This is a genomic window from Pseudomonas sp. PDM24, from assembly GCF_019218905.1.
Classification (GTDB): domain Bacteria; phylum Pseudomonadota; class Gammaproteobacteria; order Pseudomonadales; family Pseudomonadaceae; genus Aquipseudomonas.
In genome coordinates, this window is record NZ_JAHUWR010000006.1 from 1 (window position 1) to 57,671 (window position 57,671).

48 protein-coding genes, 4 tRNA genes and 1 riboswitch (1 of these 53 running past the window's edge) are annotated in these 57,671 nt (G+C 57.6%); of the genes, 19 read left to right on the top strand and 33 right to left on the bottom strand.

What is annotated here, in order from left to right; all coding sequences use genetic code 11:
* Positions 1–4,292 (top strand): S-layer family protein (locus KW837_RS19495; RefSeq protein WP_218398044.1); only part of this gene is annotated, 4,292 nt, incomplete at its 5' end.
* A gap of 83 nt (positions 4,293–4,375) precedes the next feature.
* On the opposite strand, the gene KW837_RS19500 is transcribed toward KW837_RS19495, so the two are convergent.
* Positions 4,376–4,452, bottom strand: a tRNA-Arg gene (locus KW837_RS19500).
* Positions 4,453–4,744: 292 nt separating this feature from the next.
* Here KW837_RS19500 and KW837_RS19505 point away from each other — a divergent pair.
* Both KW837_RS19505 and KW837_RS19510 read left to right on the top strand, forming a co-directional pair.
* The gene (locus tag KW837_RS19505; protein ID WP_192344439.1) at positions 4,745–4,978 is read left to right on the top strand and encodes a hypothetical protein; all 234 of its coding nucleotides are present in this window, start codon (positions 4,745–4,747) and stop codon (positions 4,976–4,978) included.
* 23 nt (positions 4,979–5,001) lie between these two features.
* Positions 5,002–5,181: a PA3371 family protein gene (locus KW837_RS19510; protein ID WP_063342836.1), complete on the top strand. Its 180-nt coding sequence runs from the start codon at positions 5,002–5,004 to the stop codon at positions 5,179–5,181.
* Here KW837_RS19510 and phnN read toward each other — a convergent pair.
* Positions 5,156–5,728: a phosphonate metabolism protein/1,5-bisphosphokinase (PRPP-forming) PhnN gene (gene phnN, locus KW837_RS19515; RefSeq protein ID WP_218398563.1), complete on the bottom strand. Its 573-nt coding sequence runs from the start codon at positions 5,726–5,728 to the stop codon at positions 5,156–5,158. The two genes, KW837_RS19510 and phnN, sit on opposite strands and share 26 nt — an antisense overlap.
* Before the next feature lie 386 nt (positions 5,729–6,114).
* Here phnN and KW837_RS19520 point away from each other — a divergent pair, with 386 nt between their 5' ends.
* Positions 6,115–6,441, top strand: coding sequence for an Arc family DNA-binding protein (locus KW837_RS19520; protein ID WP_003178899.1), 327 nt, complete (start codon positions 6,115–6,117; stop codon positions 6,439–6,441).
* Positions 6,442–6,636: 195 nt separating this feature from the next.
* Here KW837_RS19520 and mgtE read toward each other — a convergent pair whose 3' ends face one another.
* On the bottom strand, positions 6,637–8,079 hold the full coding sequence (mgtE, locus tag KW837_RS19525) for a magnesium transporter (protein WP_192344437.1): 1,443 nt from the start codon (positions 8,077–8,079) through the stop codon (positions 6,637–6,639).
* A 321-nt stretch (positions 8,080–8,400) separates the two neighbouring features.
* Between mgtE and KW837_RS19530 the strand changes: the two genes are divergently transcribed.
* On the top strand, positions 8,401–8,916 hold the full coding sequence (locus KW837_RS19530) for a cell envelope protein SmpA (RefSeq protein ID WP_218398045.1): 516 nt from the start codon (positions 8,401–8,403) through the stop codon (positions 8,914–8,916).
* 19 nt (positions 8,917–8,935) lie between these two features.
* Here KW837_RS19530 and KW837_RS19535 read toward each other — a convergent pair.
* From KW837_RS19535 to ltaE, 7 genes are all read right to left on the bottom strand, one after another.
* Positions 8,936–9,012, bottom strand: a tRNA-Arg gene (locus tag KW837_RS19535).
* Between the two features lie 71 nt (positions 9,013–9,083).
* Positions 9,084–9,160, bottom strand: a tRNA-Arg gene (locus KW837_RS19540).
* Positions 9,161–9,267: 107 nt separating this feature from the next.
* Positions 9,268–9,358 (bottom strand) — tRNA-Ser (locus KW837_RS19545).
* Between the two features lie 62 nt (positions 9,359–9,420).
* Positions 9,421–9,609 carry a carbon storage regulator CsrA gene (gene csrA / locus KW837_RS19550; RefSeq protein WP_002554426.1) on the bottom strand — a complete coding sequence of 63 codons (189 nt, stop codon included), beginning with the start codon at positions 9,607–9,609 and terminating at the stop codon, positions 9,421–9,423.
* A gap of 186 nt (positions 9,610–9,795) precedes the next feature.
* Positions 9,796–11,037 (bottom strand): aspartate kinase, encoded by a 1,242-nt coding sequence (locus tag KW837_RS19555; protein WP_038979429.1) that lies wholly within the window; start codon positions 11,035–11,037, stop codon positions 9,796–9,798.
* Between the two features lie 90 nt (positions 11,038–11,127).
* On the bottom strand, positions 11,128–13,749 hold the full coding sequence (gene alaS, locus KW837_RS19560; protein WP_218398047.1) for an alanine--tRNA ligase: 2,622 nt from the start codon (positions 13,747–13,749) through the stop codon (positions 11,128–11,130).
* A gap of 146 nt (positions 13,750–13,895) precedes the next feature.
* Positions 13,896–14,900, bottom strand: a complete 1,005-nt coding sequence (gene ltaE, locus KW837_RS19565) for a low-specificity L-threonine aldolase (RefSeq protein WP_218398049.1) — start codon at positions 14,898–14,900, stop codon at positions 13,896–13,898.
* Between the two features lie 293 nt (positions 14,901–15,193).
* Positions 15,194–15,363: riboswitch (FMN riboswitch) on the top strand.
* A 115-nt stretch (positions 15,364–15,478) separates the two neighbouring features.
* Here ltaE and KW837_RS19570 point away from each other — a divergent pair.
* Positions 15,479–15,991 (top strand): 6,7-dimethyl-8-ribityllumazine synthase, encoded by a 513-nt coding sequence (locus KW837_RS19570; protein ID WP_218398051.1) that lies wholly within the window; start codon positions 15,479–15,481, stop codon positions 15,989–15,991.
* A gap of 156 nt (positions 15,992–16,147) precedes the next feature.
* Here the strand turns inward: KW837_RS19570 and astE are convergent, their stop codons facing one another.
* From astE to KW837_RS19605, 7 genes are all read right to left on the bottom strand, one after another.
* A complete protein-coding gene (astE, locus tag KW837_RS19575; protein ID WP_192344433.1) occupies positions 16,148–17,158 on the bottom strand; it encodes a succinylglutamate desuccinylase in 1,011 nt (336 codons plus the stop codon).
* A gap of 12 nt (positions 17,159–17,170) precedes the next feature.
* A complete protein-coding gene (locus tag KW837_RS19580; protein WP_007904718.1) occupies positions 17,171–17,461 on the bottom strand; it encodes a hypothetical protein in 291 nt (96 codons plus the stop codon).
* A gap of 20 nt (positions 17,462–17,481) precedes the next feature.
* The gene (gene astB / locus KW837_RS19585; RefSeq protein WP_218398054.1) at positions 17,482–18,828 is read right to left on the bottom strand and encodes an N-succinylarginine dihydrolase; all 1,347 of its coding nucleotides are present in this window, start codon (positions 18,826–18,828) and stop codon (positions 17,482–17,484) included.
* A gap of 140 nt (positions 18,829–18,968) precedes the next feature.
* Positions 18,969–20,438 (bottom strand): succinylglutamate-semialdehyde dehydrogenase, encoded by a 1,470-nt coding sequence (gene astD / locus KW837_RS19590; protein WP_218398565.1) that lies wholly within the window; start codon positions 20,436–20,438, stop codon positions 18,969–18,971.
* On the bottom strand, positions 20,435–21,460 hold the full coding sequence (gene astA / locus KW837_RS19595; RefSeq protein WP_123495822.1) for an arginine N-succinyltransferase: 1,026 nt from the start codon (positions 21,458–21,460) through the stop codon (positions 20,435–20,437). The genes astD and astA overlap by 4 nt, the downstream gene beginning before the upstream one ends.
* Positions 21,461–21,547: 87 nt before the next feature.
* Positions 21,548–22,567 carry an arginine/ornithine succinyltransferase subunit alpha gene (gene aruF, locus KW837_RS19600; protein WP_192344431.1) on the bottom strand — a complete coding sequence of 340 codons (1,020 nt, stop codon included), beginning with the start codon at positions 22,565–22,567 and terminating at the stop codon, positions 21,548–21,550.
* A 224-nt stretch (positions 22,568–22,791) separates the two neighbouring features.
* Positions 22,792–24,012: an aspartate aminotransferase family protein gene (locus KW837_RS19605; RefSeq protein ID WP_007904683.1), complete on the bottom strand. Its 1,221-nt coding sequence runs from the start codon at positions 24,010–24,012 to the stop codon at positions 22,792–22,794.
* Positions 24,013–24,391: 379 nt separating this feature from the next.
* On the opposite strand from KW837_RS19605, the gene KW837_RS19610 reads away from it, so the two are divergent.
* Positions 24,392–29,353, top strand: coding sequence for a dermonecrotic toxin domain-containing protein (locus tag KW837_RS19610; RefSeq protein ID WP_256348887.1), 4,962 nt, complete (start codon positions 24,392–24,394; stop codon positions 29,351–29,353).
* 34 nt (positions 29,354–29,387) lie between these two features.
* Here the strand turns inward: KW837_RS19610 and argR are convergent, their stop codons facing one another.
* From argR to acs, 7 genes are all read right to left on the bottom strand, one after another.
* On the bottom strand, positions 29,388–30,368 hold the full coding sequence (argR, locus tag KW837_RS19615) for a transcriptional regulator ArgR (RefSeq protein ID WP_192344429.1): 981 nt from the start codon (positions 30,366–30,368) through the stop codon (positions 29,388–29,390).
* Positions 30,369–30,614: 246 nt separating this feature from the next.
* The gene (locus KW837_RS19620) at positions 30,615–31,379 is read right to left on the bottom strand and encodes an ABC transporter ATP-binding protein (RefSeq protein WP_007904680.1); all 765 of its coding nucleotides are present in this window, start codon (positions 31,377–31,379) and stop codon (positions 30,615–30,617) included.
* Between the two features lie 27 nt (positions 31,380–31,406).
* Positions 31,407–32,519 carry a M14 family metallopeptidase gene (locus tag KW837_RS19625; protein ID WP_218398058.1) on the bottom strand — a complete coding sequence of 371 codons (1,113 nt, stop codon included), beginning with the start codon at positions 32,517–32,519 and terminating at the stop codon, positions 31,407–31,409.
* 1 nt (position 32,520) lies between these two features.
* Positions 32,521–33,219, bottom strand: coding sequence for an ABC transporter permease (locus KW837_RS19630; protein WP_123495817.1), 699 nt, complete (start codon positions 33,217–33,219; stop codon positions 32,521–32,523).
* Entirely contained in the window at positions 33,216–33,905 is a 690-nt protein-coding gene (locus KW837_RS19635; RefSeq protein WP_007904805.1) for an ABC transporter permease, read from the bottom strand. Before KW837_RS19635 ends, KW837_RS19630 begins: the two co-directional genes overlap by 4 nt.
* A 90-nt stretch (positions 33,906–33,995) precedes the next feature.
* Positions 33,996–34,769, bottom strand: coding sequence for an ABC transporter substrate-binding protein (locus tag KW837_RS19640; protein ID WP_008009943.1), 774 nt, complete (start codon positions 34,767–34,769; stop codon positions 33,996–33,998).
* A 710-nt stretch (positions 34,770–35,479) separates the two neighbouring features.
* Positions 35,480–37,435 (bottom strand): acetate--CoA ligase, encoded by a 1,956-nt coding sequence (gene acs, locus KW837_RS19645; protein ID WP_123495815.1) that lies wholly within the window; start codon positions 37,433–37,435, stop codon positions 35,480–35,482.
* 551 nt (positions 37,436–37,986) lie between these two features.
* On the opposite strand from acs, the gene KW837_RS19650 reads away from it, so the two are divergent.
* The 4 genes from KW837_RS19650 to KW837_RS19665 all read left to right on the top strand — a co-directional run bounded on the left by KW837_RS19650 (position 37,987) and on the right by KW837_RS19665 (position 41,514).
* Entirely contained in the window at positions 37,987–38,250 is a 264-nt protein-coding gene (locus KW837_RS19650) for a DUF2790 domain-containing protein (RefSeq protein WP_123495813.1), read from the top strand.
* 184 nt (positions 38,251–38,434) lie between these two features.
* Entirely contained in the window at positions 38,435–38,707 is a 273-nt protein-coding gene (locus tag KW837_RS19655) for a hypothetical protein (RefSeq protein ID WP_218398060.1), read from the top strand.
* A gap of 645 nt (positions 38,708–39,352) precedes the next feature.
* A complete protein-coding gene (locus tag KW837_RS19660) occupies positions 39,353–40,603 on the top strand; it encodes a ribonucleotide-diphosphate reductase subunit beta (RefSeq protein WP_007934889.1) in 1,251 nt (416 codons plus the stop codon).
* A 365-nt stretch (positions 40,604–40,968) separates the two neighbouring features.
* Complete coding sequence (locus tag KW837_RS19665; RefSeq protein WP_371317150.1) at positions 40,969–41,514, top strand: Bro-N domain-containing protein; 546 nt, start codon at positions 40,969–40,971, stop codon at positions 41,512–41,514.
* Positions 41,515–41,571: 57 nt separating this feature from the next.
* Here the strand turns inward: KW837_RS19665 and KW837_RS19670 are convergent, their stop codons facing one another.
* Positions 41,572–42,873, bottom strand: coding sequence for an McrC family protein (locus KW837_RS19670; protein WP_218398063.1), 1,302 nt, complete (start codon positions 42,871–42,873; stop codon positions 41,572–41,574).
* Positions 42,870–44,429 carry an McrB family protein gene (locus tag KW837_RS19675; protein WP_218398064.1) on the bottom strand — a complete coding sequence of 520 codons (1,560 nt, stop codon included), beginning with the start codon at positions 44,427–44,429 and terminating at the stop codon, positions 42,870–42,872. Before KW837_RS19675 ends, KW837_RS19670 begins: the two co-directional genes overlap by 4 nt.
* Positions 44,430–44,682: 253 nt before the next feature.
* Between KW837_RS19675 and KW837_RS19680 the strand changes: the two genes are divergently transcribed.
* Entirely contained in the window at positions 44,683–45,672 is a 990-nt protein-coding gene (locus KW837_RS19680; protein WP_218398067.1) for a hypothetical protein, read from the top strand.
* 61 nt (positions 45,673–45,733) lie between these two features.
* On the opposite strand, the gene KW837_RS19685 is transcribed toward KW837_RS19680, so the two are convergent.
* The 3 genes from KW837_RS19685 to KW837_RS19695 form a co-directional block, all read right to left on the bottom strand.
* Positions 45,734–45,967: a hypothetical protein gene (locus tag KW837_RS19685; RefSeq protein ID WP_218398070.1), complete on the bottom strand. Its 234-nt coding sequence runs from the start codon at positions 45,965–45,967 to the stop codon at positions 45,734–45,736.
* A 162-nt stretch (positions 45,968–46,129) separates the two neighbouring features.
* Positions 46,130–47,296, bottom strand: a complete 1,167-nt coding sequence (locus KW837_RS19690) for a hypothetical protein (protein WP_218398072.1) — start codon at positions 47,294–47,296, stop codon at positions 46,130–46,132.
* 114 nt (positions 47,297–47,410) lie between these two features.
* Positions 47,411–48,229 carry a sulfite exporter TauE/SafE family protein gene (locus KW837_RS19695; RefSeq protein ID WP_218398074.1) on the bottom strand — a complete coding sequence of 273 codons (819 nt, stop codon included), beginning with the start codon at positions 48,227–48,229 and terminating at the stop codon, positions 47,411–47,413.
* A gap of 271 nt (positions 48,230–48,500) precedes the next feature.
* Between KW837_RS19695 and KW837_RS19700 the strand changes: the two genes are divergently transcribed.
* Positions 48,501–49,268: a helix-turn-helix transcriptional regulator gene (locus tag KW837_RS19700; RefSeq protein WP_218398570.1), complete on the top strand. Its 768-nt coding sequence runs from the start codon at positions 48,501–48,503 to the stop codon at positions 49,266–49,268.
* A 131-nt stretch (positions 49,269–49,399) separates the two neighbouring features.
* Here KW837_RS19700 and bglX read toward each other — a convergent pair whose 3' ends face one another.
* The gene (bglX, locus tag KW837_RS19705) at positions 49,400–51,628 is read right to left on the bottom strand and encodes a beta-glucosidase BglX (RefSeq protein WP_371317157.1); all 2,229 of its coding nucleotides are present in this window, start codon (positions 51,626–51,628) and stop codon (positions 49,400–49,402) included.
* 338 nt (positions 51,629–51,966) lie between these two features.
* On the opposite strand from bglX, the gene KW837_RS19710 reads away from it, so the two are divergent.
* Complete coding sequence (locus KW837_RS19710) at positions 51,967–52,284, top strand: helix-turn-helix transcriptional regulator (protein WP_218398079.1); 318 nt, start codon at positions 51,967–51,969, stop codon at positions 52,282–52,284.
* 11 nt (positions 52,285–52,295) lie between these two features.
* Positions 52,296–52,550 carry an XRE family transcriptional regulator gene (locus KW837_RS19715; protein ID WP_218398081.1) on the top strand — a complete coding sequence of 85 codons (255 nt, stop codon included), beginning with the start codon at positions 52,296–52,298 and terminating at the stop codon, positions 52,548–52,550.
* A gap of 214 nt (positions 52,551–52,764) precedes the next feature.
* On the opposite strand, the gene KW837_RS19720 is transcribed toward KW837_RS19715, so the two are convergent.
* On the bottom strand, positions 52,765–53,823 hold the full coding sequence (locus KW837_RS19720; RefSeq protein WP_218398083.1) for an MBL fold metallo-hydrolase: 1,059 nt from the start codon (positions 53,821–53,823) through the stop codon (positions 52,765–52,767).
* 216 nt (positions 53,824–54,039) lie between these two features.
* On the opposite strand from KW837_RS19720, the gene KW837_RS19725 reads away from it, so the two are divergent.
* Positions 54,040–54,648 carry a TetR/AcrR family transcriptional regulator gene (locus tag KW837_RS19725; protein ID WP_192344412.1) on the top strand — a complete coding sequence of 203 codons (609 nt, stop codon included), beginning with the start codon at positions 54,040–54,042 and terminating at the stop codon, positions 54,646–54,648.
* Between the two features lie 140 nt (positions 54,649–54,788).
* The gene (locus KW837_RS19730) at positions 54,789–55,334 is read left to right on the top strand and encodes a DUF1003 domain-containing protein (RefSeq protein WP_192344411.1); all 546 of its coding nucleotides are present in this window, start codon (positions 54,789–54,791) and stop codon (positions 55,332–55,334) included.
* Between the two features lie 6 nt (positions 55,335–55,340).
* Here KW837_RS19730 and KW837_RS19735 read toward each other — a convergent pair whose 3' ends face one another.
* Positions 55,341–56,282: a LysR family transcriptional regulator gene (locus KW837_RS19735; RefSeq protein WP_218398085.1), complete on the bottom strand. Its 942-nt coding sequence runs from the start codon at positions 56,280–56,282 to the stop codon at positions 55,341–55,343.
* A gap of 15 nt (positions 56,283–56,297) precedes the next feature.
* Here KW837_RS19735 and KW837_RS19740 point away from each other — a divergent pair, with 15 nt between their 5' ends.
* The gene (locus tag KW837_RS19740; protein WP_218398086.1) at positions 56,298–57,005 is read left to right on the top strand and encodes a CTP synthase; all 708 of its coding nucleotides are present in this window, start codon (positions 56,298–56,300) and stop codon (positions 57,003–57,005) included.
* Positions 57,002–57,325: an antibiotic biosynthesis monooxygenase gene (locus KW837_RS19745; protein ID WP_218398088.1), complete on the top strand. Its 324-nt coding sequence runs from the start codon at positions 57,002–57,004 to the stop codon at positions 57,323–57,325. Before KW837_RS19740 ends, KW837_RS19745 begins: the two co-directional genes overlap by 4 nt.
* Before the next feature lie 146 nt (positions 57,326–57,471).
* Here the strand turns inward: KW837_RS19745 and KW837_RS19750 are convergent, their stop codons facing one another.
* Positions 57,472–57,671 carry the 3' portion of a DUF2025 family protein gene (locus tag KW837_RS19750; protein WP_030132586.1) on the bottom strand. Its footprint extends 127 nt past the window's final position, so only the last 200 of its 327 coding nucleotides appear in the window; its start codon lies off the right edge, out of view; the stop codon is at positions 57,472–57,474.

The following is a 57,671-nucleotide window of genomic DNA, read 5'->3' on the forward strand; positions in this document are numbered from 1 at the left end:
ATCTGACCGAAACCAATGCCCCACTGACCACCAACGGCACCTTGACCATCAGCGACATCGACAGCGCCGCAACCTTCGTCGCCCAACCCAACACCGCCGGCAGTTACGGCCAATTCTCCATCGGCACTAATGGTGCCTGGACCTATGTCGCCAACTCCGCCCACAACGAGTTCGCCGCTGGCACCACCTACACCGACACTTTCTCAGTGAGCAGTGCCGATGGCACCCTCACTTCGGTCACCGTGCATATCCTCGGCACCAACGATGCCGCCGTGTTGTCCGCCGACATCGCTAACCTCACCGAGACCAATGCCCCACTGACCACCAACGGCACCCTGACCATCAGCGACATCGACAGCGCCGCAACCTTCGTCGCCCAACCCAACACCGCCGGCAGTTACGGCCAATTCTCCATCGGCACCAATGGTGCCTGGAGCTATGTCGCCAATAGCGCCCACAACGAGTTCGTCGCCGGCACCACCTACACCGACACCTTCGTCGTGAGCAGTGCCGATGGCACCCTCACTTCGGTCACAGTCCACATCACCGGCAGTAACGACGCCGCCGTGTTGTCCTCGGCCAACATCGTGCTGACCGAAACCAATGCCCCACTCACCACCGGCGGCAGTCTCACCGTTAGCGACATCGACAGCCCGGAAACCTTCCAGGCCCAATCCGGTACCGCCGGCGCCAACGGAACCTTCGCCATCGATGCCGCGGGTAACTGGAGCTATACCGCCAACTCGGCCTTCGACGCACTCAATGTCGGCGACAACCTGAACGACAGCTTCACGGTACTCAGTGCCGACGGCACCGCGACCTCGGTGACCGTCACCATCAAAGGCAGTAACGACGCCGCAGTGCTGTCCTCAGCCAGCGTCACGCTGACCGAAACCAATGCCCCACTCACCACCGGCGGCAGTCTCACCGTTAGCGACATCGACAGCCCGGAAACCTTCCAGGCCCAATCCGGTACCGCCGGCGCCAACGGAACCTTCGCCATCGATGCCGCGGGTAACTGGAGCTATACCGCCAACTCGGCCTTCGACGCACTCAATGTCGGCGACAGCCTGACCGACACCTTCACGGTACTTAGCGCCGACGGCACCGTGACTGCGGTGACGGTGACCATTAACGGCAGCAACGACTCGCCAACAATCACCTCCAACGGCGGTGGTACGACGGCTTCGGTCAGCGTGGTGGAGAACAGCACGGCAGTTACAACGGTGGTAGCAACCGACGTTGATCTTCCGGCACAAACCCTGAGCTACAGCATCGTCGGCGGAACGGATGCCGCGAAGTTCTCGATCGTTTCAGGCACAGGCGCGCTGAGCTTTGTCTCTGCGCCCAACTTTGAAGCGCCGGCTGACTCGGGAACCAACAACGTCTATGACGTTATTGTTCGGGCGTCGGACGGCACGCTGTTTGACGACCAGGCGATCTCGGTGACCGTGACGGGCGTCAACGACAACAGCCCGGTGATCACCTCCAACGGTGGTGGTGCGACGGCTTCGGTCAATGTGGCGGAGAACAGCACGGTGGTCACGACGGTGGCAGCGATCGACGCTGATCTGCCGGCGCAAACCCTGAGCTACAGCATCGTCGGCGGAGCGGATGCCGCGAAGTTCTCGATCGTTTCAGGCACCGGCGCGCTGAGCTTTGTTTCTGCACCCAACTTTGAAGCGCCGACTGACTCGGGAATCAACAACGTCTATGACGTGATTGTTCGGGCGTCGGACGGCACGCTGTTTGACGACCAGGCGATCGCGGTGACCGTGACGGGAGTCAACGATAACTCCCCGGTGATCACCTCCAACGGTGGTGGTGCGACGGCTTCGGTCAATGTGGCGGAGAACACCACGGCGGTCACGACAGTAACGGCGACCGATGCTGATCTTCCGGCGCAAACCCTGAGCTACTCGATCCTGAATACGGCCGGGACGGACTTCAGCAAGTTCTCGATCAGTTCAAGCGGGGTGCTGACGTTCAATTCGGCGCCGGATTACGAGAATGCCCAGGATGTCGGTGGTGCTGACGGTGACAATGCCTATGTTGTGGACGTTCTGGTGGCCGACGGCAATGGCGGAACCGACACGCAGACAATTACGGTAAACGTGCAGAACGTAGTTGAGACTCCAGTTGATACCGTGGCGCCGACTGTGACAGTGACGGGGACAGCCTTAGGGAATGTGATCACCCCTTTCCCTTCAACGTCGACAGTCACATTCCAGTTCAGTGAGGTTGTGAGCGGTTTCGACCTTTCGGACGTCACGGTAACAACAACGAGCGGAACGCCCCGCGGAACCTGGAGTAACTTCACGCAGGTAGACGGCGATACCTACACGGCAACGCTGACTAGAACACAATCCGGTAGCGTGAAAGTCGACGTTACCGCGAACAGCTACGCCGATCTGGCGGGTAATGCGGGTGCTGCCGGAAGCAGTGCAAACCTTCCGGCAGGCGTTGCCGGCGAACCCATCAATCTAGCCCTCATTACTCCGTCGAGCGATATCAGCGGCCCGATAACGGTTTCAATCAGCGGTGTTCCCTCGGGATGGATATTCAATGCGGGAACCGACAACGGCGATGGCACCTGGACCGTGCAGACCAGTGATCCTGGCGCATTGACGGTGACAACCCCAAGCGACTTCGCGGGAGCGTTGGTGCTTGATGTCAATATGTACTGGAGCAATAGTGACGGCAGCGACGGTAGCGCTTATGTGTTCAACAACATCGAAGTCTATGCACCCGACGCGCCAATCTTCGCCTTGTCCGCTGACGACAACCTGACTGGCTCGTCCGGTGCCGACACTTTCGTCTTCGCCCAGCCGATCGGCAACAACCAGATCTACAGTTTCGATGCCACGGCGGACAAAATCGACTTGATCGGCTTCCCGGGCATCAACAGCTTTGCTGACTTGAGCATCACTAACGACGCCAACGGCAATGCGCTGGTCAGCATCGGATCCGGCCAGTCGGTCACCCTGAAAGGTGTCGATGCGGCGGACGTGAGCGAAGCGAACTTCCAGTTCGATGTGGATCCGGTCATGACCAATACCGGTACCCTCACCATTGCCGACAGCGCGATCATGCCGTTCGGTGGCAGCATTCATAACAGCGGCACCATCGAACTCGGCTCCACAGGCAGCGAGACCAATCTTGAGATTCTGTTCCGCGGTGCAACCTTGACCGGTGGCGGCCAGGTACTGCTATCCGACAGCGCGCAGAACGTGATTTTCGGTGGCAGCGCCGACACCGTGCTGACCAACGTCGACAACCGCATTTCCGGTGCCGGCCAGTTGGGCGCCGGGCAGTTGGTGCTGGTCAATGCGGGGTTGATCCTGGCCAGCGGGCTGAACAGCCTGGTGCTCGACACCGGCACCCACACCATCACCAACAGCGGCGTGCTGGAGTCCACGGGTGAAGGCGGAATGACGGTAGCCAGTGCGGTCGAAAACTCCGGTCACTTATGGGCCAACGGTGGCGACATGCGCCTGCTGGCCGACGTGATGGGCAACGGCAGCGCCACCATCGACGGCGACGCGACCCTGACCTTTTCCGGCGCAGCACACGGGTCCGTCGCCTTCCACGGCGAAGGCGCAGGCACACTAGTAATCGCACAGGCCGAAGCGGCAGGTTCCTTGGTCGGCATCCTCGGTCTGGAAAGCGATGACATGCTGACCTTCGGCGATCTCGCCTTCGGCGCCAACACCCAGCTCAGCTACAGCGCCAACGCCTCTGGCAGCGGCGGCCTGCTGACGGTGGACGACGGCATGCACCGGGCCGAGGTGAACCTGCTAGGGCACTACACAGTGGAGGACTTCCAGGTCACCGACGGCGAGGCCGGTACCCAAGTCAGTTACAACGGAGCATCCAGTGGCACACTCGTGGGCAGCATGGCGGCAGACGTACTCAGTGGCGGCGACGGCAACGACATCCTGGCGGGCCGTGGTGGGGAGGACACGCTCAGCGGCGGCGCGGGAGCCGATATGTTCGCCTATCTCAACGCGGCGGAAGGTGGGGACACCATCCTCGACTACAACTTCGCCGAAGGCGACGCGCTCGACCTCTCCGCACTTCTCAGCGCCAACTTCGTTAGCGGTATCAGCCAGGCGTCCGACTTCGTCCAACTGACGCAATCAGGCAGCGACATCACCGTGAAGGTGGATGCCGACGGTGCAGCCAATGGTACGAACTTCGCCGATGTGGCGGTTCTTGCCAACACTGGCACGAGCGGTACCGATCTGGTGCGCACCTGGTTTGGGGAGGCTGACCATACGCTGACGGCTTGATGTTGGGCTGGAGTTGAATCCACCGCTGCAGACAGCCACAAAAAAGCCCCACCAGATCACTCTGCGTGGGGCTTTCAAATAGGTGGTGTCCCAGGGCAGGTTCGAACTGCCAACCTTCCCCTTAGGAGGGGGATGCTCTATCCAATTGAGCTACTGAGACACAAGTCGCCCGCAAAGGAATGCGCAGCGATGGACGGCGTGCATGTTAACGGGCAGGCCCGCTTTTGTCATGTCGTCCGTAGGGCTTTTTAAGTGTAGGCAGACGCCTCACGAGAGCGTGGCTTTGTTTACCGTGCAATTTGCATCACTGCAAAATGCCATCATTGCAAAATGCAATGCAGACCCTTTGCAAAAATATCTTAATTCATTGTTTTTAAAGGATTTAATAGTCGTTAAACTTTTGGCATGCGGGCTGCTTCGACTGTTTTCAACAAACATAGGAGATCAGCCCCATGAACAGCGCGCTTTTAATCGCGAACGCGGTCGCTTTGGCGGTTCTGTTGGGTTTTCATTTCTTTCCTGAAAACGACGCTACGACAATTGCTCAACGCATACCTCATTACCTGCAGCTGCAAAAAACGCCTCAATTGGCAGTCACGAACGATCAACGCAGTGTTGTCGGCCAAGAGGTGAGCCAAGAGACTATTCAGTTGCGCACACAGTCTTTCGAACGCTTGGTATTTTGAAATCCCCCCATCAGGAGCACAGCATGTCCAAATCAGCCGCAGGATTTTTCGTCCTCGCCTTACTGAGTGGCATCCTTCATTTGTCATTGGTCGGGGACACGGTCGTCACCCTGCCCCTGATTGCTTGCGCCGTGTTCGGTGCTCTGTTCGTGCTGGCGCTGATCGCCGGGCGCAAGATCAAGTTCGATCCGGTTTTGCGCTGAGGTTCAGCAGCTCCAGAAGATTGGCGACAGTTACAGTAAGGTCGCCGGAGTTATCGAGTCGACAGATCTGCATACCTTCGATTGACTCATCAGCCGTAAACAGCGCATTACGGCGCAGTCTTGCTTCAATTTCTGCCGGGCTCTCACGCCCCCGCCGTAAAAGGCGCTCGCGCAGGGCTTCATCCTTGACCGTCAATAGCACCGGCAATAGCTTGGGATAGCGCTGTTGCGCTTCTGCCAAGTGCCCGCGCGAACCGTTGATCAACACATCGCGACCATCCGCGAGCCATTGGTCTACGCGCACAGGAATACCGTAATTGAGCCCATTGGCCTGCCACGACAGCGCAAAATCCCCTTCGGCCCTGCGTTGTTCGAACTCTTCGCGGGACACCTCGATGGCGTCTTCACCCAACGATTCCGCCGAGCGTGTGATAACGCGACGCACGACTTCACAATTGCGTGCGCGCAGCGGCTCGCGAGCAGCTTCGATAAGGCTGTCCTTGCCGGATCCCGAAGGCCCCATTAAATAAATTAGCCTGCCACCCATCCTGAAATCATCCCGCGCCATATGCCCAGACTAGTAAATCGGCCATTTGCCACTATCCTGTATAAGATAAGGAACAAGGATCGACCCCGCATAGCATGCACCTTCAGGCGTCTTCGGGCATCACCTGTCGGGCAAGAGGACGCGGTCAGTCATTCGGACTCATGGATTATTTTCAAACCAGTCCGCATTTCTGGTAATAGGTGCTGGCATTAAGCCTTTACCCAGATCAATATTTGTCACAGAATTGACGCCAATGATCTGGCTAATTTGAGGCATGATGCGCGCCTCTATCAATTCAGGTTGAACATTTGGCCGGAGTGCTTGTCCTATCTGACATCCTGCGGCCTATCCCGAGAACCGCTCCCCTGAACTAACCGGTTAAATATATGCGCCCATTGAAACAGGCAATTTATTCCAGCCGTACGGCTGACAAGTTCGTCGTACGTCTGCCAGACGGAATGCGTGAACGCATTGCCGAGGTGGCTCGCAATCATCATCGCAGCATGAACTCCGAAATCATCGCGCGCCTTGAGCAAAGCCTTATTCAGGAAGGCGCGTTGGGTGAAGAGTTGAGCATGCGCCTGGACAGCCCCGAACTGTCTTTGCACGAACGCGAACTGCTGCAGCGCTTCCGCCAGCTCTCCCACCGCCAGCAAAACGCTCTGGTTTCGCTGATCGCCCACGACGCCGAAATGGCCGCAGACGCTTCCTGATTCATCCCGAAAGCTCAAGCCAGCGTAATTGCTGGCTTTTTTTTGCCTGAAATTTGGCTAAAAAAAACCCGCCGATTGGGCCCAGACTTGTAGGAGCCAGGCTTGCCGGCGAAGGCGTCCTTAAGAGCGCTTTCGCCGGCAAGCCTGACTCCGAAAAGCGGCTTGCTCAGGCGGGTTGTTTTTTGAAGCAGGACGTTAAAGCAGGAAAATCGTCGCCAGCCCGAGGAAGATGAAAAAGCCGCCACTGTCAGTCATGGCCGTGATCATCACACTGGCACCCATTGCCGGGTCGCGCCCAAGCCGCGCCAGGGTCATCGGAATCAAAACCCCCATCAACGCCGCAAGCAGCAGATTAAGCGTCATGGCGGCGGTCATCACCACGCCCAGGGACCAACTGCCATAAAGCAGATAGGCCACCACACCAATCACGCCGCCCCAGACCAGACCATTGATCAAGCCGACCGCCAACTCCTTGCGCATCAGCCGCGAGGTATTGCCGGTACTGACCTGGTCCAGCGCCATGGCCCGAACGATCATGGTGATTGTCTGGTTACCCGAGTTGCCACCGATACCGGCAACGATCGGCATCAATGCCGCGAGTGCTACCAGTTTCTCGATGGATCCTTCGAACAGGCCGATCACCCGGGATGCAATGAACGCGGTGATCAGGTTTATCGCCAGCCAGGCCCAACGGTTGCGCAGGGACTTCCAGACTGATGCGAAAATATCTTCTTCTTCACGCAGACCCGCCATGTTGAGAACTTCGTTTTCGCTCTCTTCACGAATCAGGTCGACCATTTCATCGATGGTCAGACGACCGATCAGCTTGCCGTTCTTGTCGACTACCGGCGCCGAGATCAAGTCGTAACGCTCGAACGCCTGAGCGGCCTCGTAAGCGTCTTCATCCGGATGAAAACTCACCGGGTCGCTGGCCATGACTTCCGACACCTGTTTTTCCGGGTCGTTGACCAGCAGACGCTTGATCGGCAACACGCCCTTGAGCACGCCGTCGTAATCGACCACGAACAGTTTGTCGGTGTGGCTTGGCAGTTCTTTGAGACGACGCAGGTAACGCAAAACCACTTCGAGACTGACATCCTCACGGATAGTCACCATCTCGAAGTCCATCAGCGCACCGACCTGCTCCTCGTCATAGGACAACGCGGAGCGGACGCGCTCACGCTGTTGATTATCGAGGGTTTCCATCAGCTCGTGGACGACGTCTCGCGGCAGCTCGGAGGCCAGGTCAGCGAGTTCGTCGGCATCCATGTCCTTGGCCGCCGCCAGGAGCTCGTGATCATCCATGTCGGCGATCAGGGTTTCACGAACCGAATCGGATACTTCGAGCAGAATGTCGCCGTCGCGATCAGCCTTGACCAATTGCCAGACCGTCAGGCGATCGTCCAGCGGCAAGGCTTCGAGGATGTAGGCAACGTCGGCGGAGTGCAGATCATCGAGCTTGCGTTGCAACTCGACGAGGTTTTGCCGGTGAACCAGGTTCTCGACCCGGTCGTGATGCGGACCTTCCTGGCGATGAGTCAGGTCTTCGACCACTCGCTGGCGCTGCAGCAGCTCAACGACTTGAGCGAGGCGGTCCTGCAAGCTTTCCTGCGTTTTCTTTACTTCAACTTCAGACATAGGCGAACTCCACTCCCAGCAGCGGGGCACGCCGGAAGGATCAATCAGTCAATTCATGATTGTAAAAACGGGGTAACGAGTAACTACTGGGTAAGTCCATGGAGGTATTCCACAAGCCCCGGCGGGGCTGACGGGCGCAATGATAACACCGCCTGACGGTTTTAAACGTTAAAAAATCGCGGCTGAAACAAGTGCTTGCGAGATAAACCTGAGCGCCATCCTGATCCATGAAACTGCGACGACTCATCCTGAAAAGAAAACACACCACCGCCTGAAAATGTAATGACTACCCTTGATGAAGACCGTCATGGAGGACGTCGAATGCCATCGATTGCTCAATATTTGCTAGCCGCCCTGCTCTGCCTGCCGCCCCAGGTGCTCGCCACGACCGTTCACCGGTGCGAAGCCGCCAATGGGCACATCACCTTCACAACCTTGAGCTGTACGGCAGGAGAAAGCCTCTCAGCACACGACGTACGCACGTTCCTGCCAGGCAGCGTGACGGCCCTGATGCCTGAGGCCGAGTCTCGCGAAACATCAGGTACGAAATTGCAAAGAAGAGAGCCGACGGTGGTTGGTCAATCCGAAGGCAGATGTGGAGATCTGCTCAGCGCGAAGGAACGCCGCATAGCGATCATCAATCAGCGGGTCGTTGCCGGCATGAGTCAGCAGGACGTCGAAAGCGCCCTCGGCAAACCCGACAAAATCACCACCCGCAACTCAGCCATAAGCTATCGCTACGACAACAAGCGAGGGCGCAGTGCTCATGTCGAGTTCGACGAGAAAGGTTGTACTAAAGGAAAAGCCAAATCGCAGACGGCAAAAAGCCCGCGTTAAACGCGGGCTTTTTGGTGTTTGGTGCACTCGACAGGATTCGAACCTGTGACCGCTCGGTTCGTAGCCGAGTACTCTATCCAGCTGAGCTACGAGTGCATTTGTGTTTTTATACCAGATCACAACTGGTTGAAGCCAAGTTATTCACATTACTGCAAACAACTCTTAAATGGTGCACTCGACAGGATTCGAACCTGTGACCGCTCGGTTCGTAGCCGAGTACTCTATCCAGCTGAGCTACGAGTGCATTTGTTGCCGCGCATTATAGGCCGTTAAATCTTTTTGTAAAGCACTTTTTCTAGTAATTTCAACAACTTACCGAAGAAGCCAGATTACAACGTACTACGCAAATAATGGCGGAGAACGGGGGATTCGAACCCCCGACACCCTTTTGAGGTGTACTCCCTTAGCAGGGGAGCGCCTTCGGCCACTCGGCCAGCTCTCCGCAACACGGGGCGTATCTTAACCAACCTTTTCCCCGTTTGCAAACATAAAAAACGATAAAAATTAATGGCTTGGTTCTTCGTCCTTCTCTTTCTTTATACGCAGGTAAATTTCTTCACGATGCACAGCAACCTCTTTCGGGGCGTTGACACCGATACGCACTTGATTTCCTTTTACGCCGAGCACGGTCACAGTGATTTCGCCATCACCAATAATCAGGCTTTCTGCGCACCGACGAGTCAGAATCAGCATACCTTTCTCCTCACGCATTTCATTTCAGGGACAACAGTCTGCAAAAAAAAGGCATTCGACCTACAACCGGAACGATCGCAGCCCTACATGCCTGAGTATTGACTAGCGCGAGCAAAAGAACAGTTTTGGTACGCGCCATTCAAAAAAACGAAGGGCGCGGTCAGACCGCGCCCTTGGGGGAACGTATTACTCGCCCTGTCGGGCTGGCGCATCCAGTTCGAAAGCCGTGTGCAGAGCGCGCACAGCCAGCTCCAGGTACTTCTCTTCGATCACCACGGACACCTTGATTTCCGAGGTCGAGATCATCTGGATGTTGATGCTCTCTTTCGCCAGGGATTCGAACATACGGCTGGCCACACCTGCGTGGGAGCGCATGCCGACGCCGACGATCGAGACCTTGGCAATCTTGGTGTCGCCAATGACTTCACGGGCACCGATCTCGCGAGCAGTGTTTTCCAGCACGGTTTGCGCCGCCTGGAAGTCATTGCGGTGCACGGTGAAGGTGAAGTCGGTGGTGTTATCGTGCGCAACGTTCTGCACGATCATGTCGACTTCGATGTTCGCGGCACTGATCGGGCCGAGAATCTTGAACGCCACGCCCGGGGTGTCTGGCACGCCACGGATGGTCAGCTTGGCTTCATCGCGGTTGAAAGCGATGCCGGAAATGATCGGCTGTTCCATGGTTTCCTCTTCATCAATAGTAATGAGGGTGCCCGGACCCTCCTTGAAGCTGTGCAGTACGCGCAGCGGAACGTTGTACTTGCCGGCGAATTCCACCGCACGGATCTGCAACACCTTGGAACCGAGGCTGGCCATTTCCAGCATCTCTTCGAAGGTGATCTTGTCCAGGCGCTGAGCCACGGACACCACACGCGGATCGGTGGTGTAGACGCCGTCGACGTCGGTGTAGATCTGGCATTCGTCAGCCTTCAGGGCTGCCGCCAGCGCCACGCCGGTGGTGTCGGAACCGCCACGACCGAGGGTGGTGATATTGCCGTGCTCGTCGACGCCCTGGAAACCGGCGACAACCACCACACGACCGGCCTTCAGGTCACCGCGAATCTTCTGGTCATCAATCTGCAAGATACGCGCTTTATTGTGCGCGCTATCCGTCAGAATCCGTACCTGATTGCCGGTGTACGACACCGCTGGCACGCCACGCTTGATCAGTGCCATGGCCAACAGTGCAATCGTCACCTGCTCACCGGTGGATACGATCACATCCAGCTCACGAGGAACCGGCTGGCCGTCGCCACTGATTTGCTTGGCCAGATCGATCAGACGGTTGGTCTCGCCGCTCATTGCGGACAGCACAACCACCAGGTCATCGCCCGCCTCGCGGAATTTCTTAACCTTGTCGGCGACCTGCTCGATTCTCTCGACAGTGCCGACTGAGGTGCCTCCAAATTTCTGTACGATCAAAGCCATTTCAAAGCCGCCTCTGCCCATGAAGGGCGCCCAATAATCACTCAAACAGCGTTCTGGCCCGCCACTAGACCGCGGGCCAGGCACACTGCCTTATAAACCCTGCTCTACAAATGGAACAGTCAGGGCCAATGCGGCATCCAGTGCGCCAGCGTCAATACCACCGCCCTGCGCCATGTCTGGACGACCACCGCCCTTCCCGCCCACTGCCGCAGCAGCCTGTTTCATCAAATCACCGGCTTTGAGTTGGCCAGTCAGGTCTTTGGTCACGCCTGCAACCAGAACGACCTTTTCCTCATGGACACTGCCGAGCAGGATCACTGCGCGACCGAGTTTGTTTTTCAATTGATCGACCAGCGCCAACAGCGCCTTGCCGTCCTGACCGTCCAGACGCACGGCCAGCACTTTCACGCCTTTGACGTCCAGGGCAGAAGCCGACAGATCGTCGCCCGCCGCGCTGGCCGCCTTGGCCTGCAACTGCTCGAGTTGCTTCTCCAGCAGACGGTTGCGCTCCAGCACAGCCGACAGCTTGTCGATCAGGTTATCGCGACTGCCCTTGACCAGGTTGGCCGCTTCCTTGAGTTGTTCTTCTGCCGTGTTCAAGTAGGCCAGCGCAGCTGCGCCGGTCAATGCCTCGATACGACGCACACCGGAGGCTACACCGCCTTCACTGATGATTTTCAGCAGGCCGATGTCGCCGGTGCGGGTGGCGTGAATACCGCCGCACAACTCGACAGAGAAATCGCCCATGCTCAGCACGCGTACGCTGTCGCCGTACTTCTCGCCGAACAGCGCCATGGCGCCTTTTTGCTTGGCGGTTTCGATGTCGGTTTCTTCGGTTTCAACTTCGGAATTCTTGCGAATCTCGGCGTTGACGATGTCTTCCAGCGCCTTCAACTGCTCAGGCTTGATCGCCTCGAAGTGGCTGAAGTCAAAGCGTAGACGCTGACTGTCGACCAACGAGCCTTTCTGCTGAACGTGCTCGCCCAGTACCTGACGCAATGCAGCGTGCAGCAAGTGAGTGGCGGAGTGGTTCAGCGACGTCGCGTGACGCACGTCGGCATCGACATGAGTCTCGACCGGAGCGCCCACGATCAGGCTGCCCGAATCCAGTACACCGTGGTGCAGGAACGCGCCGCCGGTTTTGGTGGTGTCGCGCACGTCGAAACGCGCAGCGCCAGCCTGGAGGAAGCCGCAATCACCAATCTGACCACCGGATTCGGCATAGAACGGGGTCTGATTGAGAACGACCACGCCCTCTTCGCCTTCGCTCAGCACGTCAACCGATTGCCCGTCTTTATAGAGAGCAACGATTTTGGCGGAACCGCTGTGAGCGGTGTAACCGGTGAACTCGGTGGCCACATCAACCTTGACCAGGCTGTTGTAGTCCATGCCAAAGGAGCTGGCGGAGCGAGCACGGACGCGCTGGGCTTCCATTTCGCGCTCGAAACCTTCTTCGTCGATGGTCAGGCTGCGCTCGCGAGCGATGTCGCCGGTCAGGTCCATCGGGAAGCCGTAAGTGTCGTAAAGCTTGAACACTACATCGCCCGGCACTACGTCGCCTTTGAGTTCGGCCAGATCCTGCTCGAGGATCTTCAGACCCTGCTCCAGGGTCTTGGCGAATTGCTCTTCTTCGGCTTTCAGGACGCGCTCGATGTGCGCCTGTTGGGATTTCAGCTCAGGGAACGCTTCGCCCATCTCGGCGACCAGGGCCGCAACGATCTGATAGAAGAAGCTGCCCTTGGCGCCCAGTTTGTTGCCGTGACGGCAAGCGCGACGAATGATCCGGCGCAGCACATAACCGCGACCTTCGTTGGACGGCAGCACGCCGTCGGCAATCAGGAAGCCGCACGAACGGATGTGGTCAGCCACGACTTTCAGCGAAGCCTGAGCATCGTTGGTGCAACCGATGGCTTTGGCCGATGCGCTCAGCAGGCTCTGGAACAGGTCGATTTCATAGTTCGAGTGAACGTGCTGCAGCACGGCACTGATCCGCTCCAGGCCCATGCCGGTGTCCACCGACGGCGCTGGCAACGGGTGCAACACGCCATCGGCGGTGCGGTTGAACTGCATGAACACGTTGTTCCAGATTTCGATGTAACGGTCGCCGTCTTCTTCCGGCGAGCCCGGTGGGCCACCCCAGATGTCGGCGCCGTGATCGTAGAAAATCTCGGTGCAAGGACCGCATGGGCCGGTATCGCCCATGGTCCAGAAGTTGTCGGACGCGTACGGCGCGCCCTTGTTGTCGCCGATGCGAACCATGCGCTCGGCCGGCACGCCGATGTCTTTGGTCCAGATGTCGTACGCCTCGTCATCGCTGGCGTAGACGGTGACCCAGAGCTTTTCTTTGGGCAGGTTCAGCCACTTTTCGGAGGTCAGGAAGTTCCAGGCGTAGGTGATGGCGTCACGCTTGAAATAATCACCGAAGCTGAAGTTACCCAGCATTTCGAAGAAGGTGTGGTGACGGGCGGTGTAACCGACGTTTTCCAGGTCGTTGTGCTTGCCGCCGGCGCGCACGCATTTCTGGCTGCTTACAGCGCGGGTGTACGCGCGCTTTTCCTGGCCCAGAAAGCAGTCCTTGAACTGGTTCATCCCCGCGTTAGTGAACAGCAGGGTTGGGTCGTTGCCCGGAATCAAAGAGCTGGAGGCTACACGGGTGTGGCCTTGCTCTTCGAAGAAGCGAAGGAAGGCTTCACGGATTTCTGCGCTTTTCATTAGGTTCTTCCACGGAGGCTGCGGCCAAAGGCCTGTGCGAAACGTCAACAGACGAAGCGACGGCAAAGGGCCGCATTATATCGGCCCTGCGCGCGGGGTACAGCGTGTTTATACGATAGAAACGGTCAATTGGACGGCTAACACGGTCAGTTGTGAGAAAAGTCGGCAAATGTAGCGACGACTTGCTCGATTTGCGCACGATTGACGTCCATGTGCGTGACCATTCGCAGACGACCGGCAGCGCTGAGCTTGATCCCGCGTGTCGCGGCAAAAGCCTTGATCGCTTCGGCCTTGTCGCCCATTTGCACGTAAACCATGTTGGTCTGCACCGGCTCGACCTCATAGCCCGCTGCTCGCAGGCCGTCGGCCAAATAGTGCGCATTGGCATGGTCATCCGCCAGACGCTGAACGTTGTTGTCCAGCGCATAAAGCCCCGCCGCGGCGAGAATCCCGGCCTGGCGCATGCCGCCGCCGACCATTTTGCGCAGACGCCGCGCCTTGGCGATCAACTCGACCGAGCCGCACAGCACCGAACCGATCGGCGCCCCTAGACCTTTGGACAGGCAAACCGAAACCGAATCGAAGTGCTGAGTGATCTCTCGGGCATCGACACCCAGCTTGACCGCCGCGTTGTAGAGCCGCGCGCCATCCAGGTGCAGCGCCAGGCCATTTTCATGAGTTAAACGGCGTGCCCGGGCCAGATATTCCAGCGGCAGAACCTTGCCCTGCATGGTGTTTTCCAGCGCCAGCAAACGAGTGCGGGCGAAGTGGAAGTCATCCGGTTTAATTGCCGCGGCGACCTGCGTCAGGTCCAGCGAACCATCGGCCTGCACTTCCAGCGGCTGCGGCTGGATCGAACCGAGCACTGCCGCGCCACCACCTTCGTACTTATAGGTGTGAGCCTGTTGTCCGACAATGTATTCGTCACCGCGATCGCAGTGGGCCATCAGGCCGAGCAAGTTGCTCATGGTGCCCGTCGGGACAAACAGGGCCTGGGCAAAACCCAGTCGTTTTGCCAGTTCGGCTTCCAGACGGTTGACCGTCGGATCTTCGCCATAAACGTCGTCACCGGTGGCTGCATTCGCCATCGCGTCGAGCATCCCTGCGGTCGGTTGGGTGACGGTGTCGCTGCGAAGATCGATAACGCTCATGAATCTGGCCTCGGTAAGCAGGGGGAAATCCCTTTTCAGGAGGGAATTACTGCGGTCATGCCGACAAATAATCAAGCCTTGCGCGAGGAAAAGACTGATTACGCCTTCGAAAAAGCGCAATCCATGTGGGAGCGGGCTTGCTCGCGAAAGCGGTGTGTCAGGCAACATCATTGTCGACTGGGAGTCCGTATTCGCGAGCAAGCCCGCTCCCACAGGTTTCGTGACAGGCATTGCCTATGCGCGCGCCGAAAATATGTGTTAAAAACGCTTCGCCGCCAAACAATCTGGCGGCAAAACGTTCTCAGGGCGGGGTGTAACTCCCCACCGGCGGTAATTGCGCGCAATGCGCATAGCCCGCGAGCGCTTGGCGGCAGCACGGCAATGGCTGTGATGGCGGCAAGGTCAGCAGACCCGGTGTGATCCCGGGGCCGACGGTCATAGTCCGGATGAAGAGAGAACGGGATTGGCGCCGCCTAGGCTCTGTACCAAAGCGCCGTCCGCAGGCACTTGTGCCTGCGTACCCTTAAATCCCATTCGATTCATAACGCCCTGTTTTTCACACAAACAGGAGTCAGAACATGCAACCCACCGCAATCGATAGCAAAAGCAAAAACCATCAGGGCGAGCGCGTCGCGTTCATCCAGGCCTGCTGGCACAAGGAAATCGTCGATCAGAGCCGTAAAGGCTTCGTCGCCGAAATGATTGCTCAGGGTTATCAGGAATCGGACATCGATTTCTTCGAAGTCGGCGGCGCCTTTGAAATTCCGCTTCACGCCAAGTTGCTGGCCAAGACCGGTCGTTATGCCGGCATTGTGGCCGCAGCGTTGGTGGTGGACGGCGGGATCTACCGTCACGAGTTCGTCGCCCAGTCGGTGGTCAGCGGCCTGATGCAGGTTCAGCTGGAAACCGAAGTGCCCGTGTTCTCGGTGTCCCTGACCCCGCACCACTTCCATGCCGGTGAAGAACTGCATCACAAGTTTTTCTTCGAACACTTTGTGAACAAAGGCCAGGAAGCGGCTAAGACGTGCGCGGATACGCTGCACAAGATGCGTGCGTTGCGCCGCAGCGAGCCCCGCGCGGTAGCCGTCTAAACACAAAACCTGCGATTTGGGTGGGGTCTTTGGCTTCACTCAAATCAAATGTGGGAGCGGGCTTGCTCGCGAAAACGGTTTAACATTCAACGCATTTGTTGACTGTCAGTCCGCTTTCGCGAGCAAGCCCGCTCCCACATTTGTTATGTGTTGTGCTTACGCGAGGTTTTCGTCGGTGGTCGGCACGATCAGAATGCCGGCGCGCAGGCCGTTCTTGACCTTGGGGTTAGGGAAGATGATCCGGGCGCCCTGCTCTTCAATGACCCAGCGGGTATTGGCGATATCCTCGGCCAGTACATACCCCACCTTCAACTCTGAAAAGTTCTCGATATCCGCCGGCAGGTTCAGGCGGAAGCTATCGCTGTGCTTGATGACTTCCCGCGCGACGCTGAACAATTGCAAGCCATCCAGCCCGTCGTCGGTCATTGGCGGCTCGGTGCCTTCGATGATCTGCTTCAGGCGGGTTTCAAGAAGATCGACGTTGACCCCGTCGTTCTGCCCGAACGGCCGGGCCTTGCCCAACTCCAGGGTGAAGGACTCGGCATCGAGCTTGTCGTAGGTATAGGAGCTGAAGACGATGGAGGGTTTGTTCTGCAACAGCACCGCTTCCATGCCGGCGGCGCGCAGGCGAGCCAGTTCCTGACGTGAATGCTGACGACCTTCTTTCCAGGGGTACAGGGCGAACTGCTCGATTTTCGAGCCACGGATCGCCGTGTGCAGATCGTAATGCAGGCGATTGCGGTCCGGCAGGCTGAAGAAAGTCGCCGCCAGCCGCTCCAGCTCACAAGCGCGCAACGCCTCGGAACCACTGGTTTGTTCGTGCCGACCGTTGAACAGCCGATTGACGTCCTGCTCGATGAAACGCTCACCGCGGCGAATAGCCTCGGGGTTGCCGAACAGAAACAGAATACGTGCGCACGGCTTCAAGTCACCGCGGGCGATGTCATGCAACAGGCGATCAAGCAATTCGATCGGCGCTGTTTCGTTGCCATGGATGCCGGCCGATAACAGCAGGTCCAGGCCATTGTCGCGGGCTTCAGGTGGCCGGACTTCCAGCGCACCTTCGCTCAACCAGCGCATCCGCACGCCTTCGACAGTCAGTTGAGTCTTCTCCGCCGGTTCGCGGCCGGCGAGGGTCAGTTCAAGCAGTTTGCCGAGGGCGAGCATAGAGCGGTTTCCTTAGTGGTCGTGATTGCAATCCGGGCCGTGTACGTGGTCCTCATCATCACCGACGTCGGCCGGTTCCATCTCCAGTTGCAAACTTACCAGATTAGTCGCCAATGGGCGCAGCAGCAGGTTGGCGTATTCAGCGTCACCTTCTTCAACGTCTACGCCGATCAGCAATTGGCCGCGGCCGTCCTGCTGGATCCACAGCTCTTTGCCTTGCCACATGACCGCGACGCGGGTGCAGGAAGTTTCCAGTTGCGTGCCGTCGGTGTCTTCAAGGATCAGCTGCAGGGTATCGCTCATGTGTTTTACGCTCTCGACGTTCAATTGATCTGGAATGGATAAACCGCGCCCAGTTTAAGGATTTGCGTCAGTTCATCCAGTGCCGTCCGGCACTCAAGCAGCAATTGCGGGTCCGCCAGATCGTTTTCGGTCATGCGGTCGCGGTAGTGCTTGTCGACCCATTCGGTCAATGTGCCGTACAACGGTGCCGTCATGATAACCCCTTGGTTGACGGCCGCCAGTTCGGTTTCGTTAAGTGCGACGCGCAACCGCAGGCAAGCCGGGCCACCGCCGTTCTGCATGCTCTGCTTGAGATCGAAAACTTTCACTTCGCGGATCAGGCCGCCAGAGCTGGTCAGGCCTTGCAGGTACTGCCAGACACGCTCGTTGCCACGGCACTCTTCCGGCACGATCAATAGCATGGAGCCGTCAGGACGCGACAGCAGCTGGCTATTGAACAGGTAGGAACGTACCGCGTCTTCCACGGTGACCGCGGAACGCGGTACGCAGATCGACTGAAATTTCCCACCGACTTTTGCGAGTTTGCCTTGCAGTTCAGCCAGCATCTGCTCGGTGTCGAGGAAGGCGTCCTCGTGATAGAACAGCACCTCGCCGTTACCCACTGCGATCACGTCGTTATGGAACACGCCCTGATCGATCACCGAAGGGTTCTGCTGGGCATAAACCACGCCGTCATCACTCAGGCCGTGCAGACGCGCGACGGCCTGGGACGCTTCGAGCGTCTGGCGTGCCGGGTACTTCTGCGGATTCGGGTAACGGGTGTCGAACGCGCTGCGACCGAACACGAAAAACTCGACGCCAGCTTCACCATAGTCACGGCAGAAACGGGTGTGGTTGGCCGCGCCTTCGTCACCGAACTGCGCCACGGCTGGCAAAGCGGCGTGGTGAGCAAAGTGCTTCTGATCGGCGAACATCGCCCCCAGTACGCGGCTGGTGGTCGGGTGTTCGATGCTGCGGTGGTATTTGCAGTTGAGGTTGGCGGCGGTGAAATGCACGCGGCCATCCGCGGTGTCGGCGCTCGGGCTGACCGTGGCGGCGTTCGCCACCCACATGCTCGACGCCGAGCAACTGGCAACCAGCAGCGGCATGGCCTCTTTGGCGGCGCGCTCGATCACCTGAGCATCGGTACCGCTGAAACCCAGCCGGCGCAGTGCGGCTACGTCCGGACGTTCTTGTGGCGCCAAAACGCCTTGTTGAAAGCCCATTTCCATCAGCGCTTTCATCTTCGCCAGGCCCTGTAGCGCGGCTTCCTTCGGGTTCGAAGACTGCTGGCTGTTGCTCTGGGATGCGACGTTGCCGTAGGACAGGCCGCCGTAGTTATGGGTCGGCCCCACTAGACCGTCAAAATTGACTTCATAGGATTTCATCAGCGAGGCTCCACGAGAATCTGTTGTTATAGGCATCAAGTATCAATTCAGTAAGACGGAGGTGCGGCCTTCGCGGGCAAGCCTCGCTCCTACAGGGTCGATTGAGTCCGTAGGAGCGAGGCTTGCCCGCGAAAGCGGTCTTACGACATGCGCACGCCTGGGGTCAGCGACGTCGGCAAAGTCAGGCTCGGGGTTTCCAGCGAGGCCACCGGGTACGCGCAGTAATCCGCGGCGTAGTAGGCACTGGCGCGATGGTTGCCCGATGCGCCGACACCGCCGAATGGCGCGCTGCTCGCCGCACCGGTCAGCTGCTTGTTCCAGTTGACGATGCCTGCCCGGCTTTCCAGCCAGAACTGCTGATAACGCGCTTCGGAATCCGACAGCAAACCAGCCGCCAGGCCATAGTCGGTGTCGTTGGCTTCAGCGATCGCCGCTTCAAAATCAGCGTAGCGGATCACTTGCAGCAGCGGACCGAACAGCTCTTCGTCCGGGCGATCGGCAACCGCCGTTACGTCCAGAATACCCGGGGTCAGCAAGGCTGCCTGGGCCTGGGGCTGAGTCATTTCCAACAGCGCCACGGCGCCGTTGGCCAGCAGATGTTCTTGCGCATCCATCAGCGCTTTTGCAGCGCCGAGGGAAATCACCGAGCCCATGAACGGCGCCGGTTGCTGATCGAACGCACCGACTTCAATCGTCGAGCTGACCGCCACCAGACGCGCCAGCAGCGTATCGCCCCAGGCGCCTTGCGGCACCAGCAAGCGACGGGCACAGGTGCAACGCTGACCGGCAGAAATGAAGGCCGACTGAATAATGGTGTAAACGGCGGCATCGAGGTCCGCGACCTGATCCACCACCAGCGGGTTGTTACCGCCCATTTCCAGCGCAAGGATCTTGTCTGGGCGACCGGAAAACTGCTTATGCAGGTGATTGCCGGTACGGCTGGAACCGGTGAAGAACAGACCGTCGATGCCCGGGTTCGCCGCCAGGGCGATACCGGTTTCGCGGGCGCCTTGCAGCAGGTTCAACACACCGGCCGGCAGGCCGGCTTCGATCCAGCACTTGACCGTCAGCTCGGCCACTTTCGGGGTCAGCTCACTCGGCTTGAACAGCACGCTGTTCCCGGCCAGCAGCGCCGGCACGATGTGACCGTTCGGCAAGTGACCGGGGAAGTTGTAAGGACCAAACACCGCCACCACACCGTGCGGTTTGTGGCGCAATACCGCCGTGGCGTCGCCCAACGGGCCGCTCTTCTCGCCGGTACGTTCGCGATAGCTCTGCACCGAAATGGCGATCTTGTTGACCATGCTGGTGACTTCAGTCGCCGCTTCCCACAGGGGTTTACCGGTTTCTTCACCGATGGTGCGAGCCAGCTCGTCAGCGTGATTCTTCAACGCAGCGGCAAAGGCTTCCAGCACGCTGATGCGCTCTTCCAGGGTACGGCGAGCCCAACCCGGGAACGCTTGACGCGCAGCTTGCACAGCCGACTCGACCTGACCGGTCGTGGCGCCTTCGCCAGCCCACAGCACTTGCTGGGTCACCGGGTTTACCGATTGAAAGCTTTCACCCTGACCAGCCAGCCATTCACCGGCGATGTATAGCGAATTCATTATTTCGACTCCCGAGCAGCGGACAACGGAACGGCGCGTACTTGATCGCCGGCGTTGAGTTGAAGACGTTTGGCGGTCAGCGGATCGACCACCAAAGTGCCGGCGGCGAAGCGTGCTGGTGCGGCAGTGATCCGGCAGTCTTCGCGCTTGCGGTTATGAATCAGGAACGGCGTGGCGTCGTCACCCGGAGTGCCGATGGCCAGCACCAGCGCCTGACTGTCGCGCACTGCGCGGATCTTGGTGGTTTCGCATTCCACCGCAGGGCCGGCATCAAAGATGTCGACGTAGCCTTGATAGCTGAAACCTTCGCTCTTGAGCATCGACAGCGCCGGCTCGGTGTCCGGGTGAACCTGGCCGATCACGTTGCGCGCATCTGGCGACAGGAAGCAGGTGTACAGCGGGAATTTCGGCATCAGTTCGGCGATGAACGCCTTGTTGCCCACGCCGGTGAGATAATCGGCCTGGCTGAATTCCATCTTGAAGAAATGCCGACCCAGGCTTTCCCAGAACGGCGAACGCCCTGCCTCATCAGACACACCGCGCATTTCGGCGATGATCTTGTTGCCGAACAGCTGCGGAAACTCGGCGATGAACAGCATCCGCGCCTTGGCCAACATGCGGCCGTTCAGGCCACTGCGGAAATCGGCATGCAGGAACAACGAGCACAGCTCAGAGTTACCGGTCAGATCGTTGGCCAGGAACAGCGTCGGGATTTCGCGGTAGATGTTCAGCTCTTGGGAGGCGCTGACCGTCAGGCCGACCCGGAAGTTGTACCAAGGCTCACGCAGGCCGACGGCACCGGCGATGGCGGAAATACCCACCACGCGGCCATTGTCGTCTTCGAGTACGAACAGGTAGTCCGCATCACCGCGCCCGGCTTCGCCGCGGAAGGTCTTCTCGGCCCAGCCGACCCGATGAGCCAGACGTTCTTCGTTGGCCGGCAAGGTGGTCAGGCCGGTACCGGTGCTGCGGGCCAGGTCGATCAGAGCGGGTAAATCGCTGCTGCGTACGGGACGAACAATCATGCTATCTCCTCAAACGGGCCGCTGACGCCACCCGTGAAACTCGCTGCTTTACTCAGCATTCACTCTTTATAGGCATAGCAGCAGGCGTTAAACCGCCACCAGGCGCACGCTGGCACCTTCACCGACGCCCAGGGCTTCGGCCGCTTCAAGATCCAGGGTGACGGGTTTGCCCGGCGCGTAATCGAGCTCAAGCAAAACAGCGCGGTAATCCTGCAACTGGGCGTTAGCCACCAGATACTGACGACCCGCGCCTTTGACCGGCTCGCCGATTTTCACCGGCACTACACGGCTCTGGGCGATCGAACGGATCCCCGAGACGCGGGCATGCAGGGTCGGGCCACCGTCGAAAATGTCGATGTAGTGATCCGTCTCGAAGCCTTCGCGCATCAGAATGTCGAAAGTGATCTGCGCCCGTGGGTGTACCTGGCCCATCGCCTCCTGAGCGGAATCCGGCAGCAACGGCACGTAGATCGGGTAATGCGGCATCAGCTCGGCCAGGAACGTGCGGCTTTTCAGGCCACACAGACGCTCGGCTTCGGCGTAGTTGAGGTCGAAGAAGTTGCGACCGATGGCATCCCAGAACGGCGAATCACCATGTTCGTCGCTGTAACCGACGATCTCGGTCACCACCGAATCGGCAAAGCGCTCCGGATGGCTGGCCACGAACAACAGGCGACCACGGGAATTGAGCTCAGCCCAAGGCGAACCCACCAACTCCGGCTTGACGTAGAAACTGGTCAGCAAGCTGTTACCGGTCAGGTCGTGGCACTGGGAGAGCACGTGGATCTTGTTGTGAATCTTCAGTTCGCGGGAGGCGTGCACGAAGGTTTCATTACGGAAACTGTAGAACGGCTCGGAATAACCGGCCGAGGCAACGATGGCCGAACAGCCCACCAGTTTGCCGGTGGCCGTGTCTTCGAGGACGAAGAAATAGCTCTCTTCACCGTTGAAGCTGACTTCAGCGGCGAACGAAGCTTCGCTTGCGGCGATCTTGTCGCTCAGGCGTTCAACGTCATCCGGCAAGGAAGTGACACCAATCGGGCTGTCCGCAGCCAGACGCTGTACCTCGCCCAGATCAGCCATTTGCGCGGGGCGCATCACCAGCATGGTGTCACTCCTTTTCTCGAAAAACTCTATGAGGAAAATAACCGGGAAGTCATTGCAGACACAGAGATCAGTGTGGGAGCGGGCTTGCTCGCGAAAGCGGTGCATCAGTCAACATCGTTGCTGTCTGACCCACCGCTTTCGCGAGCAAGCCCGCTCCCACATTTGATCCGGCCCGGTACAAAATTTAGGTTCGACGCCTGAACAGTCAGGCGTCGAAAGGTCTATCAGGCTTGCGTCAGCTTCGCCGCCGCACGCTCGAAACGGTCCAGACCAGCATCGATATCGGCGTCTTCAACCACCAGGCTTGGGGCGAAACGAATCACGTCCGGGCCGGCTTGCAGAATCATCAGGCCTTCACGCTCGGCGGCGTTGAAGATGTCTTTGGCCTTGCCTTTCCAGGCATCGCTCAGTACGCAACCGAGCAGCAGGCCCAGACCGCGGACTTCAGTGAACAGGCCATACTTCTCGCCGATCTGCTCAAGACGGGTCTTGAACTTGTCGTGCTTGGCATTAACGCCATTCAGCACTTCGGGCGTGTTGATCACATCGATCACCGCTTCAGCGACAGCGCACGCCAGCGGGTTGCCGCCATACGTGGTGCCGTGGGTGCCGACGACCAGGTGTTTGGCCAGGTCTTCGGTGGTCAGCATCGCTGCGATCGGGAAACCGCCGCCCAGGCTCTTGGCGCTGGTCAGGATGTCCGGGGTCACGCCGTAATGCTGGTAGGCGAACAGCTTGCCGCTGCGGCCCATACCGGTCTGAACTTCGTCGAAGACCAGCAGCGCGTTGTGCGCATCGCACAGCTCACGGGCGCCTTGCAGGTAAGACAGCTCGGCCGGCAGTACGCCGCCTTCGCCCTGGATCGGCTCCAGAACCACCGCGCAGGTCTTGTCGGAAACAGCGGCTTTGAGCGCGGCCAGATCGTTGTAAGGCACGTGGGTGATGCCGGTGATCTTCGGACCGAAACCGTCGGAGTACTTCGACTGGCCACCGACGTTCACGGTGAACAGGGTACGGCCGTGGAAGCTGTTGAGCGCGGCAACGATTTCGTACTTCTCGGTACCAAAACGGTCGTGGGCCACGCGACGGGCCAGCTTGAAGGCGGCCTCGTTGGCTTCGGCGCCGGAGTTGCAGAAGAACACACGTTCGGCAAAAGTGGCGTCGACCAGCTTATGGGCCAGGCGCAAGGCCGGCTCATTGGTGAACACGTTGGACACGTGCCACAGCTTGTTCGCTTGCTCGGTCAATGCAGCGACCAGCGCCGGGTGCGCATGGCCCAATACGTTAACGGCAATCCCGCCGGCGAAGTCGATCAGCTCGCGGCCAGACTGGTCCCAAACACGGGAACCGGCACCACGCACAGGAATGAAAGCGGCTGGCGCGTAGTTGGGAACCATTACCTGGTCGAAATCGGCGCGTTCTACCGCAGCGTGCTCAACGGACATCGGAGTCTCCTGAAAAGGAACACTCGCCTGAAACTGGCGAGCGATGAGGGGATTGTAAGGACAGTTTTCAGCCCGGCCTTGCCGCCAAGCGACAACTTCTTATAGCGCAAACACAGGTTTTGCCCGGGTTTACGGCAATGCGACAAATAGCGTCGCAAAGGCGCAGTTTAAACTGCTGGCGGGGTTTGCGGCAGGCGTGCTCAGTTCTATCTGATGCGGTGTTGCCGATGGCGGTAAATATGTACCGCACGCCGTTCAGGCTGATGGGGTTTGCTAGAGGTCTTTCGAACCCAGACGACCTCTTCCATGAACATGAACACCGAACACCCAGACGCTTCGATGCTACCTTTCAGGCCCGGATGCGCACTATCGGCACCTGATGAGCGTCATTCCTTCCTGGCTGATGCAGGCGAACGCACAAAAGCGCGAAGCCTTGCTGAAGGTCAAACCGCAGCTACCCGCTGAACTCAAGGCAGCCTCCAGGGCACAGCACGTCGAACTGGGCAAACTTAATGCACGGCATTGGGAGGCGCAAAACCGTGTCGATCGGGCCTTGGCGTGCCTACAAAACGCCAGCACCTTTGCCGAGCCAATACTTGCAGCCCAGATCAAGAAACGCTTTGGGCTGGAACTGGATGTCAGCCATACCTTTTTGCGTCTTTATATTCCTGCCCGCATTCCCTGGCTGCGATTGAAATCCGGGGCAGCACGCATCTGGACCGTGTCGCTGCTGGATGCCGCCCTGCACAATTTTGAAAGCAGCGAGACGACAGACCAGGCCTTTGAGTCCGCGTCCACCTATATCACCCCGCCTTCTGCCACCGGGCAATTCAAACAACTGCCGCATATCCTGCAAAAAATGCCCATCGCTGCATTCACCCGATTGTGCCGGGAACTGGATATTGGCGAGCGCTACAAAGAGTACCTCGAAGAAAACCTGGGCCTGCGCAATCCGGTGGCGACGGCGGTCATGCAATCCAAAGTTCGCAACAGCCAGAAAGCGGCACTCACCGCCGCCCTGCAAATGGCGTACATGCAAAACAAGCTTGGCGGTGATGTTCATCAACTGATCCTTGGCTTATTGGATGGCTTGCAACACTTGCGCCTGCGCGGCCAGGAATGGGGCTGCCATGAACTGACAATCATGAACGCCAACCTGACCGGTATCGTGCTGTTTGCCCCGGATCTGGAGCGCTCGCACGAAACGGTTCGGGTAGTGGCCTATATTCCCGACGACCCCGAACACCCGATCAAGGAGTATTCCTCCACCGGCGCATTCGCCCAGGAACTGATCCAGCGCTTGCGCAATCATGACTATCAACAATTCTTCAGTCGCTTTATCGACCATGAGGATCGCGGGCACTTTTTCGCTCAGTTGAACAACCGCCTCACCCCCATCACCTGGCAACCGGTTCAACCTGGCGATTCGCGCCCCACATGGAGAGACAATCCAGACCAGCGCGTCAACCTGCAAATGGCAGCAGTGCCAATCCAGGGCGATCTGTGGACTCATCTCTACCAGCGCAAACTGGACAAGATCCTCAACGATGCACGGGTCATCGCAGTATCCACTGCCCTGGTCGACCAAAAAGCCCGATGGGCGTTATGGGACTCCTTCACAGAAATTGCCTCGGCGCTGTTGAACATCGCAGCCTTTGTCGCCCTGCCGTTCGTGCCGTTCCTTGGCGAACTGATGCTGGCCTACGTGGCGTACCAATTGCTCGACGAGACCTTCGAAGGCATCGTCGACTGGGCAGAAGGCCTGACAGATGAAGCGCTCGAACATTTCATGGAGACGGTTCAGTCCGCGGTACAGCTGGGCACCTTTGCGGTGGGAGGCACCCTCGTCGTGGGGGAGTTTCGTTCAGTCCTGCCTCGAGAAGTCGTTGAGTTCATTGACCGTTTCAAACCGGTCAAGACACCGAATGGCGAAACCCGCTACTGGAAGCCCGATCTGGTGCCGTTCGAACAACGCGCAGAACTGCCCAAGGGTTCGCCAACCGACGAACGCGGGCTGCACAACCATCAGGGCAAATCCCTGTTGAGGCTGGAAGGCAAACTCTATGCCGTGATCAAGGACCCGCAAACCGGCCAGCACCGCATCGACCACCCGGCTCGCCCCGACGCCTATAAACCAGTGCTCAAACACAATGGCGAAGGTGCCTGGCAGACTGAGCTGGAGCAACCGCTGGAATGGGATCAGGCCAAGTTGTTGCGCCGTATCGGTCCCGACATGGAACGTTTTTCCGCCATCGAGCGTGAGCGCATGCTCAAGATCAGCGGCGACGATGAAAACACGCTGCGCAAGATGCACACGGATGTCGAACGGCTGCCACCCATGCTTGCCGACACCCTCAAACGGTTCAGGATCGAACAGGACATTCAAACCTTTATCGAACAGATGAACAGTGACCGGCCTGAAGACTTCCTCAAGGCCGATCCCGTGACACAGCTGGAATTACTCTATGAAAACGGCTACTGGCCCGAGCGCAAAGGCCTGCGCCTGATTGATGAAAAGGCTCAAATCCTCTGGCAAAGCCCCGGCTCCGCGGTGCCGGACCTGCAAATCGATGTCACACAACTGAACGACGGCGACTTGCTCAAAACGTTTCTTCTGACACTGGATGAAGCCGAAATAAAAACCCTGATGGGCGAGGAGTTCGGTGCCCCCGTCGCCCGTCTCGACACCCGCACTCGCACACTGCGTCGCACGCTGGCTGAGATTGTCGAACGCAAAAGAGCCGCCTTGTTCGATTATCGCTACCGCACACTCGAACGCGGCGCTCGCGCACCAGCCCACACCATCATCAACGCCGAACCCGGCCTGCCGACGAGCCTCGCAGAAGCGGTGTTCGACACGGCGAGCGATCAGGAACTGCAACAGCTCAAACAGGGAACATTGCCCGAACGACTGGCGGACCTGAGCCGTGAGGCCGCTTTGCAAACACGGGTGACACGCGCCTACGAAGGCCTTGAGCTTAAGTCGACCGCCGATAACCTCGACACACAGCGACTGGCCTTGCATTCGCTAGAACGTTTACCGGGCTGGTCGGGGCAACTGCGCATCGAACTGCGGCAGTACAGCTATGAGGGACAACTGATCGATAGCGTTGGCAACGTAGATGCGTCGCTGCGCAAAGTCCTGGTCATGACCGAAGAAGGCCCGTTTCAGGCTTATGACGAGACAGGCCAGGCACTCAATTCCGCCAGCGATCTGTATGCCAGCCTGCTGCAGGCATTCCCCGACATCGAGCGTACCGCGCTGAAGATCCATATCGGCGAAGGTGAAAAACTCAAACAATCGATCCGCGAACATGCCTTGAGTCGCGACGAGTTGCGCGCACTGCTATCGCATCACCCCATCTTCAAACCCGCTTACGACCCATCAGTGATGCGTCTGCTGGGTGGCTCCGAAGGCTATCGGCGTATGCCGAGCCAGCCACCGACGTTACAAGCCAGAGCCCATAGTCTGTTCCCCCATCTTTCGGCCGAGGAACTGCAGGCGTACGTCGAACGGCTACAGCTGCATCCGAGCGGACCGCGAGCAGAATTGACGCGACTGATCGGCGAACACGAAAGGCTCGTCGATGAACTGCAACTCTGGACCGGCGATATCCCGCTGTATATCCCGGATACCGATGTCAGAATCGTCGCCAACCAGTTCTCCACACAACAACGCAATCGCAGGCAGTTCATGAACCAGCTGCTCGACTGCTGGCGTCGGCAGGCTTCCCACCCCCTGACCGACACCTGGCAGGTCGATTTTATTTTTTCCCGGCCGATTTTGGGCGAGCTCCCGGTGCTGAGCGCCGATTTCACTCACGTGAGCAACCTCTCATTGACCGGCCATCGAGCCACTCGGGGTGTGAATGGATTCTTGAAGCGCTTCTCCGGGCTGCATCGTTTGGCCCTGCGCAATTTCAACCTTGGCAATATTCCGGACGCCATCACCCAATGGCCGCACCTCAACGAACTGATTATCAGCGACTGTGCGCTCACCCTCACCCCGCAGAGCCAGGCGACACTCGCTGCGCTGGGCGAACTGACAACACTGGAGCTGTATCACAATCCGCTGGGGTTACTCCCCAACGTCGAAAACATGCCCGATCTGGATTACATCGATGTGGCAGGGACTGGCATCTCCAGCATGCCCACCGGTTTGCTGACGCGCCCCCATCTTCGAACCGCCCTGCTCAATGACAATCGAATCCCGGACCTGCCTGCCGCCCTCTTCGAATTGCCACCGGACATACAGAATGGCTTTGACCTGGGCGGCAACCCGATTTGCGCAGCAGACCGCGAACGCATCAAACGCTACTTCGTCAAGACCGGCCTTGACTTCGGTGTCTTTGCTGAACAGGCGGATATCCAACGATTACAACGACTCTATCCGCGACTGGATCAAGAGCGAGCCAGCGATTTCATTTATCGCCTGCCTGGCACACTGCAAGAGGGCCAAACAGAGCTGACACGCCTGGAAGGCGAGTTCGAAACGCTGAGGACCACCCTGGAAATCTGGACCCAGGACATTCCCACCCACCACCCGGTTTCTGGCCAAGCCCTGACGGACGCGGAGCGGGTACTCGAAGAGTTGAACCGAATTGAAACCAAACGGATTCTGGAGCGTTGCTGGCGCCATGAAACCAATGTGGATGGCTTCAACGCGACACTGACACCCACCTATGATTTGACGCTGACCATCAACATCACTGGCAACCTGCCGGTGCTGAGCGCCGACTTCAGTCACGTCACACTGCTCTATTTGCACAGTAGCGCCGGCATGACCTCAGGGGCCGGGCGTTTTCTGGAATGCTTCCCCCGCCTCAAAAGCCTGACCATCCGCGAATACACACTGAACGAAATCCCCGACGCCGTTTTCAGGATGGGCGATCTGACAGCATTGGCCCTGACCCGGTGCCAACTCACATTGACCACGCAAACCCTGCTCGAACTGGCGCAAATGGAGCGCCTTGACTATCTGGAGCTGAGCAACAACCCATTGGGGCTGACACCCGACGTCAGTCAGATGCCCGAGCTTGCCGTACTGCTGTTAAACAACACCGGCATCACTGAGTTCCCCCCAGGGCTGCTGCAACTCGAGTTTCTGGACGTGGTTGATCTGAGCGCAAACGCGATCATTGAGGTACCCAGCGACATTCTGGAGCTGCCGATGGAAATTGGCGAAAGCCTCAACCTGAGAGGGAATCCGTTGTCCGAAGACAGCCTTCGACGACTCTTTGATTATTTCAGGTTGAACAACGTTGACTTCGGGCTTGATGAAATCATCGATAACGCGCAACTGGAGGTGTCGTCCTCTGGAAACTCAGAGGTTGACGAATAATCAACGCCTGGTTCGAGTGCAGCCTGGCGCAGATTCAACCGCGCTCGGACGGCACCGATGACAACTCGAACGGGCTGCTGCTGCGCCGCTGGTTGCGATCTTCCCGCGGCGTGGCGCCGAAGAAGTTGCGGTAGGCGCTGGAGAAATGCGGCCCCGAAGAAAAGCCACACGACAGGCCGATCTGGATGATCGACTTGCTGGTTTGCATCAACATTTGCCGGGCCTTGTTCAGGCGCAGCTCCAGGTAGTACTGGCTCGGCACACGGTTGAGGTACTGCTTGAAGATCCGCTCCAGCTGCCGACGCGATACGCACACATGCTGGGCGATTTCGTCGGTGGTCAGCGGCTCTTCGATGTTGGCTTCCATCAGCAACACCGCTTGGGTGAGCTTCGGATGACTGGAGCCCAAGCGGTTCTGCAATGGAATGCGCTGGCGCTCGCCGCCCTCACGGATGCGTTCGACCACCAGTTCTTCCGACACCGCACCGGCCAGTTCGGCGCCGTGATCGCGGGCCAGCACCGCCAACAACAGGTCGAGTACCGACATGCCGCCGCACGCGGTCAAGCGATCGCGATCCCAGTCGAACAGGTGACTGGTGGCAATCACCTTCGGGAAACGCTCGGCGAAATCGTCCTGCCAGCGCCAATGCACGGCAGCGCGATAACCGTCGAGCAAACCCAACTGCGCCAACGGGTAAACACCGGCCGACAACCCGCCGATTACACACCCGGCGCGCACCAGTTGTTTCAGCCCACTGCTGAGTGCCGGCGCAAGCGAGGTCGGCGGCTCGTCGGCGAGCAGGAACAGTTTCTGGAAGTTTTCGAGCTTGCCGGCCCAGGGTTCACCCGGCAATTGCCAGGCGCCTTCGGTCGATGGTTCGGCCTGCAAAAACGACAGTTCGTAAACAACGTCCGGATGCACACGCTGGGCAACACGCAAGGCCTCCTCAGCCAGCGCAAGCGTCAGAGCTTTAGTGCTGGGCCAAATCAGGAAACCAATTCGATGGGCAGTCATGGCGGGCAATCCGAAACGAAAACAGTGATGAAGGCATGGGCCAATGCTAGCCCGTAAATGAACGCAAATCTCGAAACCGGCAGAAATCAAATGTGGGAGCGGGCTTGCTCGCGAAAGCGGTGGTTCAGACAGCTACGATGTTGACTGATACACCGCTTTCGCGAGCAAGCCCGCTCCCACAAGGGATTGGGGCCAGCCTCTAGATTGCGAAGCATGCACTATCCCGGTGCGCAACGGGAGTTCGGTTTACTTCAGGCTCCCCGAGAGGAATTGCTGCAAACGCTCGGACTGCGGATTGACCAGCACCTCACGCGGGTTGCCGCTTTCTTCGACGACGCCTTTGTGCAGGAACACCAACTGGTTCGACACTTCACGGGCAAAGCCCATTTCGTGCGTCACCACCACCATGGTCCGGCCTTCCTGCGCCAGGGCCTGCATGACTTTCAGCACATCACCGACCAACTCAGGGTCGAGGGCCGAGGTCGGTTCGTCGAACAGCATCACCTCAGGCTCCATCGCCAGCGCGCGGGCAATCGCTACACGCTGCTGTTCGCCGCCGGACATGTGGCCAGGGTAAGCATCTTTGCGATGAGCAACACCGACCTTGTTCAGGTAGTGTTCGGCCTTCTCGCGGGCTTCGGTCTTGGACATGCCGAGCACGTGGACCGGCGCTTCCATGATGTTTTCCATCGCGGTCATGTGCGACCACAGGTTGAAATGCTGGAACACCATCGACAGGCGCGAACGCATGCGTTGCAGCTGTTTCGGGTCGGCGGCTTTCAGCGCGCCGTCCTTGTTGGCGACCAGTTTCAGCTCTTCGTTGTTGAGCAGAATCTTGCCGGCGTGCGGCTGTTCGAGCAGGTTGATGCAGCGCAGGAAAGTACTTTTGCCGGAGCCACTGGAGCCGATGATGCTGATCACATCGCCAGCCGCCGCTTTCAGGGACACGCCCTTGAGCACTTCGTGACTGCCATAGCGTTTATGCAGGTCTTGGACTTCAAGTTTGTACATGCGGTCGGTTCTCACAAAAACAGTCAGTCAGTCGTTGAGCAAGCGCCCGTGACGCAGCGCTTCGCGCCCCGCCACCTTGGCCAGCCAGAAACCGGGTTGGGCATAACGCAGCCGTTCAATGGCAAACAGCACCCCGGACGTACCAGCACACACCGTGCTGACCCGATCCGATAACGGATCGATCACTTCAAAAATCTCGTCGCCCGCTTCAACCCACTCACCGGGTTTACGCAGGAAACTCACCACGCCCGGATGCGGCGCGAACAGCAATTCAGTGCCTTCGAACGGCATGCCTTCGCAAGCGTCTTGTGCAGGCTTTGGCCATTCGCCGCTGATCAAGCCTTGTTCAGCGAGGAACGCCAGAATGCCTTCGGCGTAAGCCACAGCCTCTTCGCGACCGGTATCGGATTGGCCACCCAACTCGATGGTCGTCGCCAGGCAGGCCAGTGGAATCTGGGCATCCGGAAACAGACGCGACAAACGCAGCCATGGCAGCGAACACGCTTCATCAAAGGAGCTGCCGCCGGAATCTTCCGCCAGCAGACCGACCTTGACGTTCAAGTGTGCAGCCAGCGAACGCCAATGCGGCCAGTGTTGCGGCAAGGCGTACATGTGCAGCGCCGCTTCGCAATCGCAATGCAAATCCAGCACCACGTCGGCGTTGCAGGCATGGCTGAGCAAGATGCGCTGCATGCCTTGCAACTGACTCGCTGCAGGTGGCAAGGCAGCCAGCACATCGCTCATGGTTTCACGGATCAAACGGACATTGGCATGAGGATCGTCACCCAGATGACCTTGCAGCTCAGCGGCCACGGGCTCGCTCAGCTCGACGAAATCGCGGTTGAAATTCTTGCCGCTGCCGGCCTCGAAACGCCCCTGATGGTTACCCTGAAGCAGTTGACCCAGGCCCAGTGGATTGGCCACCGGCACCAGTTCGATCACACCGTTCAGCAAACCTTGGGCTTCGAGTTCGGTCAGGCGCTTTTTCAGCTCCCAGGCCGTGCGCATCCCCGGCAGTTCATCGGCGTGCAGGCTGGCCTGGATGTAGGCCTTGCGCTCGCCAGCGCCGAAGCGGAACACCGAAATCCGGCGTTCGCTACCCAGGTGGCTCCACGGCAATGCATGATCGATGCGTTCCATATCAGTGCTTCCGCGGGGCCAGATAGCCCAGCCAGCGGTGCTCGGCCATTTTGAACAGGCGCACCAGAATGAACGTCAGGCACAGGTAGAACACGCCGGCGGTGATGTAGGCTTCAAACGGCAAGTAGAACTGAGCGTTGACCGTGCGCGCGGCACCGGTGATGTCGATCAGGGTCACGATGGATGCCAGACTGGTGGTCTGCAGCATCATGATCACTTCGTTGCTGTACTGCGGCAGTGCCCGGCGCAGGGCCGATGGCAGCAGGATCCGCTTATACATTTTGACCCGCGACATGCCCATGGCCTTGGCCGCTTCGATCTCGCCATTGGGCGTGGCGCGCAGGCTGCCGGCGATGATTTCAGCGGTGTAGGCGCTGGTGTTGATGGCGAAGGCCAGGCACGCACAGAACGTGGCGCTGGACAGCCATGGCCAGAGGAAGCTTTCACGCACCGCTTCGAACTGCGCCAGGCCGTAGTAGATCAAAAACAGCTGCACCAGCATTGGCGTGCCGCGAATCACGTAGGTGAACAGCCAGGCACTCATGTTGACGACCGGCTGCTTGGAGACGCGCATCAGCCCCAGCGGCAGTGCCGCCAGCAGACCGAAGAACAGCGACAGCGCGAGCAGTTTGAGGGTGGTCACCAGGCCGCCGAAGTACAGCGGCAAGGCCTCCCAAATGACGTTGTAGTCGAAGATCATAGATCAGCCGCCCTTACGCCTACCGAGTAGCGCTTCTCAAGGTGACGCAATGCCAGCAACGAGACGCTGGTGATCACCAGGTACATCGCCGCCACTGCGAGGAAGAAGGTGAAAGGCTCGCGGGTAGCGTCTGCCGCCTGCTTGGCCTTGAACATCATGTCTTGCAGACCGACCACCGAAATCAGCGCGGTCGCCTTGGTCAGTACCAGCCAGTTGTTGGTAAAACCCGGAATCGCCAGACGAATCATCTGCGGCACCAACACCCGGAAGAACACCTGAAAACTGCTCATGCCGTATGCCATGCCGGCTTCTGCCTGCCCCTTCGGGATTGCCATGAAGGCACCACGGAAAGTTTCCGACAGGTACGCACCGAAGATGAAGCCCAGGGTACCGATACCGGCGGCCAACGGGTTCAGGTCGATGTAGTCGTCATAGCCGAGCATCGGCGCGACACGGTTGAGCAAGTCCTGGCCGCCATAGAAAATCAGCAGGATCAGCACCAGATCGGGAATACCGCGGATCACCGTGGAATACAGATCGCCCAGCCAGGCCAGCCAGCGTATCGGGGACAGACGCAGCGCAACGCCGATCAGACCCAGAACAATGGCCAAGACCATGGACGACAAGGCGAGCTGAAGCGTCAGCCATGCGCCATCGAGGATGACAGCCCCGTAGCCTTTCAACATGATTCAGGTCCTCGAAAGTTGGGATGAAAAAATGGCGCAAACCTCAGAGATCCTGTTGCTTGCGCCATTTCGCAGGTGTTGCGGGGACGATTACTTGCCGTAGATATCGAAGGCGAAGTACTTGTCCTGGATTTGTTTGTACTTGCCGTTCTCGCGAATGGCCGCGATCGCGGTGTTGATCTTGTCTTTCAGCGCGTCGCCCTTGCGAACTGCGATACCCACGCCGTCGCCGAAGTATTTGACGTCGGTGAAGGCCGGGCCAACGAAGGCGAAACCTTTGCCGGCGTCGGTTTTCAGGAAACCGTCATCCAGCAGGGTAGCGTCTGCCACGGTGCCGTCGAGGCGACCGGCGGCCACGTCGAGGTAGATTTCGTTCTGCGAACCGTAAGGCTTGATCTCGGCACCCAGCGGGGCCAGGACTTCGCGGGCGAAACGCTCGTGGATCGAACCACGTTGCACGCCGATGTTCTTGCCCTTCAACTCAGCCAGGTTTTCGCTGACCTGAGTGCCGGCCTTCATGACCAGGCGAGCCGGGGTGTTGTAGTACTTGTTGGTAAAGTCCACGGACTTCTTGCGGTCTTCGGTGATGGACATGGACGACAGGATCGCGTCGATCTTGCGCACCTTGAGTGCCGGGATCAGGCCGTCGAACTCTTGCTCGACCCACACGCACTTGACCTTCATCTCTTCGCACAGGGCGTTGCCGATGTCGTAGTCAAAACCCACGATGCTGCCGTCCGGCGCCTTGGAGGCGAACGGAGGGTAAGCTGCTTCGATACCGATTTTTACGGGCTTGTCATCGGCGAAGGTCGGCAGGGACAGCACGGACAGCGCCAGGGCGCCAAGCAGCACAAGTTTCTTCATCTTGGGACTCCATCGGTAAAGGGCAAAAACGGCAGAGTGAGCAACAGCCCAATATGCGAATGGGTTAAACCGCAAAGCGGTGCTGCGTCCTAGGAACCGTGCGCTGATTTCAACACAGGCAACGACGAGCGAGTGATCGGCATTCTAACGACAGGCCCGAAGCCGATATTTCTTCAATGCGACAACAAATTACAGATGCACCGAGAAAGCCGCTTGAACGCGTTGACAGCCTTGCAATTTCATGCAAGAGCAAAAGACAGTGAACCGATCTATATTGCAAATTGCGGGCCTATTATTGGCAAACCCTTCTAATCCGGCAAGCGCAGCGTGGTGTCTTATTTTTCATGGCGGGTTTAGAGGCCCTGTGACGGGGCTTTGCGTTTCCCAATGCCTCGTTATCGGGCGGGCGGTTACACATTCAGTTACTTGAAGGGTGATGGGTAACAGTGGGAATGGGCCTACAGGTGAACCGATAAATATTGGTTCGGGTTTTATTTATGTGGCGCCTGTCAGAACGCCTTCGCGAGCAAGCCCGCTCCCACATTGAACCTGAGTCGCGCACAAAGTCTGTGTTCACCGGAGATCAAATGTGGGAGCGGGCTTGCTCGCGAAGAGGCCCGAACAGCCACCACTACCCTCAACCTGATCACCATAAAAAAACCCACCAGGCTCAACACCTGGTGGGGTTTCGATGACTCAAAAATCGGCGCTTACGCGACGTTCATCGTCTTGTGCGTATCAATCAAATGCTGCACCACACCCGGATCGGCCAGGGTCGAAATATCCCCCAACCCATCGTATTCGGCCGTCGCAATCTTGCGCAGAATCCGGCGCATGATCTTGCCCGAACGGGTTTTCGGCAGGCCTGGCGCCCATTGGATGACGTCCGGCGAGGCAATCGGACCGATTTCCTTACGCACCCAGTTCTTCAGTTCCAGGCGCAGTTGCTCGCTCGGCTCTTCGCCAGCATTCAACGTGACATAGACATAAATGCCCTGCCCCTTGATGTCGTGCGGTACACCGACCACCGCCGCTTCGGCGACTTTCGGGTGCGCAACCATCGCGCTTTCGATTTCGGCGGTGCCCATGCGGTGCCCGGAAACGTTAAGCACGTCATCCACGCGACCGGTGATCCAGTAGTAACCGTCTGCGTCACGACGTGCACCGTCACCGGTGAAATACATGCCACGGAACGTCTTGAAGTAAGTGTCGACGAAGCGGTCATGGTCGCGATACAGCGTGCGCGCCTGGCCTGGCCACGAATCCAGAATCACCAGATTGCCCTCGGCAACGCCTTCGATGATGTTGCCCAGGTTGTCCACCAACGCTGGCACCACACCGAAGAACGGCCGTGCCGCAGAGCCAGGTTTCAGGCCATGAGCGCCCGGCAACGGGCTCATCAGGGTCGCGCCGGTTTCGGTCTGCCACCAGGTATCGACGATCGGGCAACGGGATTGACCGACATTCTTGTAGTACCAATCCCACGCTTCCGGATTAATCGGCTCACCGACCGAACCCAACAGACGCAGGCTGCTGCCATCGGCGCCTTCCACAGCGGCGGTGCCCGACGCCATCATCGCGCGGATCGCGGTCGGTGCGGTGTAAAGGATGTTGACCTTGTGCTTGTCGACGATCTTCGCCACCCGGGTGATGTCCGGATAGTTCGGCACGCCTTCGAACAGCAGCGTGGTCGCGCCATTGGCCAGCGGGCCGTAGACGATATAAGTGTGGCCGGTGACCCAACCGACATCGGCGGTGCACCAGTAGATTTCGCCCGGACGGTAGTCGAATACACGCTCGTGGGTCATCGCCGCATACAGCAGGTAACCGCCAGTGGTGTGCTGCACGCCCTTCGGCTTGCCGGTGGAACCGGAGGTATAAAGGATAAACAGCGCTTCTTCAGCGCCCATTTCTTTCGGCGCGCACACACTGCCCGCCACTTTCATCAGGTCTTCGTACCAGATGTCGCGATGCTGGTTCCACTTGATGTTGCCACCGGTGCGCTTGCACACGATGACTTTTTGGATGCTGCTGGTTTCCGGGTTGGTCAGCGCGTCGTCGACGTTGGTCTTCAGCGGAATTTTCTTGCCGGCACGAATGCCTTCGTCAGCGGTGATCACCACTTTCGAGCGGCAGTCGATGATGCGACCCGCCAGGGCTTCCGGCGAGAAACCACCAAACACCACCGAGTGAATCGCGCCGATCCGGGTGCAGGCCAGCATGGCGACCACGGCTTCGGGGATCATCGGCATATAGATCGTCACCACGTCACCGCGATGCACATCCTGGCCCCGCAAGGCGTTGGCGAACTTGCAAACTTGTTCGTGCAGCTCGCGGTAAGTGATGTTGCGACTTTCGGCAGGGTCATCCCCTTCCCAAATAATCGCGATTTGATCGCCGCGCTCGGCCAGATGACGGTCGAGGCAGTTGTAGGAAACGTTCAGCGTGCCGTCGGCGAACCATTTGATGTCGACGTGGTGATCATCGAAGGACGTCTGCTTCACCGTGGTGAAAGGCTTGATCCAGTCGAGGCGCTTGGCTTGTTCACGCCAGAAGCCGTCCGGGTTGACGACCGACTGCTGGTACATGGCCTTATAGGTGGCCTCGTCAGTCAGCGTGTTGGCTAGAACCTCGGGACGAACGGGATACAAAGAAGCCGCACTCATCTTTCTTACCTCGGTGGAATAGTTGTTTTTGTATGGCTCCAGTTGTAGCCGGGCCGGGCCTATAGAACCATTCGACGATGGTAGTAACAAGCCCCTACAAATTATCGTGGATACCCCAAAACCCCACTTCCACGCCTCTCCCAGACAATACCTGCAACGCGACCTGTAGCAGCTGGCGAAGCCTGCGTTCGACTGCGCAGCAGTCGCAATTCGGTAAACGCGATTTACCTGACATACCGCATTGGCTGATTTTACGACTGCTGCGCAGCCGAACGCAGGCTTCGCCAGCTGCTACAAGTCATGCGTCGCAGTAAAACGAATGCCTTACCTTTTCGGGGATTGTTACCAAATCTGCCAAAAGTGTTTATCAAAAGCACGGCTATATGCACGCCACCCCTAGGCCTAAAATCAGCCTCGCCAACAAGGCAACGTGATTAACCCAGTTGCAGCCCCCACGAAGGCAGTTAATCCAAGACTCTTTATTAAAGCTCCACACGCAATCCAAAAAATGATTGCGCGACCCCATTCGACCTCAGAAAGGTAAATTTGAAATGAAAGCTTTATGGGTTCTGGTCCTCAGCAGTCTGTGCGTAACCGCCATGGCGGATGAGGTCCCGACTGATGTCGCACAGCAACAACCCGCTATTGAGGAATACACCTACTCCACCCACCTGGACATCGCCAAAGTCATATCGATGAGCGAAATCCCGAATGTCTGCGAAGTGGTTCCAGCCAAAATGGAATACGACGACTCCAAAGGTCAGCGGCACATTCTGCGCTACAGCGTCATGGGCAACGGCTGCTCTAACGGCTGATCCGCCCCCCTCTTATTTATCAAGGCTCGACCCATCCGCCCGCTTTAAAGGCAGATGAAGCGCCGAGCATCACATCGATAAATACGATTGTTTTAAGCGTTTATTTGCGCTTTTTAATCAAAATAGTTGGCGTAGGATGAATTCCACACAAGGCACACACGCCAACGAACCTGGAGATACCACCATGAAAACCAAACTGATCCTCGCCCTGACCCTTTCCGTCCTGGCCGCCAATACCTTCGCCGCCGATGGCTACGACCGCACAGGCTCGGCTGCTTTCACTGAAGCGGCTGTCGCTTCCGACGGTTACGACCACACTGGTTCGGCTTCTTTCGCTGCTGATGGTTTTGATCACACCGGTGCAGCCAAAGTCGCTGCTGACGGCTTTGATCACACCGGCGCTGCCAAGGTCGCTGCCGATGGTTCTGATCACGTAGGTGCTGGTCGCCTCAGCTGAAAACCGAAAGCGACATCACAGCCCGACTTCGGTCGGGCTTAGTTGTGTCTGGAGTGGTCAAAAATCGACCAAAACCACTACATGTAGTAAAAAACGCCGTTTCTGGTTGTTTTCTGAGCAATCCATTTCAAGAACATTTTCAGCCAAAAACTGCCCCCACAAAAACGGCTTCTCTCCCCCGAAAGCCCCGCCCCACCTGGCTTGCAACACAACAGCAGACCATAACCACGCGAACACCTTGCTCCCACCGTCAAAAACCAGCCAAAACAGACGAAAAAAAAACTTCCTCCGCCAAAGCCCTGTAAACCCTCGCTCCAACCTGAAAACGCCCCTCGCCGACCGCTCCAGTGCCATTTCGCCGCACCACGGGGCCGAAAATTTCCTTATAATGCGCACTTAAACGGGCCTGCAATATTCCCTTACAGGGGTGAAAAGCCAGTCTGAAGCCCACGCAGAGCGGTTCACGTTTTCTGCGCCCATCAGCGGCTTCGGAACACCCGTACAAAATTCTGTTTATTGCCTGCGTTGTACTGCTGCAAAAAACGATTTCCTTTAGATCCAACGCGGCCAGAAACGGCTGTGTGAAAAACCAACCTATCAGTTTTCACACGGGCAATCTGGCCCTCACGCAGGAGACGACACGTCATGCTGAGCTGGGACGAATTCGACAAAGAAGATGACGGCGAAGTCGCTGTAAAAGGCGCCAACGCCGGCCACGCTTCTGAAGCCAACATGGACCGCCTTGACAGCGCCGGTGGTGCCGCCGCTCAAGAGGCCCGCGCCGTGACCGCGACGGACTCCGCCGCGATCGCCCGCGCCAAGGCTGCCCTGGATTCCCTCGACGTCGCCGAAGGCCTCGCCGAACTGGAAGGCGCCTCCGCCCGTGTAGCTGTCGATGAAAAGCGCATGATCAACTGCCGCGCCGACCTCAACCAGCTCGTCCCATTCAAATACGACTGGGCATGGCAGAAGTACCTGGACGGCTGCGCAAACCACTGGATGCCGCAAGAAGTCAACATGACCGCCGACATCGCCCTCTGGAAAAACCCGGAAGGCCTGACCGACGACGAGCGCCGCATCGTCATGCGCAACCTCGGCTTCTTCTCCACCGCCGACTCCCTGGTTGCCAACAACCTGGTCCTGGCCGTGTACCGCCTGATCACCAACCCGGAATGCCGCCAGTACATCCTGCGCCAGGCCTTCGAAGAGGCGATCCACACCCACGCCTACCAATACTGCATCGAATCGTTGGCCATGGATGAAGGCGAAATCTTCAACATGTACCACGAGATCCCATCGGTCGCGAAAAAAGCCACCTGGGGCCTGAAATACACCCGTTCGATCTCCGATCCGAAGTTCGAAACCGGCACCGTCGAAACCGACAAAGAGCTGCTGCGCAACCTGATCGCCTACTACTGCGTTCTGGAAGGCATCTTCTTCTACTGCGGCTTCACCCAAATCCTCTCCATGGGCCGCCGCAACAAAATGACCGGCGTCGCCGAGCAGTTCCAGTACATCCTGCGCGACGAATCCATGCACCTGAACTTCGGCATCGACGTGATCAACCAGATCAAAATCGAAAACCCGCACTTGTGGGATGCTGAAATGAAGGAAGAAGCGAGCCAGATGATTCTGCAAGGGACTCAGCTGGAGATCGAATACGCACGGGATACCATGCCTCGCGGCGTGTTGGGCATGAATGCGGCGATGATGGAGGATTACCTCAAGTTTATTGCTAACCGTCGTTTGAGCCAGATTGGGTTGAAGGAAGAGTATCCGGGGACTACGAACCCGTTCCCTTGGATGAGCGAGATTATGGACTTGAAGAAAGAGAAGAATTTCTTTGAGACTCGGGTTATTGAATACCAAACTGGTGGTGCGCTTAGCTGGGATTGATTTCCAAGCTCACCGCGATTTGAATGATAGCGATCTGAATCGTCAAATCGAAAAGCTGAAAGCCCCGACCTGATCGGGGCTTTTTTATTGGACGGGAATAATTTTTTTATCCCTACACAACGCCGCTAAATCTCCTACAGAACTTACGGCTGCTTCCGTATTGATGACTATTCAAAGCACCTCTAAGCTCCATCGCAGGTGCCTAAGAAACGCCCAACGTAAAAGGCTTAGCCAATCACACAGATTCGCAATTCACCCTTTGGTGGTTTGTCGTTGGTATGTGATGGCTTTGCTCGTTGGGATTTCTTAATTCCACTCTACGTTGGGTCAGGCCCTGCCCCCTTAATACGTAGAGGTCACGGATTATGTCCACTCAACTCGCATCCAGAAATTTATCCACACCAATGAACGACGAGTGGGAGCCTCTCCCATCCACCCTATTCACTCGCCACGACATTCATCTCCACGCCCTACTCTTCGAAAACCAAGCCTGGTTTTGCGCGCGCGATATAGGGCGGTTGATGGGCAAGTATTTGGACGAGCGAATGTCCCGAAAACTCGATATGGATCAGCGACGGATGTTATTGGTACATGCTCATGGAGCAGCAGAGGAGCGACTGATGCTCAGCGAGTCGGGCGTGTATGCATTATTGGTTTATCACTATTGCCCGGAATATCGCTCACTACGCGAATGGCTGACGCATCAGGTTGTAACTGCACTGCGTGACGCAAGACCGGCGCAGGCAGTTGAGCGTCCAACCTTGAGCGTTTTGGATTGGCCTCAGATGCAACTGAGTTTGTTGCACTGGCGGAATGAACCATGGATACGGATGCGGGACATGCCTTGCATCCTGCTGCCCCAACAGCAAACATCTTGGTGGAGGAAAGCTTCACGGCTATTTCTATTTTAGAAAGCCGCTAAAGATGGGTGCAGCTTTCTGCACCCATTTGATTGGGAGCGTTGAGCATCACGCCAACCGTTCACTTGATCGCTGTTGCTGAGAGTGAAGCGGGAACCCTTCAGGAGCCCCTAACAATACGCCACGTTCCATATCAAACGGCAGCACCCAAAGCTTGAGTTGCGATGCAAACTCAAATACCTGCAACGGCGCATCAAACGCAGATCGTCTTGGATAAATCAGCACCAACTCCCCCTCACCCCCTAGGTATTTGTGGCCATAGGCGAACAACTGATAGAAATCGGACTGCTTCAAACCGTAGCTCTTATCCTCACCAGATGAGTTCAACCGCTTCCATTTTGTGTCCAGCACCCAGCTTTTATTCTGATGGTGAACCATCAAATCCGGCCGCAATTGAAAGAAGTTTTTGCCTTTGTGCTGACACAAATATTCAGTGTGGGCTTGAGTTTGAAGTCGAGCGTCTTGCAGCAGATCCCTGTCTAGACTCGCAGCTACATAACGCTCAAACAGCTTCTCCATAGGAAACAACAAGCTCATGCCATGCCACTCCCCGGCGACCGCCAAAGGCATCTTTTGCTTGATAATCAGCTCACACCAGGGTTTCACTGGCATGTAGTGCGCCATCAGCCGCTCGCTGCTCCATTGGTTGAAATCCTGCTGCACATTGCGGCTTGTAGGAACCTCTAACAACACACTTCTTAACTCGTGAGCCAGACGCCAGTTACCAGCATCTTTTGTTGCTTTGCAAACCTCATCTAACGCGAATTTGAGTAAGCGGTTTTCTGGTCGGTCGGGCAAATAGATATCGTGTCGAATCTGGAAATGGTGCTGGCGTCCAGGGGGTTGACGCATTTGCTTAACCACATCCAATTGACCACGTAGGAACCGTTGTTCCTCCTCTACGCGCTGGTAGTCAAAGCGTAGACCTCGCTTGATCAAATGATCCAGAGCCAGTAGGAATCGGCCCATGACCCATTCGCTCAGCGGTGCATCGAAATTTTGAAGATCTGCCGCGCCGACTTCACGGGTAGGTAAATTTAGAGAAGCTTGGATCATGCGCCGCAACAACACTCTGCTCTGCTTAATGCAGTCCTCTCGCTCAAAATGTTTGGGGAGAATTTCAAGACGAGTGCCACAGGGTGTTTCCAACACACCAACGTAGTTGTCGAGTTTGAGTAAACACCGATTTTCAAGCTGAACCAGTGCAGTTCCAGCATTGCTGAAAGTAGCATTCAATTTGCACAGCCAGTCAAAGGCGGAAACCGATACCTGAGCAAGATCCAATGTCGGCTCAGTGATTTTATCTGTCGTCAGCCTCGCGTACTCGCGGACCGTGATGACGGGTTTCACACCGTCACGCCTTTCAATGCGCTGATTACGGCCGCGCCAAGATGGCGAGTATTAAACTCAAGACCACTTGCATGGTGTGTTGTCAGGCCATGCGCTGCGGCAAGCTCTCGCAAAATAGGTTTAGATGGGCTGACGATCTTCCCAGACTTTAAAACCTCGATTGATCCGCTTTCAAGCTGACGAACCTGAATGTCGTCTTTTTCAGCTTCGATAGCCTCCTGGACCTTTGGAGGTACTGCTTGGTGATCAATGACACCCCAAAAAGACTCAATCCGAGCAAAGGCGTCTTCGTTGATGATCCATTGGTTATTTTGGTTACTTAGCACCACTTGATCGCCAAACAAAGATCCTGAGTTGAATAGCGCCTGCGCGATAAAGCAGTTTTCAGCGGCCTTGCGATGATCGTTAAGGACCCATTGAATCCGTAGCCAATCTTCGAAGAAATACTCTTGCAGCAATGGGAGCACTTGCTCGCGAAAGATTTGGCCCAATCGCTCCAGCGTTGGCTCATCCTTTAACGGCATGAAATACGCGTGTCCTAAGCAATGATCTCGGTCTAAAAGCATTTCAATTCGTTGATTCATCACTATTAGGAGTTGGGCAACATTGAGTTCCCCCACGGTGACGTCGTTCAGCAGCTCAGGCTTAGGCGGCATTTCGCGGAACGTGAAACGACGACGCAGTGCGATATCTAGACCGGCCAATGAACGATCAGCGGTGTTCATGGTGCCAATGAGGTAGACATTACTCGGAACGCTGAAATGATCCTTCGAATACGGCAGCGTCACCTTTAATGCCTCGTCGACTCCTGCACGCTTGGATGGCTCGATGAGAGTAATCAGCTCACCGAAAATCCGAGAGATATTGCCGCGATTTATTTCATCGATGATGAGTACGCGTGCGTCGCTGGATTGAGTTGTTTCCTTGACCTTTGCGTCGTCGGATGACGTTTCCAAAATCCGCTGAACCAAAACCGGCAAAATATTGTTGTAGCCATTGATGAGATATGGTTCCAGCTTAGTTTCTGACACTTTGTCAAAAACTAGCTTGTTGCGAACATCTGCGACGGTTAACCGCCCTGCGCGCACATATTCAGCGAGCGTGTGAAGAATACTCATCCCAATCGGTAGCTCTTTACCATTAGGTTTAACCAAGCTCAGCAACTCAGCAGATGCACTCGCGACTATGTACCCCGAACCAAATGACTCCCCCTTTATAAATAGAGCACCGGGGCTCTTTACTTTGGCCATGGCAGAGGTGCACATTTTTTTGAACACTCCATCGACGACTTCGTAGCGCAATTGCCCATCTTCTCCGCTTTCAGCACGTAGACCTTCGACGAAGTCCTCGTAGCTGAAGCTTTGATGAAAGGTGACGAACTCAACGTGCCCATCTTCGGCTAACTCATCAAAGCGCTTTTTTAAAGCCACCCGTTTGCCTTTGTTGGCCCGAAGAAACTCAGGAGCAAGAATTTCCAGCGCGGCCTCGATAGTGGCGAACGTCTTACCGGTTCCCGGTGGGCCAAACAAGATTTGGTTAAGTGCAGGCGAAGTCATCGAGTCGCTATCCTTGCTACGTGAGCAAATGGTCATTGCGGGGTGCGGCTCGATCACGGTCGACACGGGTTGCAGAAACCGAAACTCGACGTAGGAAATAGCGCACAGCCGCAGGAAATTTATCCTACAACGGTAGCTACATTGCCATCACTGGTAAAGCCGCACAGAGAAGTAGATCGCGCAGTGGAAAAAGCTGTGCAGGACGAACGCTTAGCGACTATAAAAACGATCCCCTCAAAGAGCCCGATAGCCCATGAAATTCGACCTCGCCTACTGCCTCAGCCTCGACGACAAGCTGTCGATCTATGACGTGCGCGATTTGAATTTCGACGAAACCATGGAGTTCGATTCCGCCAAAGAACACTTCCAGTGCCCCAACGATGCCTGCCGCTTGGCGTTCGATGCGACCAACGTGTTGGGGACGTTCAACGCCAAGAACGTGAATTACGTGCGTACGCCGCACTTCAAGAACATCCCCAGCACGCGGCATGTCGAGGGTTGTCCTTATGTCAGCCTGAAGACGCCGGCGTCGGGCCTGGAGGCGGACGGTGCGGAATCGGATGACAGTCGCGAGGAGCATTTTCCGTCGGAGTTGTTGCTGACTCGGCGTGAGTATGTGCGTAAGCCTGCGAGCCCGGCGGTGGTGGCGGATGTCATGCGGGATGACCCAAAACCAGCTTCAGCGGCCAGTAACGTCGAGCAGCCGATCCGGGAATCGGCGCCGGACAAGACCAGTGTCTTCGCCCATCCGGTGGAGTGTTTTGTGTCGAACTTCGAGGACAAGGAGCTGCTCAAGCGCATGCAGTTGAAGATTGGCGAGCACTCGGCGCCTTATGGGTCGTTCTTCAAGAAGATCGAGTATCTGCAGGACAAAAAGGGGCTGATTTACTGGGGCAAGATCAAGGAGATCAAGGATTACACCCAGAGCTTTCGCATCGATTTCGAGCAGAAGGTCTGGTTCAAGCAACCGGACGAGGCGAAGAAGAAGCCTTATTCGGTGAACGTTTACTTGAGCAAGAAGCTGATCGACAACTACCGCAAGCGCAAAGCGTTTCTGGAAGAGATCAAGCACGCGGTCGACAGTGACGCCGAGTTGTATTGCTTCTTTTATGGCGTGACGCCGGAGTTGAAGCAGGTGCCAAGCAAGAAAAACCCCGAACAGACGTTCGGGGTGTTCAGTGCCAATATCGAGAACCTGGATCACTTCATTATTCGTGAGGCGCCGGGGTTGGCGGGTAAGTAATCGGCGTCACCGCGTTATTGCTGTGGCTGATATTGCGTCGGGACGGCGGCCATCGTGTCGTTCAAACACGTGCTCTGCGCAGATAACGCCGATACAAAACAACCCCCATAACAATCGAAAGCATCCCAACCCCCGCATTACCCAAAAGCCAAATTGCAAAGTTCCGACGTTGGTCCGCTTCACTTTCGTAGAACGGCCCAAAGTAATCAGACACTGCCACGAATAACAAATTAAATGCCCCAACGGCCAAGGCAACCATGAGGATGACGAAAAAGGCCCCTTTAACAATTTTCATATGACCTTCCAAAACCATATTTCCTTCGACTCGTGGTAGTCGGAGAAACTGCCCTCAATGGAAAACCCCAACTGAATACGAGGGTAGCTCAGCCAGTCCGTTAGAACCTGGATCACTTCATCATTCGTGAAGCGCCGGGGTTGGCGGAGAAGTAAATTCGCCTCAGGGCAGTTGCAGCGCTACGCCGCCGGGGTGTTGTTTGATGAGGTTGTAGGGCAGGACGCTCCATTCAACATACCCACACGAAGCGGCTACATGAGGAAATGATGGCTCTAGCTTGATGCCGTTTTCGGCGAAATGCCAAGACAGGAAACGCCACGGATCTACATCACTGTAGGCACATTCCTCATCACTGGTCATTTGATCGGGATAAAGCTTACTGAGCTGGGCCACCAACCATGGCGCGAATTCGTTGGAGCGGTACGCAGAAAACGCGGTGAACGTGTCAGGTGACTGATCGCTTTCACCGTAGAGTTCTTCGTAATGCAGTGGTTTCCCCTCTCCCACCCAAAGAATATCTTCAAGTACTAAAGGCTTGCCGGTCTTGGCATCCAGGTTGAGCGGCACATCGTTCTGATCCGGGTAAGCGCCGCCACAGCTGTACTCAGTACCGATGTTCACGCTGATGACCGAAGGCGTCATCAACAACGGTTTGATCGTTTGGTGATAGAAATTCACGCCACCGCCGGCGAGACATCCGTAATAACCCACTACTTCCAGCCACAAGCGCCCCATCAACTGTTGATTGATCCGCTGACGCTCTTCGGCGGTGTAGCCCGAAACGACTTCAAACAGCGTCGTCTTTGTTTGCGGTTCGCTCCACCATTGCAGTGAGTAGCCATTGAACGTTTCTGTCTTTCCTTGTTTGAGCTTCATACCTTGAAGGCGCAGATATTCGTACGGCTCAGTTTCATGGAGTTTGGCGAGGTAAGGCAGAGTACCGGCAGGCATTACCGGCAGTTTGGCTTCCACCAATTCTATCTTCAGAGTTTTTCCTTCGTCGTTGCTCCAATCCCCCCAAAATCTATTGGGCTCGATATTCAGATGAATTTGAGGCCTTGGGGTTTTCTCTCCATAGCGCTGTTCACCCTCATCGAGTACCAGCATCTCTCCATTCTTGATGCCGCTGAGCACCAGGTCCTTGCGGTATTTCTGATAGAAATAGCGACCACTTATGTTTTCAGCGTTAGAAGTATTCAGTTCCAGCACGATCGGCATCTTGCCCAGCGTGCCGGTGAACACTCGTCTTCCGTCCTCGGCATGAGCAGTGGAACACAACATGAGTAGCAACGCGGCGACTGGCGCCAGGCGTAACAATCCTTTGAGCATTGATCGATCCCTGAATGAGTCGGAAGCAGCGCCGGGCAGATTGAAGGCGGCGCAGGTTGAACGAGGACGGATTATGGCGAGGTTGCAGGAGGGAATCGAGCCTCATTGCACGTCTCACTTCATCGCCATGCTGAGCATCACCACCACCAGCAAACCAATATAAACACGAGCATGCACCCGATCCGGTATCCGCCCGATCCACGGCGTCGCCAGGCGAATCCCCACCAGCGATCCAGCCGTCAACACCGCAAACGCCAGCACATCCACATAACCGACAAACCACGCTCCCAGATCAAACCCGGCAAACCCCGCCATCGCCATGTAAGTCAGTGTTCCAGCCAGCGCAACCGGCAGACTCAACGGATTGGCCATGGACGTCGACTGGGACATGCTCAGCCCACAACGCCGCAACAACGGCACGGTCATGACGCTGCCGCCCACGCCGAGAAAGGTGGCGATGGTGCCGATGCCTACACCGCCGCCCGACACTTCTGCCCTGCCCAATCGCCGTGGGATTACAGCGTCGGACTGTGTGAGAAATCCGCGTCGGAACAGGCAGTCCATAATCGTCACGCCGAGGTAGGCGATGAAGGCAAAACGAATCAACTCGCCACTCGCCCACATCGCTGCAACGGCGCCGATGATCGCGCCCAAACCGATGAACCCGCCCAACGGCCACAGGTAATGGCGAATGAGATTACCAGCGCGGTGATGCTTTCCGGTAGCGATCAGGGCGTTGACGATCATTACGCAGGTCGAGGTGGCCACGGCGATGTGCATCGCCGATTGACTGATGGGATCGTCGGCGCCATGGCTGGCCGTGAGCATGCGGTACAGCAAGGGCACGACGACGAAGCCGCCGCCGAAGCCGAACAGCACGGCGGTGACGCCGGTCATGCAGCCGAAGAGTGCCAGCAAGAGGTAGAAGAACATCGCGCATCGTCCGTTGGTTGAGAGTGATCGACGATAGAGCGATGGGGTTTGGCCTATCGCCGGTAAGTTAAGTAAGAGCACTCCATTGTGGGAGCGGGCTTGCTCGCGAAAGCGGTGTGTCAGGCGACATTAATGTTGGCTGTGCCGCCGTCTTCGCGAGCAAGCCCGCTCCCACATGGAGTGCTCTTAACTTACTGGTATTAGGGCTTGGCCTGCTTCAGCAAGTCAGCCAATAATGTTTGCGTTTACGCCAACCGCTGAGTACCGCTCGATGCGCAATGTTTCGATTGATCTGCTGGACGACACGCCACGCTCGGTGGTGGCCCTCGGCACGGATTACCCCGACGGTCATCGGTTGCCGCGCCATACCCACCGGCGGGCGCAGTTGTTGTACGGCGCCACCGGGGTGATGCAGGTGAGTACGCACGACGGCAATTGGGTGGTGCCGCCGCAGCGGGCGGTGTGGATTCCGCCGGGGGTGGCGCATGAGGTGTTGATGCTGGGGGTGAGCACTCGCAGTTTGTACATCGAACCGGGAGCGGTTGATTTGGGCAATCGCTGTCAGGTGATCAGTGTTTCGCCGTTGATGCGGCATTTGCTGATGGAGGCGGTGGAGGTTGCGCTGGAGTACGACGAGGCCGGGCGCGACGGTGCGCTGATCGATTTGCTGCTGCACGAGTTGGCCCGTAGTGCTCGCTTGCCGTTGCACATTCCGTTGCCTATGGATTCGCGGCTGCTTGGGTTGTGTCAGATGTTTCTCCAGCAACCGAACGCTCACCAATCGCCGCAACACTGGGCTGATCAGTTGCATATCAGTTTGCGTACGTTTAATCGTCTGTTCCGCCAACAGACCGGGCTGAGTTTCAGCCAATGGCGGCAGCGGGCCTGTGTAGTGCTGGCTTTGGCGCGGCTGGCGGTGGGCACGCCGGTGACGCGGATTGCGCTGGATTTTGGCTATGACAGCCCGGCGGCGTTCTCGACGATGTTTCGTCGTGTGTTGGGGCAGGCACCGTCCGTTTGGTTGGAGGGGGCGAAATAGCGAGCTCGCGGGCAACCGCAGAACCTGTAGGAGCGAGGCTTGCCCGCGAAGAACGATAACGCGTAATACCTGAAAAACCGCGGTGCATTCTTCGCGGGCAAGCCTCGCTCCTACAGGTTCTGCGCTTGGCCTTAGCCACTGCCTTGTTCTGACAGCAACTCAAAACTCTGCTCCTTCACATCCTGAGAATCCAGACCGATTTGCACCCGGAACTCACCCGGCTCGGCGGCGTATTCCAATTGGGTGTTGAAGAACTTCAAGTCGTTCTCATTAATGCTGAAGTGGACCGCTTTCTCTTCTCCGGCCTTGAGCATGATTTTTTGAAAGTTCTTGAGTTCTTTGACTGGACGACTGACGGATCCCACAACATCGCGGATATACAGCTGAACCACCGTTTCGCCGTCGCGCTGGCCGATGTTCTTGACCATGACGCTGGCGACGAGGTTGTCGGTCTTGCTCAGTGTGGTCGACGACAGGGCCATGTCGGTCAGGCTGAAGTCGGTATAACTCAGCCCATAGCCGAAGGGATAAAGCGGACCGTGGGATTGATCGAAATATTGCGACGTGTAGTTGCGAAGCGCACCCGCTATGTAGGGGCGACCGGTGTTCAAGTGGCTGTAGTAATTGGGGATCTGCCCCACGGAGCGTGGAAAGGTGATGGGTAATTTGCCGGATGGGTTGTAGTCGCCGAACAACACATCGGCAACGGCGTTGCCTCCCTCGGAGCCGCTGTACCAGGTTTCCAGAATCGCATCGGCCTGTTTCTGCTCCTTGCCGATGGACAGTGGCCGGCCGTTCATCAACACCAGTACCAACGGCTTGCCGGTGGCTTTCAGGGCGGTGATCAATTCACTCTGGCGCCCAGGCAGGTCGAGACTGGTTCGACTGGCCGCTTCATGAGACATGCTGCGGGGCTCGCCCACTACTGCGATCACGACATCGGCTTGCTGTGCAGCCTTGACCGCTTCATCAATCATTTCTGCCGCCGGGCGAGGGTCGTTCGCGATTTCGGACACTCCCTGGTATTCCAGGTATTTAACGACCTCCTGATCCTCCTCGAGATTGGCGCCTCGGGCATAGATCAGCGAACCCTGGGTCATTGCGTTTTTCAGGCCGTCGTAGATCGTCACCGATTGCGCGGGCACGCCGCTTGCGGACCAACTGCCCATGATATCGACGGTACTTTTTGCCAATGGGCCTATGAGTGCGATCACGCCCTCTTTTTTCAGCGGCAAGAGGCCGTTTTCATTCTTCAGCAGCACCAATGTCTTGCGTGCCACCTCACGGGCCTGGGCTCTGTGCAGACGGTATTCGGCATTGTTGTCAGCGGGGTCTTCACTGGCAATGCCGATGCGCCGGTAAGGGTCTTCGAACAGCCCCATGTCGTACTTGGCCCCCAGCACTTCCCGCACCGCGTTATCAATATTGCTCTGGGAAATAGCGCCCGACTCAAGCAGCCCCGATAGCTCCGGACCATAGGAGAAGTCGTTCATGCTCATATCAACGCCGGCCTTGATCGCGAGCCTGGCCGCTTCTCGGTGATTCTTCGCCACGCCATGCTGAACCAGATCGTTTATCCCGTTATGGTCGCTGATGACCAGACCCTTGAAGCCCCATGCCTTGCGCAGCAGGTCTTGCATCAACCATGCATTGGAAGCGGCTGGCACGCCATTTATCGAGTTAAGCGCCACCATCATCGCCCCCGCACCCCCGTCAATCGCCGAACGATAAGGTGGCAGGTAATCCTGGTACATCCTGGCCAGGCCCATGTCGACGCTGTTGTAGTCGCGCCCACCCTCGACAGCCCCATACAACGCAAAATGTTTGGCGCTGGCCATGATGCTGTCGGGTGCATTCGGGCTTGCGCCCTGGTAGGCCTGAACCATCGCTTTGGCAATGCGCGAAACGAGGTAGGTGTCTTCGCCAAAGCCTTCGGAAGTGCGTCCCCAGCGAGGATCCCGGGCGATATCTATCATCGGGGCGAAGGTCATGTCGATACCGTCCGCGCTGGCTTCTTTTGCCGCTATCCGACCACTTAGCTCAATAGCGCCAATGTCCCAGCTGGAGGCTAACGCCAGGCCAATGGGAAAAATGGTTCGATGGCCGTGTATCACGTCCCAGCCGAAAAACATCGGGATTTTCAGGCGGCTTTGTTGAGACGCGTCCTGCATGGGGCGGTTTACGAAACGGCTCACAGAGTTATACGTACCCCCGATTCGCCCGGCGGCGATCTCTTCGCGTATTTTTTCGGGCGTCATCTTTTCATCAATAGCGATCAGCCGCAGTTGGCCGATTTTTTCCTCCAGGGTCATTTGATTTATCAGGTTGCCGACAAAGGCCTCTTTGCTCAACGATGCCATATCAGCCGCGACGGGCAAGCTTGTAAAACCGATCAGGGCACATAACAGACGTAGTCTTTTCATGATTCCCTTCCCTGCATAACGCTGTGGCGCACTGCGTCATAAACGCCACCTTCCCTGTATTGAAGATCAGAAAGCTGACGTTCAATCATTGCTGCTAACGGGCGTTGAAAGCCTTGAGCTTTCAGGTGCCCGCATAGAAACAGCGTAGTCGCTCCCAAGCGCCTGCCGGAGCGAAAAACAGAATCGATCAAAAAAATGAGTTTGATCCGGGATCAAAACAACTGTACAAAAACACAGTACATTTTGAATCAGCACTCTCGAGCCCGGAGAACACCATGGCCACTCTTGCGATGAAAATCACCCTGGAACGTATCGCCCTCTTCCAGTTCACCCCCGCCCACTGTGCCCAGGCCCGAGCGATGCTGGGCTGGAGTGTTGAAGAGTTGTCCGAGGAATGCGGGGTTTCCGTTGACGCCATTCAGCGCTTCGAGGCAGAACGCGAGGTGCTCGATGTCACCCGGCTGGCGTTGGCGTATCGGTTTGAGTCGCAAGGCCTGGTGTTCTTCCCGGGATTTGCACCGGGCAGAGGGATGAATGTGAGAGGGTCGACACCGGATCCGGTGGGGCGGGCGGATTATGCAATGGTTGAGTGAGGTGTCAGCAAATGAATGAAATCGATGGAAGCAACCGCTGCGTTCATGAGGCGCCGGGCTACCCCGAGGCGGGTGAGATGCGGGCCAAAGCCGAACACGTCATGAAGATTGGCCTGCTCCTCCAAAACGGTCGGCTGAGCAAGACTGAGGCCGCGCAAAGGCTCGGACTGTCGCAGGAAGAACTGGACGAATTACTGAGTGGAAAATTTCGCGATTTGACCGTGGCAAAAATCTCGGAATATCCAAATTTGGGCGAACGCAGATAGATGGGGCCGAACACATCCTCTTTGTAGCAGCTGGCGAAGCCTGCGTTCGGCTGCGCAGCAGTCGTGAATCCGGCTGACGCGGTCTGCCTGACATACCGCAATCTCTGATTTTACGACTGCTGCGCAGCCGAACGCAGGCTTCGCCAGCTGCTACAGATTGCAGTCGGCATCACTTACCGGCCGCTCCCACGGCAAGCGGCCCGGCAGCACAACATCAAGCGTTCTGAGGCGCCGCCTGATCGCTTTCACCTTCCACCTCAAACCACCACGCACTGCCCCGTTGCGGATACATCACGTTGAACGCTTCGCCCATCTGCGGCGTGGTGATCGACACGCTCCGCTCCCAGGCCAACGCCAGAATACGGTCGAAGGGTTCGTACCAGGCGTGCATCGACAGGTCGAAGGTGCCGTTGTGGATCGGCAGCAACCAGCGCCCTTTAAGGTCGATGTGCGCTTGCAGGGTTTGCTCGGGCTGCATGTGAACATGCGGCCACTCGACGTTGTAGGCGCCGGTTTCCATGAGCGTGAGGTCGAACGGGCCGTACTGTTCGCCAATGCGTTTGAAGCCGTCGAAGTAGCCGCTGTCGCCACTGAAGAAGAGCCGCGTGTCACCGTCGATCATCACCCACGATGCCCAAAGGCTGCGGTTACCGTCGAACAGACCACGGCCGGAAAAGTGCTGCGAAGGGGTGGCGACGAATTGAAGGCCATCGACCTCGGTGCTCTGCCACCAATCCAGTTGGCGCACTTTGCTGGCATCGATGCCCCATTTGATCAGGGTGTCGCCCACACCCAGCGGGGTGAGGAAGTATTGCGTTTTGTCCGCCAGTTTGAGCACGGCCTGATAGTCGAGGTGGTCATAGTGGTCGTGAGACAGGATCACCGCTTCAATCGACGGCAGGTCTTCGAGGCTGATCGGTGGCTGATGGAAACGCTTCGGGCCGGCCCATTGCACTGGCGAGGCGCGCTCGGCGAAGACCGGGTCGGTGATCCAGAATTTATCTCGCAGTTTCAGCAGTACAGTGGAATGACCAAGGCGATAGACGCTGTGGTTGGGCGCAGCGATCAACGCTGCCTGGGTCAGGGTTTGCACCGGGACGGGAGCAGACGGACGGGTGTCGCGCGGTTTGTGGAAGATAAAGTCCCACAGAATGCGCAAGGTTTTGCGAAAGCCTTGGCGCTTCACCGGTACATGATTTCGATATTGCCCTTGCGCCTGTCGTGAAGGTTCAGGCGTTGCGGCGTTATCCGCTGGAGAAGTTAAAGTGGCCATGACTGAATGACTCCAGGAAAACCGCAGATTCGCGATTTCCCCCCTTGGGGACGATAGATGGCCAAAGCACGCACGCATCAGCCGCAGATTCTATTTTTTACTGGGCAGGATTAACAAAACATTACACTGCACAGTGTAGTTTCAAGGTTGCATCAAAGCCGTTCGCAAGTAAACTGCCAAGTGTAGTTCTCCCCTTATTTTTGCCTAAGCGTATTTATGACAGCTCCACAACGCCTCACCGATCGTAAACGCGAAGCCATTATTCAGGCGGCGATTGCCGAATTCCGTGCCAACGGTTTCGACATCACCAGCATGGACAAGATCGCCGCCACCGCTGGCGTGTCGAAGCGCACCGTGTACAACCACTTCCCGAGCAAGGAAGAGTTGTTCGCCGAAATCCTCAATCAATTGTGGGCGCGGGTAACGGCCGAACAGGAAACCGCCTACCGCCCTGACCTGCCCCTGCGCGACCAGTTGCGCCTGATGTTGCAGGCGAAATTGCAGATGCTGGCCGATGACAATTTTCTCGACCTGGCACGAGTGGCGATCGCCGCCACCATCCATTCTCCCGAGCGCGCGCAGAACATGGTCACCCGAATGGGCGAGCGCGAAGAAGGCGTGACTGTATGGATTCGAGCTGCTCAGGCCGATGGCCGATTGAAACCGGTCGCACCCGAATTCGCCGCACAACAGGTCCAGGGATTGCTCAAGTCCTTTGCGTTCTGGCCGCAGATCTCCATGGGCCAGCCAGGCTTGTCGCCCGAGATGCAGCACACCGTTGTGGAGTCGGCGCTAGACATGTTCCTGGCCTGTTATCAGCTCTGAATCGGGCTGCAAAAAATGACAATGTCCGCCGCGTTATCGCTGACAGGTCGCTCTGAGTAGAAACACCGAAATGTGTTTCAGAATGAAACTGGCGCTGGAGCTATAGTGAGCCTCAGTCCCAGCGCCATGCAGAGAGCACCATGAGCACCCCGACCCGCGAAACCGAAACCGAAAAAACCGGCCCCGTCGATCACCTGCGCTTCCATCGCCCTCACGCTCATCTGGCGCCCACTTTCGGCACTGACCGTTTTGCCCTGCGCGCCGAGGCCTTTGCACGGTTCTTCGGCACGCCGACTTTTCTCGGCGCCCAGACCCTGATTGTGGTGGTCTGGATTTGCCTGAACTTGTCCGGCGTGACCGATTTCGATGTGTACCCGTTCATCCTGCTTAACCTGGCGTTCAGCCTGCAAGCGGCCTATGCCGCGCCGCTGATTCTGCTGGCCCAGACGCGCCAGGCGGCGCGGGACAAAGCCCACTCAGACGCCGATGCGCGACATCGTGAAGCCTTGGCCGTCGCCAACAGTGAACGTCAGGCCCAAGCCGCGCGACACACCGCGCAACTGTTGGAACTGCTGGAGCAAAACACCCGGCTTACCGAAATCACCAAAACCCTGACCGAGCGTATCGAAAGCCTGACGTCGGAAATGCATCAACACTTCGTAGGCAAAGAGCCACCGAAGGCGTGATCCGACTCAAGGAAACTTCAGCGCGCGCCCCAATTCATCGAACAACGTCACCACCGAGCGCAATGCGCGGCAGTCCGGGCGTGTGAGCAACCACAGTGCCGTGTCGTAACCGTGCAAGGGCTCGGTCAACGGTTGCAGTCCATCACCGATCAAAAAGTCCGGCAACGCCGCGACACCCAGCCCGGCCCGCACTAACTCTGTCACTGACAACATGCTGTTACAGCGATAACCAGGCGTCACGCCAGGCAACTGCTGACGCCGCCATGCGACGGTGGGGTGATCGGGCAGGAAGTCGTCCGGGGCGATCCAGGTCAATGCAGCCAGGTCGTGGGAATCGACTGATTGCAGATAGGCCGCGCTGGCACAGACCCGGTAGGAAATATCCGCCAACCGCCGCCCCACCAAATGTTCGGGCGGTGTGCGGGTCAACCGCAAGGCGATGTCGGCGTCGCGACGGCTGAGGTTGGCGAAGTCGTTGGAGGTGCAGAGTTCAATGGTCAGCGCCGGATAGGACGGCATGAACCGCGCCAGCGCCGGCAACAACAAACTTTGCAGGACTGAATCGGTGCACGTCAGGCGCACCGTGCCGCTGATGATTTCACCGCCCTGCTCCACGCCAATACGCGCCGCCTCCAGCGCTTGTTCGGCGCGTTCAGCCTGCTCGGCCAAGGTCTGCGCCAGCGTGGTCGGCAGGTAACCGGCGCGGCTCTTCTCGAACAGTTGCTGACCCAACGCGGCTTCCAGTCGGCGGACGGCCCGAAACACCGTCGACACGTCGACCTTCAACAACGCCGACGCCCGGGCCAGAGAGCCGCCGCGCACCAGGGCGAGGATAAGGGACAGGTCCGGGTAGTCCAGTCGATAGTGCATCGGTGCATTGATCACTTGGGATAACGCCAATATTGATTGCGTGAACGCCAATTTATAGTGGGTGCCAGGAATCAACAAGCGTCGAGATCACTCATGGAAACCAGCGCCATCCGCATCGCCCTGATCGGCGATTACGACCCACAGGTCACCGCCCACCAAGCCATTCCCATCGCCCTCGGCATGGCTGCCGAACACTCAGGCCAAGACATACAGTTCCAATGGTTGGCCACCGACCGCATCAACGCCGCTACGCCGCTGAATGACTTCGATGGTTTCTGGTGCGTGCCCGCCAGCCCTTATCGCGACATGGACGGTGCATTGCGGGCGATCCGTTTTGCCCGCGAGCAGAAGCGACCTTTCCTCGGCACTTGCGGCGGTTTTCAGCACGCGGTGCTCGAATTCGCCCGCAACGTTCTGGGCTGGAGCGATGCCGAACACGGCGAGACCTCGCCCGACGCGACGCCGGCGTTACTCTCGCCGCTGACGTGTTCGCTGGTGGAAGCCGTCGACAGCATTCATTTGGTTGAAGGCTCGTTGATAGCCAAGGCGTACGAAAACGCTGAAATTCGCGAGGGATATCACTGCCGATATGGTGTGAATCCCGAGTTTGAACGGGAGCTACTGAAACAACAGTTGCACGCGGTTGGCCACGATTCGACGGGAGGGCTGCGGGCGGTGGAGCTAAAAGATCATCCGTTCTTCGTCGCCACGCTGTTCCAACCGGAACGCGCCGCGCTCCAGGGCACTCTGCCGCCGTTGGTCCGGGCGCTGATCGAGGCCTGTGCGAGGCCACAATCATGAGCGCCCAAACGCCTGCAGCGCCTTACTACGCGGTGATTTTCACCTCACTGCGCACCGACGGCGATCACGGTTACGAACAGGCCGCCGAACGCATGGTACAACTGGCCCGGGAGCAACCCGGCTTCCTTGGCGTGGAATCGGCCCGAGGTGCGGATGGGCTTGGAATAACAGTGTCCTACTGGGATAGCGAAGCGGCGATCCTGGCCTGGAAACATCATCCCGAGCACAGTGCGATTCGCGAGCGCGGGCGTTCGACCTGGTATTCGGCGTGTCATGCGCGGGTGTGCCGGGTTGAGCGGGCGTATCTGTTTGAGCAGTGATTGCTGTGGTGTTTTTAGCATCGCCTTCGCGAGCAAGCCCGCTCCCACAGGGGGATCTCCTGCGCGCACAAGATTTGTGCCCAACAGGGATCAAATGTGGGAGCGGGCTTGCTCGCGAAGAGGCCCTGACAGCCAGTACAAAACCCTCAACCCCGCACCAAACTCCTCACCGCCGTAATCTGCGGCACTTCCCGCCGATTCATATACACCCGCAACGGTTCAGTGATGTTGATCCGGTCGTCGATGTTCTGGTCCAGCAGCAACTGGATCAGTTCGCGCTTGAGCGTCATGGTCTGCTCGGGGCCAGGAGCCCAGACGAATTCACTGGTGGGGATGATGCCGTCAT

What these genes read in the sequence shown, in the direction of transcription:
- KW837_RS19505 (WP_192344439.1), top strand. Translation starts at nt 4,745, where the DNA reads ATGAACAGCGCGCTTTTAATCGCGAACGCGGTCGCTTTGGCGGTTCTG.
- KW837_RS19510 (WP_063342836.1), top strand. Translation starts at nt 5,002, where the DNA reads ATGTCCAAATCAGCCGCAGGATTTTTCGTCCTCGCCTTACTGAGTGGC.
- phnN (WP_218398563.1), bottom strand. Translation starts at nt 5,728, where the DNA reads ATGGGTGGCAGGCTAATTTATTTAATGGGGCCTTCGGGATCCGGCAAG.
- KW837_RS19520 (WP_003178899.1), top strand. Translation starts at nt 6,115, where the DNA reads ATGCGCCCATTGAAACAGGCAATTTATTCCAGCCGTACGGCTGACAAG.
- mgtE (WP_192344437.1), bottom strand. Translation starts at nt 8,079, where the DNA reads ATGTCTGAAGTTGAAGTAAAGAAAACGCAGGAAAGCTTGCAGGACCGC.
- KW837_RS19530 (WP_218398045.1), top strand. Translation starts at nt 8,401, where the DNA reads ATGCCATCGATTGCTCAATATTTGCTAGCCGCCCTGCTCTGCCTGCCG.
- csrA (WP_002554426.1), bottom strand. Translation starts at nt 9,609, where the DNA reads ATGCTGATTCTGACTCGTCGGTGCGCAGAAAGCCTGATTATTGGTGAT.
- KW837_RS19555 (WP_038979429.1), bottom strand. Translation starts at nt 11,037, where the DNA reads ATGGCTTTGATCGTACAGAAATTTGGAGGCACCTCAGTCGGCACTGTC.
- alaS (WP_218398047.1), bottom strand. Translation starts at nt 13,749, where the DNA reads ATGAAAAGCGCAGAAATCCGTGAAGCCTTCCTTCGCTTCTTCGAAGAG.
- ltaE (WP_218398049.1), bottom strand. Translation starts at nt 14,900, where the DNA reads ATGAGCGTTATCGATCTTCGCAGCGACACCGTCACCCAACCGACCGCA.
- KW837_RS19570 (WP_218398051.1), top strand. Translation starts at nt 15,479, where the DNA reads ATGCAACCCACCGCAATCGATAGCAAAAGCAAAAACCATCAGGGCGAG.
- astE (WP_192344433.1), bottom strand. Translation starts at nt 17,158, where the DNA reads ATGCTCGCCCTCGGCAAACTGCTTGAACTGACCCTCGCCGGCCGCGAA.
- KW837_RS19580 (WP_007904718.1), bottom strand. Translation starts at nt 17,461, where the DNA reads ATGAGCGATACCCTGCAGCTGATCCTTGAAGACACCGACGGCACGCAA.
- astB (WP_218398054.1), bottom strand. Translation starts at nt 18,828, where the DNA reads ATGAAATCCTATGAAGTCAATTTTGACGGTCTAGTGGGGCCGACCCAT.
- astA (WP_123495822.1), bottom strand. Translation starts at nt 21,460, where the DNA reads ATGATTGTTCGTCCCGTACGCAGCAGCGATTTACCCGCTCTGATCGAC.
- aruF (WP_192344431.1), bottom strand. Translation starts at nt 22,567, where the DNA reads ATGCTGGTGATGCGCCCCGCGCAAATGGCTGATCTGGGCGAGGTACAG.
- KW837_RS19605 (WP_007904683.1), bottom strand. Translation starts at nt 24,012, where the DNA reads ATGTCCGTTGAGCACGCTGCGGTAGAACGCGCCGATTTCGACCAGGTA.
- KW837_RS19610 (WP_256348887.1), top strand. Translation starts at nt 24,392, where the DNA reads ATGAGCGTCATTCCTTCCTGGCTGATGCAGGCGAACGCACAAAAGCGC.
- argR (WP_192344429.1), bottom strand. Translation starts at nt 30,368, where the DNA reads ATGACTGCCCATCGAATTGGTTTCCTGATTTGGCCCAGCACTAAAGCT.
- KW837_RS19620 (WP_007904680.1), bottom strand. Translation starts at nt 31,379, where the DNA reads ATGTACAAACTTGAAGTCCAAGACCTGCATAAACGCTATGGCAGTCAC.
- KW837_RS19625 (WP_218398058.1), bottom strand. Translation starts at nt 32,519, where the DNA reads ATGGAACGCATCGATCATGCATTGCCGTGGAGCCACCTGGGTAGCGAA.
- KW837_RS19630 (WP_123495817.1), bottom strand. Translation starts at nt 33,219, where the DNA reads ATGATCTTCGACTACAACGTCATTTGGGAGGCCTTGCCGCTGTACTTC.
- KW837_RS19635 (WP_007904805.1), bottom strand. Translation starts at nt 33,905, where the DNA reads ATGTTGAAAGGCTACGGGGCTGTCATCCTCGATGGCGCATGGCTGACG.
- KW837_RS19640 (WP_008009943.1), bottom strand. Translation starts at nt 34,769, where the DNA reads ATGAAGAAACTTGTGCTGCTTGGCGCCCTGGCGCTGTCCGTGCTGTCC.
- acs (WP_123495815.1), bottom strand. Translation starts at nt 37,435, where the DNA reads ATGAGTGCGGCTTCTTTGTATCCCGTTCGTCCCGAGGTTCTAGCCAAC.
- KW837_RS19650 (WP_123495813.1), top strand. Translation starts at nt 37,987, where the DNA reads ATGAAAGCTTTATGGGTTCTGGTCCTCAGCAGTCTGTGCGTAACCGCC.
- KW837_RS19655 (WP_218398060.1), top strand. Translation starts at nt 38,435, where the DNA reads ATGAAAACCAAACTGATCCTCGCCCTGACCCTTTCCGTCCTGGCCGCC.
- KW837_RS19660 (WP_007934889.1), top strand. Translation starts at nt 39,353, where the DNA reads ATGCTGAGCTGGGACGAATTCGACAAAGAAGATGACGGCGAAGTCGCT.
- KW837_RS19665 (WP_371317150.1), top strand. Translation starts at nt 40,969, where the DNA reads ATGTCCACTCAACTCGCATCCAGAAATTTATCCACACCAATGAACGAC.
- KW837_RS19675 (WP_218398064.1), bottom strand. Translation starts at nt 44,429, where the DNA reads ATGACTTCGCCTGCACTTAACCAAATCTTGTTTGGCCCACCGGGAACC.
- KW837_RS19680 (WP_218398067.1), top strand. Translation starts at nt 44,683, where the DNA reads ATGAAATTCGACCTCGCCTACTGCCTCAGCCTCGACGACAAGCTGTCG.
- KW837_RS19685 (WP_218398070.1), bottom strand. Translation starts at nt 45,967, where the DNA reads ATGAAAATTGTTAAAGGGGCCTTTTTCGTCATCCTCATGGTTGCCTTG.
- KW837_RS19690 (WP_218398072.1), bottom strand. Translation starts at nt 47,296, where the DNA reads ATGCTCAAAGGATTGTTACGCCTGGCGCCAGTCGCCGCGTTGCTACTC.
- KW837_RS19695 (WP_218398074.1), bottom strand. Translation starts at nt 48,229, where the DNA reads ATGTTCTTCTACCTCTTGCTGGCACTCTTCGGCTGCATGACCGGCGTC.
- KW837_RS19700 (WP_218398570.1), top strand. Translation starts at nt 48,501, where the DNA reads ATGCGCAATGTTTCGATTGATCTGCTGGACGACACGCCACGCTCGGTG.
- bglX (WP_371317157.1), bottom strand. Translation starts at nt 51,628, where the DNA reads ATGGCATCGTTGAGCAAAGAGGCCTTTGTCGGCAACCTGATAAATCAA.
- KW837_RS19710 (WP_218398079.1), top strand. Translation starts at nt 51,967, where the DNA reads ATGGCCACTCTTGCGATGAAAATCACCCTGGAACGTATCGCCCTCTTC.
- KW837_RS19715 (WP_218398081.1), top strand. Translation starts at nt 52,296, where the DNA reads ATGAATGAAATCGATGGAAGCAACCGCTGCGTTCATGAGGCGCCGGGC.
- KW837_RS19720 (WP_218398083.1), bottom strand. Translation starts at nt 53,823, where the DNA reads ATGGCCACTTTAACTTCTCCAGCGGATAACGCCGCAACGCCTGAACCT.
- KW837_RS19725 (WP_192344412.1), top strand. Translation starts at nt 54,040, where the DNA reads ATGACAGCTCCACAACGCCTCACCGATCGTAAACGCGAAGCCATTATT.
- KW837_RS19730 (WP_192344411.1), top strand. Translation starts at nt 54,789, where the DNA reads ATGAGCACCCCGACCCGCGAAACCGAAACCGAAAAAACCGGCCCCGTC.
- KW837_RS19740 (WP_218398086.1), top strand. Translation starts at nt 56,298, where the DNA reads ATGGAAACCAGCGCCATCCGCATCGCCCTGATCGGCGATTACGACCCA.
- KW837_RS19745 (WP_218398088.1), top strand. Translation starts at nt 57,002, where the DNA reads ATGAGCGCCCAAACGCCTGCAGCGCCTTACTACGCGGTGATTTTCACC.